Genomic DNA, 41425 nt, shown 5'->3' with positions numbered 1-41425 from the left:
ACGCACCAAAGCCTTGAAAATGGTGCGTTAGGCTTCGCCATAACACACCCTACGTCTTGTTCAAAAATCAAATAGTAATCCTATAGTTAGCCTATTAAAATCAGTCTCATAACCTAAGTGGTACAGCATTGCTTATTAGTGTCAACCCAGGCAAAAATCTCATTTCCAGAATTTAAGAAATGCTGGTTTCATCGTCTCTGCCGCAAGTAGGGGAGACGGCAGCCCACTAATGAGAATTCCCAGTCTGAGACTGGGAACTTTATTAACCACCGGCAACAGCGGGGACAATACTTACTTCATCGCCATCCTTCAGGGCTGTGTTTATACCATCTAAATAGCGGATATCTTCGCTATCGACATAAAAATTTACAAACCGACGTAGCTTGCCTTCCTCATCGCACAACCGAGATTTAATACCAGGAAAGCTTTGTTCTAAGGAATCCAACAATTCAGCAATGGTACTACCGTTGGATTCTAAAGTAGCTTGATTATTAGTCAAATTCTGAAGAGTCGTAGGAACTAAAACTGTTACAGCCATAAAAGTACAAAGTGAATAGTTAGGAATACAGTTAAGAGTTAGGAGTCATGAATAAAAAACTCATAACTTCTAACTGCTAACTAAACGAGAACTTGTTGCCATTCCAAGCGATCGAGAGTACGCGATCGCTCTAGGGCACGTTCAAAACTATCTAGTTTAGCATCAATAGTCAAGGGTTCGCCAACGTAGCCTTGGATTGCTTCTTGGGTTTTCAAACCATTGCCAGTAATGTAAATCACAGTAGTTTCATCTGGATCAATTTTGCCAGCCTCTACCAGTTTTTTCAGCACGGCCACGGTTGTACCACCAGCCGTTTCTGTGAAGATGCCTTCGGTTTCTGCAAGCAGCTTGATGCCATCAATAATTTCGGCATCATTGACTGATTCAATGTTACCACCAGTCTTCTGAGCTAGCTCTACAGCATAAATACCGTCTGCTGGGTTGCCGATCGCTAGCGATTTGGCAATTGTATTCGGTTTTACGGGCTTAATAAAGTCGCGTCCTTCTTTGAAGGCTTGGGCGATAGGTGAACAACCCTCAGCTTGAGCGCCGCTGAAACGGACGCTCTTGTTTTCTACTAAACCAACTTCGATAAATTCTTGGAACCCTTTATAAATTTTGGTAAAGAGTGAACCAGATGCCAAAGGAGCAACAACATGATCGGGTAGTTCCCAGCCTAGTTGTTCAGCAACTTCAAAACCTAGCGTCTTGGAACCTTCAGAGTAATAGGGACGTAGATTAATGTTGACAAAACCCCAGCCATGTGTATTAGCAACTTCTGAACAGAGACGGTTTACTTGATCGTAGTTACCCTTAACGGCCATCAGCGTTGGGCTGTAGATCAGGCTACCGATAATTTTTCCGGCTTCTAAATCTGCGGGGATGAACACACAGCAGTCTAAACCGGCATGAGCTGCGATCGCAGCTGTAGAATTTGCCAAGTTACCAGTGCTAGCGCAAGAAACGGTAGTGAAACCCAACTCTCGCGCTCTCGATAAAGCAACAGACACTACCCGATCCTTAAAGCTAAGGGTCGGCATATTAACCGCATCATTTTTTATATAAAGCTTATTTAGACCCAGGCGACGGGCAAGACGGTGAGAACGAACCAAGGGAGTCATACCCGTTCCCACATCTATAACATTGTCAGTTGCGACAGGCAAAAAGGGACGGTAGCGCCAAATCGAATTAGGCCCGGCTTGAATTGTTTCACGAGTCACAGTCAGACGCAAGGCGCTGTAGTCATACTTGACTTCTAACGGCCCAAAACATAACTCACAAACATTACTGGCTTTGAGTTCATATTCCGCCCCACATTCTTTACACTTTAAAGCTTGAAAGTAGGCAGTGCTGGTTTGGGTATGGGTTTGGGTTTTGATTGCCTGAGTCATAAACTAGCTTTCCCTGTTTGTCTGTCTGCTGTCGCCTGATAGTAACACGAGCAAAAATACCCGTCAAACATACCCGACTAAAAATATCGGGTATTCTTGGTATGGGAAAAACTGATTTCTGTAAAATTTTTATAACCGTAATTATTATATGTAGTATTTATACTGTTGCAAAATTAGATAATAGCTTCAGGCACTCAGTCTTAACACTGAGAATTAACATGATCAAATTGCATTTTATCTATGATGAATTTGCATTTATTTAAATTACTACCCAATTGCAGTGATCTAGATCACTTAATTAACCTGCAATTTTTATATCTACAATGTCTCCACAGGGTAGTATGCATAAATAACAGCAAAAGCTCAAAAGTCTTTCCAAATAAAAGTTTTAGTGTTTTTAGCGTCTGATTAAACCACTCAAATTGCTATATGTATTGCCACAATAAAGTTGATTTTTTAGCTTTGATGCACTCATTCATCGCTGGAGAAGTTACTTATTTATACGGAAGATTTTTTTGGCTGCAAAAGTTACATTGCAACTTACCTAGATAATTTAGCAGAACACAATAGTAAGTTACCCATATTTGCGATTGCTAGCTTTGAGAATCAACGGTCAGCGTAAAACAAGTAGGCAATAAATAAATATTCTGCCTATTGCCTCACTATAGTTTTTCAGGAGTGTCAATAAGTTAACTCCTCAAATAGACATCTCCCAAGCATTAAGGTTTTGGGCAAGTCAAGTCGGTAATTCTTTAAGGAATTGCCGAACTTTATCCTGTCTCAAAACCCAAGATACAAGTTCAGCAAATAAACAAACTATTTCTATGGTAAACCGAAATAAATCTGTCAACAAGCAGCGCCAGCGTTACCAATCTCTAGTAGCAACAGCATTATTAACTGGTAGCTTTTTCCAATTTATTGCACCTGTATTAGCTGAAGGTACTACAGCAGGTACATCTATAAGTAATACAGCGACAGCAACCTACGAAGATCCCAACGCGCCAGGGAGTCCCATCAATTCCACATCTAACGCCGTCACTGTGACTGTCGCAGAGGTGGCTGGTATTACTGTTACAGGTTCTGGGATTACAGGTACTGCTAACGCTGGTAATACACTGGTTTACACTTACACCGTAACCAACGTTGGTAACGACTCTACTAAATTCCAGATTCCTAACTTAGCGACAACAACAGGGCCAGCCACAGTTTCGGGTCTATTAACTGGTAGTACGACATCTGGTAACTTGCAATACAGTACTGATGGCGGTACAACCTGGACAAATATCCCTGCTGGTGGACTAACTACAGGTGCGATCGCAGTTAATGGTACTGTGTTGGTACGTGTACCAGTTACCGTGCAAGCTGGCGCTCAAACAGGCGACATTATCACCGTCCAATTAGGACAAACTCCTGGTGATGCTCAAAACCAACCCCGGAATGCTAATGGTGGCGACGTTTACACTGTACAGATATCAGCAGGCGGGCCAGTTAATGGTGTCAGAGAAGCCAGTGCTACCCAGCAGATTCCAGTCGGAGCTACTGCTAATACAAAGGCGTTAGCAACTATCCTCAAAACTAAGACAGCCTATGATAATGCTGGCAGTTCTGATAATCTAACTGATGACTTGCTAACTTATGGTTTGAGCTTGCGGGTTGAAGGTAGCGATGTAACTAATAGTGGTGTTACCCCCGCAGCTTTGGCTGGTACAAATATCAACGTTGATAGTATAACAACCCCCCACATCTTAGTTTCTGATGCTATTCCAGCAAAGACAGTGCTTAATAGCACTCCAATTGCTCCGACGGGTTGGAAAGTAGTTTACACCACCTCCGATACTACTACTACAAGTGCTGAAGCGGCTATATGGACAACTACGCAACCAGCCTTGAATTTAATCACGCGAGTAGGTTTCATTAACGATCCTAACGTTGTCACTTCAGTTGGTACTGGGACAACTGTTAGCGGTTTTAGCATCCAAGTTAAGGCTAGTGGTATTCTTCCTGCAAATACTACCTCAGCAACCATTAGCAACATTGCTCAAGTGGCTGGTACAACTGCTGGAGACCCAACCAGCAAAGTCTATGACAACTCAGGAGACCAAAACCCAGATAACTTTGACTCTACCAATAAGACCTTTCCTACTACACCAGACCTTGGTACTACTAGTACGACGACTGACACACAGAATAATAACACTGGTACCAATAGTACTACTGGGGCTTTAAACACAACTACCCTCACAGTCCCCAATGCCACCTCTGTGTTGAATGGCCCAAATGGAGTGCCTGATGCCGTTGGGCCAACCGACAACAGTGATGATTTCACTAATAAATCAGCACTAATTCCACCCAATATTGCTCCTGGCTCAACAGTTGATCCAGCTGCGGTATCCTTTACTAACACAGTTCAGAATACTGGTATATCTCCTGCCAATATTTCTCTCGTACCTACACCACCAGCAATAAAAGGTGATTTGCCTACGAATACAGTGGTGACGGTATCCTATCAAGGTTTATCAGCTGCTTACACATACGATGGCACAAACTTTATCTTCGTGCCAGGAAGTGGTGCGGGTACTGTCGGGGGCAACCCAATTAGTGCTACTAATCCAGTGCGAATTGATGCAGTTGCAGCTAATGGTGGTAAAGCTAACTATGGTATAAGCGTTGATCTGCCTGCTGGTACGCCACTCTCAACTGATACTACTGCTCAAGGTGCAGCTGTCACAACTATTGAACGCGGCTTCCCCACACCGGTTACGGCTTTTATTGATGCAAACAATAATGGCTTACCTGATGATGCAGCTACTAACGTCAGCATTGACCGTGTATACACTGGCTTCTTGCAATTGCTGAAAGAGTCACGAGTTTTACAAGGAACTGGGCCAGCACTGCCATCGGGTAGTACTGATGGCACATTTAGTGTTACACCCAAAAAACCCGCCCCAGGCAACATTATTGAGTATCGGATTACTTACAAAAATATTTCTACTCCTCAAGTGGGAACCGGAAATGTAATTCTGAATGCTAGCAAGATTGTGATTACTGAAGATGGTACCCTGAGTACAGCCCCGAATGATGGTAAGAACAACTGGGCGAAAGACAACGATGCCAGTGGTCAAATTGATACTAGCAACATTGTTGGTTCAGCTAAAGATTCTGGGGCTTCAACTATCCAATTCTTCACTGGTGATCCAGCTAATAATCCTGGTGTCGATCAAACTGGAACCACGGTAAACAGTGATGTCACAAAGTATGTAAATACTGCTACTGGACAGATTGCACCTGGTGTTCTAAGAACATTTAGCTTCCAACGCAAGGTTAACTAAATAGTTTGATTTCACCCCTCTTTTTTTACAAAGAGGGGTGCGATCGCACATCTGTGTTTGTAGTTAACGATTTAAAACTAAAGCGCTAACTACAAACTGATTATTCCCTAGCGAAAACAGGGAAACATAAATCAACAATCGACATTGTGAAAGTTTTTTGAGGTTATTGATATGAAGCGTCTTTCTTTTGCAGGTTTAGGAGCGTTTGCACTCATTGCTACAGTCCCATTTGTCAGTCAAGTGCCGGGAATGGCTTCTCTATGGCATTCTACAACCGCCATCGCTCAAAATGTCAAACCTCAAGGGCAGTTACAGTTGCGCTTAGAGGCAGAAAAGCAAGTGGTGGCACAGGATCAACAAGGTAAGCAAAGTAAGAAATGGGAACCTTTGAAAGGTCAAGCTGTGGTGCGACCAGGAGATGTGCTTCGCTATACCTTGATTAGCGAAAATAAGAGCGATCGCCCAGTCAATAATTTGGTTCTAAATCAACCTATTCCTAAAGGAATGGTATATGTGCTGAAATCCGTTTCTGCCCCTAATAATACTAAAGCTACTTACAGCATTGATGGCGGGCGCAGCTTTGTGGAAAATCCTACTGTTAAAGTTACTCTTCCTGACGGCAAAGTAGAAACAAAGCCAGCACCAGCGAATGTTTACACCCATATCCGTTTGCAAGTTCCGTTAGTTGCAGCCAAGACAACAGTTAAGGCGACTTATCAAATCCAAGTGCGCTGATTTACTATGCCTAATTAAACCCTTTCTAAGGAGGCTAAGAGAGGAAAACAGCCGTGCTTTATAAGGAGAGTCGGAGGGATCTTCGATAGATAAACAAGTGCTTTTATTAACAAAAAAAGTGGCATTCCAGAGGAGATGTGTTCAATGAGCCGTCCTCAAAAGCAAAAGCAAATTACTTGGTGCAGTAGCTGGTATCAAAGGTTAGCAGCTACTGTTTTTCTGGGAAGTTTTTTGCAAACTACTATATCTATACCAGCGATCGCGCAACAGACCAACAATCTGGGTGCGTCTTTACCATTAATAAATCAAGCTACTTATACTTATACAGACTCTGCTAATAATCAAAAATATCAAGGAACTTCTAGCCAACTTAATGCTAGTCCTAGCCCGTTAGTCGATCCATTAGGGCGAATCTTAGGTTGCGCTGGCACTATTTTACCTGACTATACAGGTTTTTCAGTTGGCGTATACGAACCTAACTCTAACGATCCAACGGGGACAGAATTAGGCGGCTTGCTTTCTCTGACTCGAACAGAGTTACCCGATATTCCTAATAACAACGTTCCTGGCGGGAAATCGCCAAATATCGAGAATAGTAACCCCTACTTCGTTACAAATAACCCTGCGGGTGTCTACAATTTCCTCCTCGATCCGAATAAGGGTCAAATTGATCCAGGTAGAACTTATATTTTTGTAGTTAATCCACCACCAAATTCTATCTACAAACAGCGGCGGGTCAAGATTGAAATCCTTGGTAGCACTGGCACAGAAGGTAATAGTGTTGTGCGATATGTTGCTACTTCTCTGGATGGTCAGCCAATCAGTCTCACAGGCGAGACTAGGGTAGAGCAAACAGTTGTCTTAGTTCCTAATGCCGAACTAGTAGGGCTGGACTTATTAGCTTTTGAATTTACTACAAATTTATGCCAAGCCAATCAGTTACAGATTATCAAAACAGGCGATCGCGCTGCTGCTGAACCTGGAGATACGGTAATCTACCGCCTCTCGGTAAAAAATCTCGCTGATGCTGGTTTAAATAATATATTTGTCACCGACACTTTACCTTTAGGATTCCAGTTCTTGCCTAAATCTGTCCGGGGAGAGTTGGATGGTCAAGCAATTACTATCACCTCAGAACGCAATGGAAACACGGTAATATTCCGCACAGATATAACAGTTCCTACGGGAAAAACTTTGAATATTGCTTATGCGGCTCAACTAACAGCTGATGCTCTGCGTGGTAACGGTCGCAATAGTGCGATCGTTAATGCCCAACGATCTGATAACCGTTTTAGCACCAAGGATGGCCCAGCAACGCACCAGTTAAAAATTCGTCCAGGAATCGTTTCTGATTGTGGCACGATTATCGGTCGCGTGTTTATTGATAAAAACTTTGACGGTGAACAACAACCTGGTGAGCCTGGAGTTCCCAATGCAGTGATTTTTTTGGAGGACGGAAACCGCATCACCACAGATCCTAATGGCTTGTTCTCCTTAGCTAATGCCTTACCGGGAAGTCATACAGGTGTACTAGACCTTAGCAGTGTACCTGGTTACACCCTAGCTCCCAACCAAAAATTCCGTGAACGGAATAGCCAATCTCGCCTAGTGCGTTTAGAACCTGGTGGCTTGGTACGCATGAATTTCGCTGTCACCCCCGCCTTCCTGGAGCCAGTCAAAAAATGAAACCCAGACTGCACCATGCAACTATTTTCAATCTGAAGATGATGGGGGTGATGCCAGTAGCTCTCAGCCTCGTTTTGTATCCTGCCATAGTTAAGGCAGAACCTACAAATGAAAATCTTTTTTTCCCCGATTCGCCTTCACAAGCAGACAAGGGTGTCGAAGATCCTGAATTTTCAAGGGATCTAGAAAACCTCTCTTTTAAGACAGGAGAAGCTTTGAATTCTCCCTCGTCCTTACAAAAGAAGGGGGCTAAAGATTTGGTTTTTCCAAATAATGTGAAAAACCAGGATGAGGATCAAGCGGATTGGAATAAAGTTGCTGAAAAAAGCATGGATTCAAGTTCTCCCCATCTTTTGGGAAGTTCTGACAAGCAACTTCTACCTCTTGAACTTCCTTCAACTAATACTTTAATTTCAGATGTTCAGCCAAGTGAAACGGAAATACAAGTATTTCAACCAGCAACTTCTGTTGATTTGCCCAGAGGTTTACGCAAACTAGCAGGAATTAAGAATGAAGAACGCAAAGACACAAAAATAGAGCTTCAAACTTCTCCAACGGAAATACAAGCATTTCAACCAGCAACTTCTGTTGATTTGCCCAGAGGTTTACGCAAAATAGCTGGAGTAACTGAGGAAAATCAGAAAATTCCCCCCACTTCCCCCATCTCCACAGGAATAAAATTCCTGATGCCAACGGCTAACAATATTGTGGATGTTCCTGCTACCACAGTAATTGTGCAATTCCCCGTTGGAAGCACAGTAGAAATACGGGCAAATGGTGTATTAGTAGACCCTTCCTTGGTTGGACGAACAGAAAGTGATGCCAGTACTAACTTAGTAACGCAGACATGGTATGGTGTCTCGTTAAAAGAAGGTAATAATACTATCTCTGCACAAGTATTAGGAGGAACAGAACCCCCTATAACGGTGCAAGTCGCAGTCCGAGGAGCGCCACAGCAGTTAACCTTAGAAACCGTTGAGTCGCGTATCCCGGCGGATGGACGTTCTACAGCGACAATCCGGGGTCAACTGATTGATGCAAGTGGCAATCGCTCTAATCGTGATGCTGTTGTCACTTTGATACCGACTGCTGGGGAGTTTGTCGGGAAAGACTTCAAACCCGATCAACCCGGATTTCAAGTGGAGGCGAAAGCGGGTCAATTTACAGCGAGTTTGCGATCGCAACTCAAAGCCCAAACTGTCCGAATTCGCGCTATAGCTAATAATTTAGAAGCCTTTACCCAATTACAATTTGAAACCTCACTGCGTCCGAGTTTGGTAACAGGAGTAATAGATTTACGCTTGGGCGCTAGAGGTACAGATTATTACGGCAGTTTTCGTGATTTTCTCCCTCCTGACAAAAACAACAGAACGCAATTAGATTTCCATTCAGCGATATTTGCCACTGGTGCGATCGGAGAATGGTTGTTTACAGGCGCATACAATAGTTCTCGCAGTCTCAATGAAGATTGCAACTGTGATAATCGTCTGTTTAGAACTTACCAATTTAGTGAGCAAAACTATCCTGTCTACGGCGATAGTTCCAAAGTTGATGTGGTCGCCCCTTCCATTGACAGCGTATTTCTACGTTTTGAGCGTTCAACTCGTATCCCCGGCTCCGATCCTGATTATGCCATGTGGGGCGACTACAACACAGAAGAATTTGCGCGGCGATCGCAGCAATTTACTTCTATCACCCGTCAACTCCACGGTTTTAAAGCTAACTACAATTTAGGGAACCTACAAATTACAGGTTTGTATGGCAACCAGTTAGAAGGGTTTCAACGGGATACCATTGCTCCCGATGGCACTAGTGGTTATTACTTCCTCTCTCGCAGAATATTACAACCAGGTAGTGAAAATGTCTTTATTGAGTTAGAAGAACTCAATCGTCCTGGGACTGTACTAGAACGGAAACAGCTTAACCGCGGACCAGACTACGAAATTGACTACGATCGCGGTACTTTATTATTCCGCGAACCCATTCTCCGCACCGATATTGATCAAATCGGACAAGTCTTGGTACGCCGGATTGTTGTTAGCTATCAATATGACAGTGAAGACTCTGATAGCAATATCTATGCTGGTCGTTTGCAATATAACCTTTCCCGCAAACTTAACCAGGAAAGTTGGATAGGAGCAACTTACGTCCAAGAAAATCAGGGAGTGCGTGACTTTCAACTCTACGGCGCAGATGCGCTGATTTCTTTAGGTAATCAGGGTAGGTTAATTGCAGAATATGCCCATTCCACTAATGATTCTGATGTTGTGGGAAAGGTTAGCGGTGAAGCATATCGGTTGGAAGCTGAGGGAAAAATTACTAACGGGATTCAAGGTCGTGCTTATTATCGCTTTGCCGATACAGGTTTTGCTAATAATGCCACTATCAGCTTTGTTCCAGGGCAAACCCGTTATGGAGCGCAGGTTACAGCTAAACTCACCTCAAGCACTAACATTAGGGCGCAGTATGACCACGAAGACAATTTTGGGATTGCTCCCCAACCTCTAGATACCTTTGAAGAACTGTTTGCACCCCGTTATGAGTCCATACCTGGTAGCAAGGTTAATAATTCTCTGACAACGATTGCCGCCGGCATTCAACAACGTTTGGGTAAAGCTACTATTGATGTGGATTGGATTCATCGTCATCGGGAAGACCGCATCCCTGACAGCGCTTTGAGTAGTAATTCCAATCAATTGCGATCGCGTTTTTCAGTTCCCATTGCGAAAAACCTGACTTTCCAAGCCCAAAATGAACTGAGCTTATCTTCCCAAAAAGATAGTGTTTACCCAGACCGCACCATCTTCGGATTGAATTGGGCAGCAATACCTGGTGTCAATATTAGTCTGGCCCAACAGTTTTATAGTAGTGGTCAATATTCGGGTAATTCCATCACCAGCTTGAGTGTCAATGGTGAACATAAACTCGGATCAGATACTACCTTGACCGGTCGTTACTCAATTTTGGGTGGTGCTAACGAAATGACTACCCAAGGAGCGATTGGTCTAAATAACCGCTGGACTATTGCTTCGGGATTGCGGCTGAATGTTGCTTATGAACACGTATTTGGCAACTTCTTCGGACGGACAGCAGCGGGTCAACAATTTTCCCAACCCTTCGCTTTTGGTCAATCAGCATCTGCGATCGGATTTAATAGTGGCGATAGCTACAGCGTGGGGCTGGAATACTCTGATAATCCGCAGTTTCAAGCCAGCGCCCGTTATGAACATCGCTCCTCTTCTGGTGGAAGCAATACAGTAATTACCGCAGGTGCTACGGGTAAAATTTCTCCTGCTATCACAGCCTTGGTACGTTATCAACAAGCCGGTTCTTCCAATCAAAAGCTTTCAGGGCTGGGGGATACAACTAACTTAAAGCTGGGTTTAGCCTACCGCGACCCCAATAGCGACAAATTTAATGCCTTATTGCGTTATGAATATCGCAAAAATCCATCAACTATCCCTGAAACAATTTTCTTAGGTAGTGGTACAGGTTCCGAAGACCATACCTTTGCTTTAGAAGCTATTTATGCTCCTAACTGGCAATGGGAATTCTACGGTAAGTATGCCTTGCGTAACAGCACTTCTTACATAGCTACTGATTTAGCTGGTACGAATACAGTAAATCTGGGTCAATTACGCGCTACCTATCGTTTGGGATATAGCTGGGATTTGGTAGGTGAAGCTCGTGTAATTAGTCAGCCTAGCTACAGCGAAACAGGCTTTGTTCTAGAAACAGGTTATTATCTCACGCCTAACCTGCGTGTTGCTGCTGGATATGTGTTTGGTAAAGTTGATGACCGAGATTTCTCAGGAACACGTTCCGCAGGTGGCGCATATTTGGGTATCAGCGTCAAACTCAACGAATTATTTGATGGCTTTGGACAGCAAAAGATTCCGCCACGCCAGCCACAAGAATCTGCAACGCAAACTTTGGTGAGCAAACTCAAGCGTGCAACGAAGGGGATGCAAAGGCGTGAAATATAAAACGGTTATTTTTAGAGATGCGAAATTTCGCATCTCTAAAAAACGTCAATTTTTAGCCCAGGATTTCTTAATTTGGATTATCAACATTGTTGCTTTTCAAATCAAATCTTTGTTTAAGTTTTTAAAAGCGATCGCCACAATAAATCCGAATCCAGATGGTAGATTATCTAAGACTTTGGGAAAGCTAAATACTGGAGATTTATTTGAGGTAAATCAGCCCATATTGATTATGAGAGTTAGGGTAATCAGCATCTTTTAAAGGTTATTTTATGGTGATTTACTAATGAAAAACTTAAGGCAACATTTTCAGGCGTTGGGCTGGGGGCTGATGAGTGCGACATTAGTACTTCAACCAACACTAGCACAAGCTCAATTTATCCAGCGATCGTTCTTAAATTTCGGCTTTGAGTCACCTGTTTTTGGTTCTGCTGGTCAACAATGTTACGTTCAAGTGGATCAAAGTCTTATCTCTGGTTGGAGTACAACTCATGGTTCAGTAAAAGCGGGAACAGGAAACTGTACTGGTTATACATCTCCAGGCTCAGTACCACTTATTGAAATTTGGACTTCAGGATTTCTTGGTGCTAGTACAGCAACCAATGCAGGGAAACAATTTGCGGAGTTAAATGCCGAGCAAGCTTCTGAGTTATATCAGAATCTATGCCTTATTAAAGATGAGACAATTACGTTCTCTTTTTTGCATCGTGGGCGGTCAAGTTCAACTAGTGCTGATGTAGCCAATTTTTTAATTGGACTAATTACTGATCCAACACCAACTGTTTTTGGTAAATTTTCAACAACTAGCAGTGGAACAGTTACGATACAACCATTAGCACAGAATGGTGCAACTATTCCTAGTGTAACTGACAATAACGCCGGAAATGGCTGGGTGCGATACTCTGGCAGTGTGCCTTACACTGGTACTACTAGCAATCAACCTGTAGGATTTGCGGCCGTTTCCACAGCAGGTGGGGACAATACTGTAGGTAACTTCCTTGATGAGGTGCAATTTGCCGGTAAACCGGTGGTCGAGTTTACAGCAAGTTCGGGTGGTGCAGCAGAATCAGAAACTAATCCTACAACTAACCCACCTAAACTCAGAATCGTTGGTTTAGTGCCAACTGGAGGGATAAGCGTTCCTATCTCCGTGAGTGGTACAGCGACTTTGAATGCAGACTTCACTACAATATCAGGCACATCCACTTTTAATATCACTATTCCTGCGGGCAACTACGATGGTAGTGATGCTACTAGTGTCTTTACTATTCCTTTTACTGTCATTAATAACAATATTCCTCAAGGTGTGAGGACAATCTTATTCACCATAGAAGCTTCATCTAATTTTTTCGCCAGTTCAACAACGACTTGTGGTGGTTCCCCAACGATCGCTTCTAGCTATACGATCTTTGATGATGATTTCCTCAGCGGCAAGGTTTGGAATGATGCCGACAATAGCGCTAACAATACTTTTACTAATATCAATACTGGCTCGGAAACTGGAACTAATGCAGGTGGGCTATTAAATGCTATTCTAGTGGATTCTAATAATCAGGTTTTAAAAACAACACCTGTCGCAGCAGATGGTACTTACACTTTTCTCAATGTTCCCTTGAATCAAAGCAACATTAAAATTATTTTAAGTACAACTGCTGGCACAGTAGGTAATACTGCTCCTGCGCCATCGCTGCCCTCTAACTGGGTCAATACTAGCCCACTAACGACGGCTACTTTTAATACTGGTACAAACATCGCTAGTAAGGACTTTGGAATTGAGCAATTGCCCGACACTAACAATGTCACCGGATCTACAACAACAAATCCAGGGGGAACCAATACTGTACAAGTACCAACACTATCAGGCACTGACCCGGAAGATGGGAACCTTGGTTCTGGCAACAGTTTCAAGATTATTAGTCTACCAACTAATGGAACACTGTACTACAACGGTGTAGCTGTGACAGCAAATCAAATAATTACTAATTATGATCCAACCAAATTAACAGTAGATCCGAATATAGATGGCGCTATAACGATCATTTTTACTGTAGCAGCAGTAGACAAAGCAGGCAAAGAAGATCCTACACCTGCTACGGTAACTATGCCATTAACTGCGCCATTAACTGGCAAACCTCAGTTAATTTTAGTAAAACGCATTACCCGGATTAACAGCCAGAACTTAACCAATATTGTAGATGGTCGCAGCGACGTTTCTTCTAATGCTCCTAACTACGTAGCATCTCCACGTGACACTGATGATGATAGCACTAACAAATGGCCCACTAATTACTTGCGCGGTATGATTAATGCTGGGACGGTCAAGCCAGGAGATGAGTTAGAATACACTATCTATTTCCTTTCTAATGGCCAGGGTGATGTAACTAGTGTGCAAATCTGTGACTTAGTACCTACCAATACTACTTTTATTGCCACTGCTTTTAATGGTATGACTCCTAATGATGGTGGCTTACCAGGAGCAGATCAAGGTATTGCTCTTGGGCTTGGTTCTAGCACTCCTACAGCTTATCTAACCAATGCACTGGATGGCGATCGCGGGCGTTTTTATACAGCTAACGAATTAGGCATACCATCATCCTGTGGTAGTAACACTAATGGGGCTGTGGTAGTGAAGATCACGCGGAGTCCAGATTTGTCAAATCTACCTCCAGCAAATGGATCTGGGACTCCAGCTAATTCTTATGGCTTTGTTCGCTTTCGCGCCAAGGTGAAATAGGGGCAGTTCTTGCAGGGAGCAGGGGTAAATGATACGAAAAACAATTGTTTTAACGTAGCAATGCCAAGTCTCTACAAGGGTTTTGGATAAGGCAAATTAGTTGAATTTGCACTTTTCACCATACTTTATTTAAATTCAATTCAAACCCAGGTAAAACATCTTCACCAAATACAGTTGTAGGAGATTTTAATATTTCTACTTCTTTCTCTAAGCGAAAAATTTCTACTGTTTTATTCTTCGGGTCAAGTAACCAACCTAAACAAACACCATTGTTAATATACTCTTGCATCTTTTCTCTGAGTTTTTTCAGAGAATCACTACTAGAACGCAATTCGACTACAAAATCAGGTGCGAGAGGAGAAAATTCTTCTTCTTGTTGAGTCTGAGTTAAAGCCTCCCATTTTTCATTACTTACCCAAGAAGCATCGGGTGAGTAAACCGCACCATTAGGTAAAGTAAAACCACTGGAGGAATCAAATACAATACCTAGATTTGTGCGATCGTTCCAGTTCCATAGTTGAGCATTCAAACCAGAGTTTTTCTTACCTGTCGATGGATAGGTTGGAGGCATAATTATAACTTCTCCAGTTTCAGTACGTTCTAACTGCAAATTTTGATTAGCTTGACAAAGTTCATAAAATCCCTCAATACCCAGATTGGGGATATTCAAAGTGATGGCGTTCATAAGCTTTAATAGTGAGGTTTTGTGCTTATACCAATTCTAGACATAGGAGTGAAAAACAATTGTTTTGACGTAGCACTGCTACGTCAAAACAAGGGTTATGGATAACGCATATTTAATTTCACTCCTATGTCTATTTTCTCAGACAGATAAAGCTTGTCTCACTTCAACTGGTTCACCCGTCAAGCTAAAAGGGCGAACTTCGGTAATTTTTACCTTTACTAACTGCCCTTTCAATTCTTTGATGTCGCCACTGAAGAATGTCAGACGATTACCGTCAGTGCGTCCCATCACCTGGGTTTGATCTTTGGGATTTTGGTCTTCTACTAAAACTTCTTCGATGCGTCCAAAGTAACGTTGCGATCGCTCGGCTACTTTCAAGTTTCCTAAATGATTGAGCCGCTGGAGGCGATCGCTTTTAACTTCTTCGCTCAGTTGATTGTCCCATAAGGCGGCAGGTGTTCCTGGACGTGGTGAATATGCTGCTGTATTCAACATATCAAAGCCAATATCTTCTACCAGTTTTAGGGTATTTTCAAACTGTGCTTCTGTTTCTCCAGGAAAACCGACAATCGCATCAGCACTAATGGAAGCATCTGGCATATAGCGCCGAATGGTATCGATGATGCGGCGATATTTTTCATGGGTATAACCCCGCGCCATCGCCTTTAAAAGTTCATTATCCCCAGATTGAAAGGGAATATGAAAGTGTTTACAGACTTTGGGTAACTCAGCACAAGCCTTAATTAATCTCTCTGTAAAATAACGGGGATGGCTAGTAGCAAATCTTAACCTTTCAATTCCTGGTACATCATGGACGTAATAAAGTAAATCTGTGAAGTTGTGCAGGTGCCGACCTTCTGCTGTCGCTCCCGGTAAATCTCTACCGTAAGCGTCAATATTTTGACCGAGTAGAGTAATTTCCTTGTAACCTTGCCGTCCTAATTCTTCCATTTCAGCCCGGATAGCTGACGGAGTGCGAGATTGTTCAACACCCCGCACATTGGGAACTACACAATAGGTACAGCGTTCGTTACAGCCGTAAATTACATTTACCCAAGCTGTTACCTTACTATCCCGTCGCGGTTGGGTGATGTCTTCAATAATATGAACAGACTCTGTGGCGACAACTTGGTTGCCGTCAAACACCGACTCCAACAAATCTTTAAGGCGGTTGGCATGTTGTGGCCCCATTACCAAGTCTAATTCTGGAACTCGTCGCAACAACGCCTCACCTTCTTGCTGGGCAACACAACCAGCAACGATAAGGGTTAAATCAGGTTGCTCATGTTTCCGCTTCGCTTGTCTGCCAAGGTAGGAATATACTTTTTGCTCGGCATTATCCCGAATTGTACAGGTATTGTAGAGAATCACATCGGCATTATTTGGATCTTCTGACCATTCAAAGCCCATGTCTTCCAAAACGCCAGCCATGCGCTCTGAGTCAGCTTTATTCATCTGACAACCAAAAGTAGTGATGTGGTAGTGGCGTTTAGAAGTGGTCATGGGCAATTCTGCTTAATCAGCGTAATGATGTAAGGTTCATTTTTATTCTAACCCGCGTAAGGCTGTGTCTTCTCTCTACTCCCTGCCTCATAGCTATTTCACTTTAATGCTGTTCTTAGGTGTTAGTTTTTCATATTTTTGGGTATCTATCACAGAGCGATGGCTACGCCCGCCGTTCGCGGAGCGTCTCGTAGAGAAGGCATCGCAAAAATTTTCGGTTTACTAACTATAGCCCTACTGAATCAGGACTTACGCAACTGTCACAGGCGATCGCTAAATTTTGGTACATGCGTATTAGCATAACTGACGCAACTGGCACAATGCGATCGCTAAATTTTAGTACATGTGTATTAATATGGACTTACACAACTGTTACAGAGCGATCGCATTGTGCAGTACCTTTGTATTTCCTGAAGGAATTTCAGTGATCAGCTAAAGCATGAATTAGTAATACTAATCAATTGTGTAAAGTTGACTGGAAAATTTTCTGAGAGAATTAATAGAGGCAGCATCAAGAAAATTCATTTAGCCATGATATTTACTAAACTTAACTATTGCCAATACTTGTTGAGTAGTCAATGTCGCAAGGATCGGATTCAAAGAAACCATATTGCCTGCGCTATTTTAGTCTGGCTTAGGCTGAAAAATTTAGCTAGAAAATTTGCTCTTTTCGCGCCTACTTACTCTACGTCAAAATTGTATTTAAGAATAAAGTTTTATCTTAAATACAATTTTGATTAGAAAAGATGTTTACTCTACAAGCAACACCTTGCTATAAGCATCCCTTTTTGATCAAACTCATGAGCCAAAATGCTGTCCAAGTCAAGTTGGCTGCTATTTAAATTTTCGACATCATTCTCAAGAATTTTACTCTCAAAATTTTGAATCAAAAATTGCTGCTCGATACCTGTAATTGTTGTGGTGGTCGTTAAACCCGAAGCCTTAGAATTAAAAAGAGATGGAATAACTTCGCCTTGATTGGAATGAGTTGAGTAAACTTCCGCACCATTATCTTGGAGCAAGATGCCATCTGTATAAGTTAGAGATGATGGATTTAGCGTTGGTTTCTCTACAGTATTTCTAGATTCAATAGGCTCGGTCGGACTAGCATATACTGGTGGCAATAGTTTAATAATCAAGGTATTAACCAAGAAAGTAGAGGCAATGTAAGTAAACAATTTGGTTGATAACATGAATAGCATCCTCAATGAAATTATTTGGACTAAACTAGGAAACTTTGGAAGGACTGTTTTAGGTACCTTAGCTATTAGGCGAGACATTGAATGTCAACTCTCGCTTGTATACGTGTACGTGACTCTAGAGGTTTCAACATATGTTGCAGTTCTTCGTCTGAAATGTAATCTTCTTCAGGTGGGCTGAAGTACAGCAGAGCAGTTTCGTAACAAGCGATCGCTACACGGTGGCGCTCCTGGGCAGCAAGCCCTGCAACCATCTCAAGTGTTTCTTCCATATGCTCTACATCAGCGCCGACACTACTGTGTACGCGCAGACATCGAGTGGCTACAATATCCGGTGGCAGCAAAGCTTCAACTGACTGGATATGCTTTTCTTTAATGCCTGTCGCTAAACGTTCCAGCGTATAGGAATAGCCAACGCAACCGATTGGATCTTGAGCATATACACTCTGAGTTAAGTAATTCACTAAAACCACTGCACTAATGGGAATAAGTGCTTCCACTACAGCCTCAGCTTTGTATCCCATCGATTGGATATCGAGCAAAGCAAGTCGATCATGACCCGTTTCTTCTTTAGCTTTATATGCAGCCCACTGTGCTAAACTCGTCCGATCAAATGCAGCAAAGCGCTGAGAAGCTTCTTTTATCAGCAGCGGGTAGGTGTGAGTTAGATGATAAGAAGCTGCCAGTTGCCATACCCAGTGGATAGGGGTCAAGGTAGGTAATCTGCGATCAGATTTCACTGTGTGCCAGGCAGATGCGATCGCCTGATCTAAAAGTTTCTGAGTTTTGGTTATGCTGTCTGCATCCATCATCTTTGGGGAAAAGCGATCGCCACTTCCGGCAGAAGTGGGTCGCTCCTTATGAGTGCAGTTGGAAGTCTTCACTGTTTCTTTAGACACAAAACATGCTGATTCAGTATCAATTAAAAAGTCATTACGCATACTTCCTTTCCTCAGTTACGGTTGCTACAGAATATAGTTGTTGCAAAATAAGCTAAATAACTGATGAAACCCAGCTACCCCAAGCATTTTAAACAAATGAGCTTGAATGGATAAAATGTAGACAGTACAGGGGTTTGAGCTACTTTAGACATTTAACAAGCGACAATCCAAAAAATCACCAGTCAAATAAGTCGATTAAACTGTGTTAAAGCTTGTGCTAGAGGAATGCGATCGCACTCCCCAAAATACCAAACTCATATTGCACTCCCATGTCTTCCAGCATCTTGACCACTTTGAGATAGAGGCAATTCCTGACTTTCTTTGAGAGAGGCAATGTCCAATTGTGAGTTTTGCTAGACATTCACAAGAAAAGAGGGGGTCAAAAACGACTTAGATAGCCAGAAAATCCTATACCTTTAGGACTACAGGAAAAGGTTATGCAGAGGTAATGTGGACAAATCAAATATTTCGTAGCATAGCTGATTACTCATCTTATGCACCCTCGTCTATGTAATTGATTGATTGATGCTTGATGTAATCAAGTTTCCTAAGTTTACAAAACTTTTGCAACTCAAGATAAGAAACTTAAGATAAAGATAAGTTCTTTTAGCTATAAACGTTTTGGGATACTGACTTGTAAATGCAATTTACATTCGTGCTAGTGGGCAATCACTTCCGACAACTGTTAGCAAACAAGGAATTATCCTTTATTTAACTTAATTATCTAGAGAGCCAGCTATCTTACCTATGCAAATTACCTCAATACTGGGTTGATTGAGAATGCTACAAAATGCAAATTTTAGCAGAGTTAGCAAAACTGTTATCTACATTCACTAATGCCTAAAAACCGTCTCTGTCGGAACTTGGCATCAGATCCAACTAAAAAACACAAACTTTTTCCCTTAAGTTTTCTATCTTAACTGGCTAAAAACTATCTTGAAATAGAGAATTATACACAAAGCCCTTGAGAGAAATACTTGCTCTTTGAAGCTTGTAGTACAAATTTAGCCACCTTCTATGTGCCAGCGTTATGCAAGGAGGCTTTCCCTCTAATTTTGGTGGGTGCTATATACATATTCAGGATAACAATGCTCTGAATTTCTGATTTATTTTCAGTAAGAAGCATATCCCTAACAGAAGCTAAACTTGCTTTATAACAGTATATTGTATCTAACTCAATCAGAAAAAGTTAAAACTTTCTAAAAAAGAACGCCCCTGTTGATTTTTCTATGACCAGCTTTTTCAAAATGCTATAAATTACCCTTTGCTAATACCAATTGTCGTTGAGGTTGCACAGAAAACTGGCTTTTCCAAACTCTTATAAAGCAAGGATTATAAGCATTCATGATTATGTGCATACATGTAAATAATTGGTATAAGATTTTTGTAGAGGCTGAAAATGACGAAGCGAACTAAATACTACAGTGAGTTAATAGCAGATTACTCTAAGCCAGAGCTAGTTGCTAATGAACTAGCAGTAGAGCTACTTAGAGATGCAGAAATATATATCTCTCAACGTCATGATGTCTTACCGGAAGTCACTTCAGAATACAGCTTAGAGCAAGTAGAACAAGAAAATAAACATTGGTGGCCAACCCACTGTGAAGCACTACGACAAGGACGGGGAGACATTTCAGCAGGTGAGTACGCTAATAGTATTGTCTATTTATGTGCTGATGGATATTTTTATGGCAAAATTGCAGCGACAAATAAACAAGTAAATCGGTGGGCGATTCTTGCTCAACCAAGTATAACCATAGTTTGGCCAATTGTGATGTTCAACGGTGAAGTCGTTTACTGTGAATGGAATTGTTTTGATGATGAAACAAATCAAGTCATTGCTAAGGGAAACGAAACTTTACTTCGACGCGGACACCGAGGTGCATGCTACCTAAAATGTGAGCAACTTAGTTTTTATCGCGATGTTTATACCTCTGATCAATTACTGTATTGGCTCAGGCGTTGACCAAATCATTTATTAGTGAATAGTTATAAATGAATTAGTTTATTTGTTCCCACCCACTTAGTTAACTTTGAGGAGGAAAATTATGCAGCTGAGTCCGGGATACCAAGAGTCATTTTCTGGTTTAATAGAGTCGTTTGCTACTCTTTCATCATCGAAAAAATGCCGAGTAGCTATCATTGGAGGAGGAGCAAGTGGCATAACAACTGCTAAGTGTCTTAGAGAAGATGGTCATGAGCCAGTTATCTTTGAAAGCACTGATCAGATTGGTGGAGTTTGGGTTTACAGAAAAGAAGTTAGTAGTACATTCAGTACTGTTCATTTGCAGAATTCCAAGTATGTATCTGGCTTCTCTGATTATCCAATGCCTAATCACTTTAGTGAATTTCCTCACCATAGTGAGGTATTAGAATACCTGAATAACTATGTTCATCATTTTAAATTAAGAGATTGTATTCGACTGAATACGAGAGTAAACAAAGTTAAGAGAGTGGGAGATTTTTGGGAAGTTACGACTTGTTCTCCAAATGGAAAATCAAAAGAGATATTTGATGCGATCGCAATTTGTTGTGGAATTTACCATGAACCAAAAATCCCTAATTTTCCTGGGCAAGAAAAGTTTAAAGGTCAAATAATCCACTCAAAATTCTACAAAGAACCTTCAATTTTTTTAGGTAAGAAAGTGGTTGTTTTGGGGAATGGACCTAGTGGAGTAGATATTGCAGTTGTCGCATCCTATACTGCTGAGAGTGTTGTCTGGGGCTTCCGTAAAAAGCGATGGATGTTACCCAGATACGCTTCAGGACAACCAATCGATTTCAATATTAGTCGTCTTAACAAACTGATGCCCTCAAAGTTGCTATCTCTAATTCTGGGTTTAAAGCTTTACTCAGTTTACTTAGAGCATAAAAAATGCAATATGCTTCCGGCTTTTAATGTTGAGAAGTCTGTCCCAATCATGAATGATAACATTTTGAATCGTGTTCGTATTGGGGCAATAAAAACAAAGCCAGGTATATCGGGGTTTGAAGAAAATCGAGTTCTCTTCGAGGATGGAACAAGTGTTGAAGCAGATATAGTAGTTTATGCTACAGGTTTTCAGTTAAATCTTCCGTTCCTACAAGATTTTATAGACGATAAAAACCCAGAAGGTTTGAACTTTTATAAAAATGTATTTCATCCTGAACTACCTCAATTAGCCTTTATCGGATTTGTCTATGGAAATTTTATCTTTCCCTGTTCTGAACTACAAGCACGCTGGTTCTCTAAAGTCCTTTCTAAAGAAGTTTCTCTTCCTTCTGAAGAGCAAATGACAGCAGCAATTCAAGCGGAAAGTGATAAACGGGAGAAGGAATTGGTTCCAAGTGGATATCGACATTTGCGAGTTCCTGCCTTCGATTATATGGATGATATAGCCAACCAAATTAATGCTCGTCCCCAAATTTGGCGAAATTTTAAAATTGCTTGGGAACTACTTGCTGGCCCATTAGTTTCTACACAATATAGGTTGAATGGACCAAATCAATGGGAAGGATCTGTTAAATGGATTAGCAGTCTTTCTAAGCTTGCTCGTCGTTAATTGAGAGAAATAATTCAACAAGCTTCATGCAACTTTTTCAAGGGTTTATTGTACTAAAAGGTAGGTTTTACCAATGATATCTGTAGATTATCAAACCAGTCTGAACAATGGGATTATCTTGGAAAATTATCGAGCTAAAGAACTCGCTAATAGCAAGTTAAGATGGATTGCATATAGTACTTGTGATGAAGATCCCAAGTCTGAAATCCGAGCCTTAAATATTACACCAGATGATACAGTTTTGTGTGTGACTGGTAGTGGATGTCGCGTACTAAGTTTACTTGCTTGTAATCCCCAGCATTTAATCGCCGTGGATTATTCACCAGGTCAAAACTATTTACTGGAACTAAAGCTTGCTGCTATTCGTAATCTTTCTTATGACCAATTACTACAGTTTTTTGGTGTAGATAAACACCCTAATCGCTGGGAAATCTTTTGTTCACTGCAACATCAGATGTCTAGAGATACTGTTGCTTACTTTCAGGCAAATCGATGGGCAATTGATAAGGGAGTCCTGTTTACAGGACAACACGAGGCACTCTATATCAAATTAGTTGTACCACTAACACAATTGCTATTTGGGCGTCAGCTTGATCGCATTTTCCGATCTATCACCTTGGAAGAACAACGTTCCGTATACCAACAACAACTTGCAAGCTCATTCTGGCGGTGGCTGATTCGAGTGGGATTTTCCCCAGCAGTGTTTCGCTACTTGTTAAATGAACCTCGCCTATTTGCAGAGATAAATGTTGATACAAGTTCTTATGTACTTGATCGTCTAGATCATACTTTTTCTAATCATTTAGCAAAAGACAACGACTGGCTCTATTTCATGTTTTATGGCAAGTACCCCGGAAGACACTGTTTACCGCACTTTCTCCGGGAGGAAAACTACTGGGCAATCCGTCAAGCTACAACCAAGCTCAAGATTGTGACTGCAAGCTTGCCCGATTACCTCAAACAAGTGCCAGATCAGTCTATTGATAAATATTCATTGTCAGATGTTTCCAGTTACATCAGCAAAGAATATTTTGAAAATATGCTACGAGATGTTGCAAGAACAGGTAAAGATAAAGCTCAATTATGTTACCGAAATTTTCTGGCTAAGTGGTTAGCTCCTTCAGATTTGACAGATATATTGCATCGGAATGACCAGCTTTGTACTCTATTAGATTGGGATGATTTATCCTTTGCCTATACATTTGAAGTATCAACTTTAGAACGCTCAAAATCGAAAGCTAATAATTTTGCTACTGTTTAGGAAAAAATAAATAGCTTTCTGATTCAACTAATTGATGGACTATCAGCTACAAACTTTTTACATAGGAGCTAATTCGATGATTATTCTTCGTTTTATCAGTAGCTTTTTTGTAACTATTTACTACTTCTTGGGATACTGGTTTACTGCTTTAGGTAAAACAGATAAACAGCGTCGTCTATTGCGTAGTCAATGGATCTATAAATATATCCTAGTGATGGGACCCTTGTATATCAAAATGGGACAGATTCTAGCAACTCGTTCTGATTTAATTGATGACGAATTGTCTACCCAACTGCGGCAATTACAAGATGATGCACCTCCCAGCAGTGAAGAGTATATTAGGCAAACGTTGAAGCAAGAACTCAAAAGGCCAGTTGAATCTGTATTTGAAACCTTTTTCTGGAAACCAGTTGCTAGTGCCTCAATTGCTCAGGTTCATGAAGCAGTTCTCACTTCAGGGCAACGAGTAGCTGTCAAAATTGTCAAGAAAAATGTTCGTGAGCAACTAGCAGAGAATTTAAAAATTGTTCGTTTATGTTTGAAATTAGCTCACGCGCTGTTGCCATCTATCCGATATCTTAATCTTCCCATTAGGTTTGAAGAGCTATATACCTTATTACTTGTGCAAACTGACCTAAAACAAGAAGCAGAAAATCAGGAAACTGTATATGCCAATTTTAAAGGGCATACTTATGTTTACGTCCCGATGTTGATACCGGAACTATGCACAGATAATATGCTGGTCATGGAATTTATGGAGGGAATCCGTGGGAAAGATTCACATTTGGTTGACTTACCAGCTTCGCACCTTGCCCGACGCTTGCAAGAAACGATTTACACCATGCTCTACATGGATGGTTTTTGTCATGGCGACCCACATCCTGGCAACATCTTTTTCACTAAAACTGGTGAGATTATCTTGCTAGACTATGGTATTACCGTTCAATTGAGTGAGGATGAAAAGTGGGGTTTATCCTCATTCTACTATGCTTGTACTCGGAAAGAGTGGAGCATTGCTGTCAACCGCTTTACACAGTACTTTGTCACCAACAAAAGTAGAGTGCTGCAAGAGTGGGAGGCATACCAGCAAGAGATGACAGAAGTTTTGAAGCTACACTTTGATGAGCGTAATAATCGGTGGTCAACAATTAGCTATTTCCAAGATGTAAATAAGGTTCTGAGACGATACGAGGCTCAGTATACAACCAACTTTACTAAAGTTGAACTAGTATTCCTTTCCTGTGAAGGCTTTATCTCCCAGATTGACCCTGAAATTGATATTTGGGCAAATGCTCGCAAGTTTACCGATCGCTTTTCACCCTATATGAACTCTGCCGTTAAAGCAAACTTTGATCGGTATTTTGCACAAACAAGTAACGGCTCATTACAACTGCGCGATCGCGCCAAACAATCCTTAGTTGCACCAACTCACCTTGATCGCTATTTCTTTCCTAGTACTTATCCTTTATTTGTCAAGAACGCAGTTGGTAGCAAGATTGAAGATGTTGATGGTAATGTTTATATCGATCTTTCTTGTGGCTATGGTCCTCATATTCTCGGATATGCTCACCCTATTGTCACAAAGACCATCACGGAAGCTGTTCATAAGGGAGGCGTAAATGCTTTGGGGCATTTGCCTGAAGTACTTTTGGCAGAAACCCTAGTACAAGCTTTTCCCAGTGCTAATAAGGCTATATTCTCTAACTCTGGCACTGAAGCTGTTTTGCAAGCAATACGTTTGTGCAGAGCCTACCGCAAACGGGAGCGGGTCGCTAAATTTGAAGGACATTACCACGGTTTCTCTGACCAAGGTATGGTAAGTTCCTGGTTTCGTTTTACAGGTTCTAAAGAACAGCCTGAACCGATTGATGGTTCACTCGGTAGTCACCAAGGCATCGTTAAGGGAACCCTGGTTTTACAATATGGTCAAGCTCTGAGCTTAGAACGTATTTATGAAGCTAGAGATCAACTAGCGTGCGTCATTTGCGAACCCATGCCAGTGATGATGGGGGCTTATGATCAAGAATTTCTTTTGAAACTTAGGAACTTATGCACAGATTATGATATTCCGCTAGTATTCGATGAAGTTGTTTCAGGTTTTAGGGTGACGTATGGTGGCGTACAAAATCTAGCTAATGTGAGTCCTGATCTAACTTGCTTGGGCAAAATCATTGGTGGAGGATTGCCAGGAGGCAGCGTTGTTGGTAAGGAAAAATTGATTAACATTGCCAAAAGTTCGGAAGACCCGTTTCTTGACTACGAGACTAAGACGTTTGTAGGAGGAACGATGAGCGGTAATTCGCTAACCTGTAGTGCTGGTTTAGCTGTTCTAAATTATCTGCATCAACATCCAGAAATTTATACCCAACTAGAAGAAAAAACAAATTGGCTTGCTCAGGAATTTCGGGAAATTGCTCAACATCACAATGTTCCTTTCAAAATTAAAGCTAATTACTCTATCTTCGCATTCTCATTTAGCTACAAAAGTACAAAATTGTATCGTGAAAAGCTAGCAGGAAGTAATTTCAAGGCAAATTTGGCTTTAGCTTACTATATGCGTAAACATGGCGTGTATATACCAGAGTTACACACATTGATGCTCAACGCTGCTCACACACTAGAGGATTTAAGAACTGTGACTAATGCTTTTGATCAGAGCTTACGAGAAATGGTCACAGACAACTTCTTTATTTTGTAAAGACTTGGCTGTAATAGTCTATCAACACAACTTTGAGTGATTTGTAACAAGAAAATAAAGTTTTATTTTCCCTTTGCTTCCCAAGTTTGTCCATACCAATTATTTCTGGATTAGCACACCAGGACAAAGACCTCATCTCAGTTCAAAATGATAGCCTCAATTTCCTAAAGTTATGAAATACTCCAACTTGGTCAACTTATTGCGTCAAAGGGCACAACAACAACCTGACAGAGTTGCTTTTACCTTCTTATCAGACGAAGCCGCACCAATTCAATTAACCTATCACCAGTTAGACTGCCGGGCCCGTGCGATCGCTGCCTATTTGCAATTAACTAAAGCAGTTGGTGAGCGAGCTTTGCTTTTATACCCAGCAAGTTTAGAGTTTATCACCGCCTTTTACGGATGCTTGTATGCTGGTGTAATTGCTGTTCCTGCGTATGCACCACGCAACAACAAACTATCTATGGAGCGTATTCAAGCAATAATAGCAGATGCACAATCTCAACTTGTTCTTACTAACAGCCAGGCTTTATCTAGAACCCAGCAGCAACTTATAAATATTCCTAACTCGAAAGAGCTACAGTGGTTAGCTACAGACACCCTCTCAGAAGATTTTGCAGAAGTCTGGAAGCAGCCAGTAGTTTGTGAGGATACACTAGCTTATCTGCAATATACTTCTGGTTCGACTGCTACTCCTAAAGGAGTAATGATTAGTCATGGCAACGTAACTTACAACTCAGCAGATATGGCTTTGAGTTGGCAAACTACATCAGACAGCGTGCTAGTTTCATGGCTGCCTCATTACCACGATTTTGGGTTAGTGTACGGAATTATTCAACCTGTGTACCGAGGCTTTCCCTGTTTTCTGATGCTTCCTACCTCATTTATTCAAAAGCCAATTCGCTGGTTGCAAGCAATTTCCCATTATCGAGGAACTCATAGTGGAGCTCCCAATTTTGCCTATGAGCTTTGCGTTCAGAAAATTTCCCCAGAGCAGCGTGATACCCTTGATTTAAGTAGTTGGTCTATTGCTGTTAATGGTGCAGAACCAATTCACTTTGATACACTAAGGCGGTTTGCCAAGACATTCGTTCATTGTGGTTTTCGCTGGGATAGTTTGTGTCCAGGCTATGGACTTGCTGAAGCAACCTTAAAAGTGTCTGCTTCTCGCAAAGGAGAAATACCATCGTTTTACTCAGTTCAAACTGCTGCGCTAGAAAAGTATCATATCGTTGAAGAATTAACTGACTCGACTACTAAAGCTCGCAAGCTTGTCAAATGTGGTAGCGTGCAGTTAGATACGAAGGTTGTTATTGTTGATCCAACATCTCTTACTCAGTGCCCCCCGGATCGGGTTGGGGAAATTTGGGTATCAGGCTCCAGTGTTGCTCAAGGATATTGGAACCGTCCTGAAGAGACAGAAAAGACGTTCCGTGCTTACTTAGCAGATACAAAAGAAGGCCCATTTTTACGTACAGGAGACTTAGGATTTATCAAAGATGGTGAGTTGTTTGTCACTGGGCGGATCAAGGATGTGATTATCATTCGGGGACGCAATTGCTATCCACAAGATATTGAAAGAACAGCAGAGAAAAGTCATCCAGCATTGCACTCAGGTGCTGGAGCAGCGTTTACCATTGATACTGGAGTAACATCTCAGTTAATTGTTGTTCAAGAAGTAGAACGCACTCATCTGCGGAAACTGAATGTAGAAGAAGTTACTAGAGCAATCCGTCGAGATATTTCAGCAGCACACGATCTGTCTGTTGATGCAGTGTTTTTACTCAAAATGGCAAGTATTCCTAAGACATCTAGCGGTAAAATCCAACGCAGTGCTTGCCGAGCTAATCTTTTAGCTGGAACACTAGATATAGTTGGAGGATGGAGTATTGATCCTAAATTGCAAATATGGATACCGCAAGAACAGGAAAAATCGCTTTCGCGCGAATACTTGCTATCTCAGTCTGATGAACAAAGAGTATCTTCTAACGAAACCCAAAAAAATGTTCACTCTATATCAGTTAGAGAAGAACATAATCACAAAAGCCAATCCAACGGTTCTTCTAAGGTTATTCTCAGTAATTTGATAGTTGCCACAACGTCTGAACAAATTCAAAATTGGGTTAAAGATTGGATTGTTAAGCGCTTGAAAATTTCCCCACAGAGTATTGATGTTCACCGACCTTTCACTGAATATGGCTTGGATTCTATGATGTCTGTGGAGTTAGTTCAAGATTTGCAAGATTGGCTAGGTAGTTCGTTGGAACTAGAAGCAACTTCAGTTTGGAACTTCCCCAACATTAAGTCCTTAGTAAGTCATATCAGCCAAAAATTAGGAACTATAAAGTCATTACTTAAGGAAAATTTGAGTTCATCAGATAGTTTTACTCAGCCAAAAGTCTTATCAAGTTTGAACAGTTCTGTTAATTCTCAAATTTACGCTGACATTGAGAAAGAAATTGCCGCATTAGAAGAAATGTTGCTGAGAAGGAAATAAAATGAGTCAAATCGCTGAAAACAACAATGGTGAACTGTCCCTATCACGGCTACTTCTCGCCCTCAAGCAGGCTAGAACAAGTCTTGAAATCATTGAGAATCAAAACAAAGAACCAATTGCTGTCGTTGGAGTAGGATGTCGTTTTCCTGGAGGTGTAAAGAACCCGGAAGATTTTTGGCATTTACTGTGTCACGGTGTGAACACCATCACAGAAGTTCCTGCTGATCGTTGGCATATAGATGCTTTTTACGACAAAGATCCCAACATACCCGGCAAAATGTATACCCGTTATGGTGGATTTCTCAACGAGGTAGACAAATTTGACCCGCAATTCTTTGGCATTTCGCCACGTGAAGCAATCAGTATCGATCCACAGCAACGAGTACTGCTGGAAGTTAGTTGGGAAGCATTAGAAAATGCTGGTCAAGCACCTGACGGAATTAGGGGAAGCAAGACAGGTGTATTTTTTGGTATCAGTTCTGATGATTACTCACGGTTGAGCGTCAATTCTGGCGACCTGACTCAAATTGATGCTTATAGTAGCTTAGGAAATGCCCGTAGTATTAGTGTGGGGCGTTTGTCATATTTATTGGGACTGCACGGGCCGAGTATACAAGTAGATACGGCTTGCTCTTCTTCACTGCTAGCAATTCACTTGGCTTGCCAGAGCTTACGTAACCAAGAGTGTAACATGGCGTTAGCAGGTGGTGTAAATCTCATGCTCACACCAGAGATGACAATTAGCTTGTGCAAGCTCAATGCCTTATCTACTGGCGATCGCTGTAAGACATTTGATGCTACTGCTGATGGTTATGTGCGGGGGGAAGGATGTGGAATAATTGTACTCAAACGTTTATCTGATGCGATCGCTAATAACGATACAATTCTCAGTCTTATTCGCAGTTCAGCGACCAACCATGATGGTAATAGCAATGGGCTGACAGCTCCCAATGGTTCAGCTCAAGAAGCTCTAATTCGGCAGGCATTAGAAAATGCCAATGTCCAACCATCACAAGTTCAGTACGTCGAGGCTCATGGGACAGGAACGCCTTTAGGCGATCCAATTGAAGTGCTAGCTTTAGCAAAGATTTTCAGCCAGGGACGAGCACCTTCTGAGCCTCTTTTGATCGGTTCAGTGAAGACTAACATTGGCCATCTAGAAGCTGCTGCTGGAGTTGCAGGTCTGATCAAAGTAGTGTTGGCTCTCCAAAATCGACAATTGCCACCCCATCTCCATTTACAGACTCCCAACCCGTATATTCCTTGGGAGAAATTGTCAATTTCTGTACCTACTCAATTAACCCACTGGCCAACTCCATCAGCTAGTATTGCGGATGAGCAACCAGGAAAGCGGCTGGCAGGTGTCAGTGCATTTGGGTTGAGTGGTACTAATGTGCATATTCTTTTGGAGGAAGCTCCAGAGGCAGTACAAGCCCAGGAAAATCTAAAGGTTGAGCGTCCATTACATCTGCTGACTTTATCAGCTAAAAGCGATCTTGCACTACAACAACTAGTGGGCGAATATGAACAGTTGATCGCTAACTACAGTTCAATCTCCATCGCTGATCTTAGCTTCACTGCTAATACAGGACGAGTCCACTTCCAGCATCGCCTGGCGATCGTTGCTCAGACTACTGATCAGTTATCCGAGCAAATGCAAGCTTTCCAGTCTGGTCGGAAGCTTGCTGGATTGCTCAATGGTCGAACTTCACAGGAAAGTCCAAAAGTTGCATTCCTATTTACAGGACAAGGGTCACAGTATGTTGGCATGGGACGACAACTTTACGAAACCCAAGCGACTTTTCGCCAAGAGATAAACCGTTGTCAGGAAATTTTACTTCCTTACATGGACAAGCCCTTACTTGAAATCCTTTACCCAAAGACAGAAGAATCTTCTCTTTTAAATGAAACTGTTTATACTCAACCCGCTCTATTTGCATTAGAGTATGCTTTGGCTAAACTGTGGCAGTCTTGGGGGGTAGAACCAGCAGCTGTAATGGGACATAGTGTAGGGGAGTACGTTGCTGCTTGTCTTGCAGGGGTATTTAGTTTAGAAGATGGTCTAAAACTAATTGCTAAACGGGGAGAGTTATTGCAATCTCTACCTACAGATGGCGAGATGGTCGTAGTCTTTTCTAATGCATCGCAAGTAACTACTGCCATTCAACCTTATGCTCAGGAAGTTAGTATAGCTGCCCTAAATGGCCCAGAGAATGTTGTCATTTCTGGTAGGCGTAAAGCCCTAAATCAAATCATCTCCTCTTTAACGGCACAAGGAATCAAGACAGTCCGTTTGTCTGTATCCCATGCATTCCATTCACCCTTGGTTGAGCCACTACAAGCTAAGTTTGAAACCGTCGCGGCAGAAGTTACCTATTCGACCCCTAAACTTTGCCTCATTTCCAATGTTTCTGGTGAAATAGCAACGACAGAGATTGCAACCCCTGAGTATTGGTGGGAACATATGCGACAGCCAGTCAAGTTTGCTGCTGGTATGGAGACACTTCATAACTTGGGCTATCAAATATTGCTTGAAATCGGTCCAAAGTCATCTTTATTAAATATGGGCCGTCGTTGTTTCCCAACAGAAGAAAAACTATGGTTGCCTAGCTTGGCTCCTGAACAGCCGGACTGGCAACAGATGCTTGTGAGCTTAAGTTCATTGTATGTGCAAGGGGTAGCAGTGAACTGGTTCGGCTTTGACAAAGGCTATCCACGCCGCAGAATGCAAATACCTACTTATCCCTGGCAGCGATCGCGTTACTGGTTAGATAAGCGAAAGGCAAATTCATCAGTGCTACCAGCAGATGCCCTACAGCTTTGGCTAACAGCTAAGTCAGCTGGATTTGAGCAATCGCAGCAAGCTCCTTTAGATTTGGCTATTCATACTTATCCAGCAAAACATCGGCTCCTCGAAAGCTTAACTAATGCATATATTATCGAAACCCTATCTAAGTTTGGCGTTTACACCCAAGCTGATGAGCGTTACTCTGTAGATAGCTTACTAACTCAACTCAACATTTCACCAAATTACCGTCAACTGTTACTGCATTGGCTCAAGCGACTAACACAGCTTGGTCTACTCCAACAGGAGCAGGAAGAAACCTTTGTAAGTAAGTGCTCGTTGCCCAATTGCGAAATAGATGTCCTGCTGCAAGAAATGAGCGAAGTCTTTGCAGATGTACCATTACTGCTGAATTACTTCCAAAATTGTGGTAGCCAGCTAACAAAAATTCTCACAGGGCAAAAGACGGCCCTTGAGACACTATTTCCTGGTGGATCTTTAGATACTGCTGAATACCTTTACCAAAAATGGGCGGTAGCTCGTTACTTTAATGGCATTGCTAGCCGCATTCTCGAATCGATTGTGCGTGTACTGCCCTCAGACAAGCCATTGCGAATCTTAGAAATTGGGGCTGGAACTGGAGGAACAACCGTATCCTTGCTGCCACTCCTTCCACCTGAACGAACCCGCTATTACTTCACTGACCTATCAGACTTCTTCTTTGTTCGTGCTAGGGAGAAATTTAAGGCTTATCCCTTCGTTCACTATGGAGTACTCAATATTGAAGAGTCCCCTGAAGCAGCAGCTTATTCCCTTCATAGCTTTGATGTTGTAGTAGCAACCAATGTGCTGCATGCCACACACAATTTAGACGAAACCTTAGAGCACGTTTATTCTCTTCTCGCTCCTGGGGGAATACTACTACTTAACGAAGTTACAAATCATGTCCCTTGGTTTGACATTTCCACGAGATTGATAGAAGGTTGGCAGAGGTTTGATGATTCTTGGCGGCAGGATAATCCACTTCTATCTAGAGAGCGTTGGCAAGAAGCTTTACAAAAGCATGGATTTGAACACACGGCAGCTTTCCCACAAGCAGGAGCAACTACAGAGGAATTAGGACAACATATCATCATTGCTCAAACTCCAGGAAATTTAGTTGACTCAGCCATTGGTATATCTACCACCATCGAGGAATCTAATTTAACAACAGTTTCCAGCCCTGAAAGTCCTACCTTATCTGTTGCTCTGCAACCCACTTTAAGCCGCGCTTCTCTAATTGCAGCAGATTCCCAACTTTGGCAACAGCAAGTTAGCGCTTATCTATGCCAACAAATTGGTAAGGCGCTAAGTATACCATCAGCAGAGTTAGCACAGGAGCAATTACTGAATGAAATAGGATTTGACTCTTTAGTGGCGGTGGAGCTGAGATACCGTGTTGAGGCTGATCTTGCTGTGTCCTTGCCAACATCCGGCTTTCTCCAAAATTTTTCTATCACTACACTCAGCAAGTATGTGTTGGAACAACTGACTAGTGATCTAAGCATTCCATCTGGTAGTGCAACTACCAACTCACTATCTCCATCATGGAAGCACAGTTTGATTCATATCCAGACTAATGGATCTAAGCCCCCTTTAGTGTGTATTCATCCAGGTGGTTTAGATGTTTCTTGTTATCACAATCTAGCTCGTCATCTTGATCATGAGCAGCCGCTTTACGCCTTGCAACCTTTAGAGCTTGATCATTATTACCATAATAATGGTCACCAAACTCCTGTACCTGCTTATTCAATTGAGGAAATGGCTGCTCGATGCCTTGAGGTGATAAAGAAACTTCAGCCTGAAGGCCCTTATTATTTGGGGGGTTGGTCTTTAGGTGGTTGTGTTGCTTTCGAGATTGCTCAACAGATACGTCAGCAAGGACATCAGGTTGCTTTACTCGCTCTACTTGATGTATCAAATTCTCCCCCTAACAATGAGAATTCTATACTATTACCTTGGTTTGCCAGTTATCTCGGTGCTCGACGCAATACAGAATTCTCATTCAACTATGAGACTTCGCACAATCTCAACCTTGACCAGCAATTAAGCAACCTTCTTCACCAAGCAATTAAAGCTGATGTTCTCGCTTCAGAGACTCAGTTAGCAGACATTCATCATCTTTTCTCTGCTTATAAAACAGGGGTTCAAACTTCGCTACAACAGGTTCAGCAATACGATCTTCAGACTTACTCTGATTGTGTGACTTTGTTTCAAGCAAGTAAAACCTTAAACCAATTTAACGTTATGAACGATCAACCTCAGCAGCTTTGGAATCGATTGAGTCAGGTATCAATTCACAATCTCAAAACCTATGTGGTTCCTGGTGATCACTACACGATGTGGCTTGAACCTTACGTTCAAACCCTAGCCCAATCATTGCAAAATAGCCTGAAGCAAGCTGAACAGTTTGCAAAACAAACAATCTCAGTTTTGGTGTAGTGTCATGATTAATACAAAAGTTAAAAACCAATTAGTAGGGACTTGGCGGTTATTATCTTACGAAATTCAAGATACAGAGGGTCAAGTGAGTTATCCTTATGGTCAAGATGCAATTGGCTATCTTGTTTACACTCACGATGGATTTATGTCCGCTACACTGACGAATAAACAACGCCCCCGGTTTATTTCGGAAGATCCTATAGGAGGTAGTTTAGAGGAGAAAGCACAGGCCACTCAGACTTACCTCGCCTACTGCGGCAGATATGAAATTCAAGATAATCAGGTAGTTCACCACATTGAAGCCAGCTTATTCCCCAATTGGATTGGTGTAGATCAGCAACGTTTTTTTGAGTTTGAAAAAGATAGGCTTTTATTGAAGACACCTCCTTTGCTGGTTGGAGGTAAGAGACGAGTAGCTTACTTGATTTGGGAGCGTTATTTAATAGTTTGAGTTCATCCAAGTTAAGTACTTGAGCGGAATTAATTACACAAAAGCAAAGGGGAAGAGGAAGTAATTGTTTGTTGCAATCTAAGAGCTACTATTTCCTTGTCTGTAGCAATACCTTCCCCTTCTAACTTCCTCTGGGTTAAAATTAGGAGCTTTATGCACTTTCTCGAACAAGAACGTTTAACTTTAGCACAGTTTTTACCAACGCTTGATGCTCAACTTGAGCATATTCCCCTACTCAAAATGGAGTCTCAGGGAAATCCTGCAATCCCCCTATTCCGCGAACTTGGAGGACCAGGTTTAATCATTCCTAGCTATTGCAATGGACTTGGAGCAACACTTCTTCAGACAGTTCGCATCCAACGGGCGATCGCCAGTCGTTCCCCATCCTTGGCAGTGGCCACAACAATGCACCATTGCACTGTAGCAGGTTTGTTAGAATCGATAATCGATTCGTCAGTTGTAGATTTACTTAAGCAGATTACTCAAAAAAATCTCTATTTGTCCTCAGGCTTTGCTGAAGGAAGAACAGGAGTAAGCTTTTTAAGTTCAAATATCAATGTGAAACGAACTTCGGATGGTTTAGTCTTAAACGGCAGCAAAAAACCTTGCAGCTTGGCTAAGTCAATGGATTTTTTAACAGCAAGTGTTTTGATTCCATCTACTACAGGAAAAGCTCAAGAGTTTGCACTAGTAATCATTCCATCTGGTACACCAGGATTAGAATGCCGTCCCTTTTGGAATACTTGGGTACTTGGAGGCGCAGAAAGTGACGAACTTGCTTTATGCGATGTAATAATTCCAGAGGAATTGATTTTCAATTTGGGAGAGGTAGATGCTCTGGGAGACTTGCTCACCAAAGGATTGCTTTGGTTCCAGTTATTAATTTCTGCTTCTTATCTGGGAATTGTTAGTGCCCTTGTAGAACGTACACTCTTGAAAGAAAGGGGTTCGCCTACTGAACGAATGCTACTAGTAAGTGAAGTTGAGGGAGCGATGGCTGCTTTAGAAAGTGCTGCTTACTCTGTAATGCAAGGTAATATTAGCGACGCTACCTTTACACGCATATTATTTACCCGTTATGCTGTACAACATACTATTGAGCGCGTAACTATGGGTGCCGCAGAATTACTGGGCGGTATGGCTTTTATCAGTTCCAGTGAAGTGGCTTATCTGCTGGCCGCTTCTCGTGCCCTTGCTTTCCACCCACCCTCACAGTCTAGCATTGCACCAGCTTTAGATAAATACTTAACAGGTAAGCCCCTAGTATTGCCATAAGCTAGTGTGCAAAGTCTTTTACAAGACTATGTTAAAAAATCGAACTTACCTCCAGGTTGGTTATGACGAAGAATTCTATTCTCAACTCTTGTTGTAGCACTTCTGCTAATCTTCGAGAATCATTAAGCTGGACAATTGCTAACATTCACGCCAAAGATTGGGCAACAGGTACAGGAGGTAATTTTAGTGCTGTGTTGAATCGAGATCCTTTGACTCTTTTGATGGCTCCAAGTGGTGTCGATAAAGGATTAATACAACCTGCTGACTTGATTGAGGTAGATGCCAAAGGCAAAGTAATTCAAGGTAACGGACGAGCCTCGGCAGAAACATATCTACACTTGGCAATCATAGAAAAAATGGGTGCAGGGGCTGTTTTACACACCCATTCTATTTTTAGCACTCTGTTATCCGAGCATTTCTGTCCCCAAGGCAAACTGACAATCTCAGGTTACGAAATGCTTAAAGGATTGGAAGGTATCATAACTCACGAAGAGATCATCAATATTCCTATCCTACCTAATTCTCAGAATATGCACCAATTGCAGCACGACATTCGCTCTCTGTTGCATGATAAACCATGCTTCTATGGGCTATGTCTGAGTGGACATGGCCTATACACTTGGGGAGATACTTTATTTCAGGCAAGACGACACTTGGAGATTCTAGAGTTTTTATTTGAGCTAACGTATCGTAAACTCACGTTAGCTATTGGTTAACAACGTTAACAACGCTTTTACATATATCGAATTGTAAGATGGCTATGGTTACTCTCAATATCGCTGAAAAAAAACGAAAGTTGACTGATTTATCTGAAATTAGGGTTTATCTTCAAAATATTGGGATTGCTTATGAGCAATGGCAGCCTTCTTATCCTCTAACAGGAAATTCAACCGCAGATGAGATTCTGAAAGCCTACGCATCTGATTTGGAGATACTCAAACAAGCTGGTGGATATATAAAAGCTGATGTGATTGATATCAATCCTGATACCCCAAATCTAGAAGCAATGCTCGCAAAATTCCATCAGGAACATTGGCATGATGAAGATGAAATTCGTTTTATCATTGAGGGACATGGATTATTTCACATTAATCCTCAAACTTCTCCAGTTGTTGCCATTGAAGTTTCAGCAGGTGATTTATTAGTAGTCCCTAAAGGAACGTTGCATTGGTTTGATCTTTGTAGCGATCGCCGGATTCGCGCTATTCGCTTATTTCAAGATATCTCTGGCTGGACTCCCCACTATACACACAGCAATGAAGAAAATAAATACATTCCTCTCTGTTTTAGTTCTCAATTTTTGAAAAATTAGGTAGTTATAGCAATCCTAAACCCTTCGTGAGAGATAAAAAGGCAGAAAAGCTTATAAATACGTACTTTTAATCTCCATATTCTCTCATGATTGAATTCGGATTGCTATAACAACTCGGAGGATAGGATCGAGGCGTTGGCAGCAAGTTAAAGCTGAATGCCATCTGTCAATTAACTCTCATTGATAAGTAATTTAAAGTTCATGATAATGCCCAAAAAAAATGTTGCCAATTTAACAATTCAGTTTTCACTGGAAGAGAAAATAATTTTGGAGGAATACTGTGAAAAAACGCAGCGAACAAAGAGTGATGTAATTCGAGAGATGGTACGTTCACTTAAAAAATATTTAGATAGTAGTTCTAGTGGCAATGGTTGAAAAATAAAATACCCAGACGCAACTTTATCAGAATTGAGGTGTTGTGCAGGGCGAACGCATCTAATTATAGTACATAAATACTACAAAAGTAATAAAGTTAGCGATCGCGGGTAAGATCTGAGCAATGCATTCAAGCTTTGATGGTAAAGTCATTGTAAAAGTAGAACAAAGCCCCAGTTTGCGTGAAACTTAAGCCTAAAATCACAATTACTGACCACTTTGCACAGATGACCGATCCACCCATAGATCGCACTCTTCGACACAAGTTAATTGATATTGTGACTATCGCTATTTGTGCAGTAATTTGTGGAGCGGATAGTTGGGTAGCATATTTAGCTCATTAATAAAATTAATGTTCTGAACAAGTCATGGCATTTTTAACTTTATTTTCAGACAAGCATAAGTTACAAAGATGTATTGAGCTTGTAAGAATAAAATCGTCTTATTAAAATTTTCCACCAAACCACTCTTGTATTTATTTATGTGTTGACGATTCTTGCTGCTTGTTGATTCCATCATAATGATTCCGAGAAAGCTTCTAGACATATTCACAATAGAAGCTTATTTTTATTTCTATAAAGTATAAAAAAGCTATTAAATGTCTAACTGAAGTGGTAATATTTCCTCAAATCTGTTTCTGTACATTGTAGCTTTATATAAAAAAAGGGAAAGTAATACGATTGCTCAAACCATTTTCTGTAGCAGCTAAAGAGGTGAAAAAATGTTGTAAATTAGAGTTTTTTGCTTGTCTCACTATGGTGGTAGCAAAATGATTTAAAAAATAGTGAGCTTTTTCATAAAAATGGGGAGAATATGGTGTGTAAGCTTCTGGTATTTAAAACTAGTTCTAAAATTTACCAGAATTTTAGGAGTGTTACTTGCTTGTAACCAAGGTAGTGCCTTGGCTGATGTCTTAGCTATTAATAGCCAGAGACAGTCTGTTAAAGAATTTGAAAACTTAACTTTATCAAGAACTCGTCTGTTAACGAGCGAGGATCAATTTCGTCAGATCCCTGTACTCACAACAGGCTTATCAAAGTTGAATCAACTAAGATTAGACCCAATTTTGTCTCAGGTTCTCGACTCAGAACCAAAACAGCCAATCCCAATCCCACAGCCACAACCAGAACCTGCCCTCGAACTTCCTCCTAAAACATTTCCCTCCTCTGAAGAAGGCTTAGACCTTCCTGAAAGTATCATCGTTAGGAAATTCGAGTTTGATGGGAACACGGCATTTAGCGACGAAAAGTTAACTAAAATTACTGCCCAATTCACCAAGCGATCGCTAACCTTTGTAGAATTACTACAAGTTGAGGCTACTATCACCAAACTCTATACCGATGCGGGGTATATCAATTGTGGTGCTGTGATTCCGGCTGGTCAAACCTTATCTCAACATGAATCTGTCGTCAAAATCCAGATTATTGAAGGAGGACTAGAAGAAATTGCGGTAACGGGTACACGACGGTTGAACTCGAACTACATCCGCAGCAGATTAGCCATTGCCACCGCTAGACCCCTAAATCAAAAGCGCTTGCTGTCAGCTTTGCAACTATTGCAACTTGACCCCCTAATTCAGAATATATCAGCCGAATTGTCTGCTGGGTCGCGTCCCGAATTAAGTTTACTAACAGTCAAGGTAATAGAAGCTGACTCCTTTAATACAGAATTTTTTATAGATAATAGTCGTGCCCCTAGTGTTGGTAGCTTACGACGCGGTGTCCGCATTAACGAAGGAAATTTATTCGGTTTTGGGGATGGCTTGAATCTGGAATATATCAATACTGATGGTAGCAACGCCTTTGACTTACGCTACAACATACCTGTTAATCCTCGTAATGGCACAATTACCCTCAGAGGTGGTTTGACGAGTACTGAAATTGTCGAACCACCCTTTGACCGCCTAGATATCATTGGTAATTCCAATTACTTCGAGTTAGGCTTCCGCCAGCCTTTAATCTTATCTCCCAACAGAGAATTTGCTGTGGGTCTATCTGCGTTACGACAAGAAAGCAAATCTGAAGTGCTAGGTTTTCCCCTGGTGTCCGTCGGTGCTAATGAACGGGGAGAAACCCGCATCTTTGCGTTACAATTCTTCCAAGAATATCAGCAGCGTAATTCTCAACAAGCCTTGGCTCTGCGCTCTCAATTTAACCTTGGTTTAGATATCTTCAATGCTACCGTCAACAATGAGCCTCCTGATAGTCGGTTTTTTTCTTGGCGGGGACAAGGACAATACGTGCGACTTTTAGCACCGCAAACTTTACTAGTGATCCGTTCTGACCTGCAATTCTCAACCCGTGCCCTTCTGCCTTTAGAGCAATTTGGGCTGGGCGGTCTGCGTAGTGTTCGAGGTTATCGACAAGATATTCTCTTGACAGATAACGGCTTTTTAGGATCAGCAGAAGTGCAATTACCAATACTGCGGGTAGAAAACGTCAAAGGAGTTTTACAAGTAGTACCGTTTATTGATTTTGGTGTGGGTTGGAATAGTTCCGGGAATACAACAAACCCAAATCCTAATACTTTGCTGGGGTTTGGATTGGGTTTACAGTGGCAAATGGGCGATCGCTTTAATGCTCGCCTTGATTATGGTATTCCATTAACAGATATTCAAGACAGAGGCAGTAGTTTACAGGAAGACGGTATTTATTTCTCAATAGTTGCGAATCCTTTCTAAAAATTTTTGTCAAAAAATCTCTGATTAACAAAGGTCTAAAAATCAAAAGTTATGCAACACTCCAAGCGATCGCTCCTATCCAATACTTTACCTCTATCTATAGGGGTGAATTTTGCATTGGCTTTGTTCTCTTGTATTGTTCCCTGTCCAGCCAAAGCACAAATTACACCTGATGCGACTCTAGGCGATAAAAGTTCAGTTGTAGTAAACACTCTAAACAGCAGTGAAATTAATGGAGGAGCAATTCAAGGAAGTAACCTATTCCACAGCTTCAAGGAATTTAATGTTGGTGAAGCAGCAAGAGCGTATTTTAGCAATCCTAGCGGAATTAGCAATATTTTGACCCGGGTGACAGGAAATAATGCCTCGAATATTCTGGGAACTCTGGGGGTTTCGGGTCAAGCGAACCTGTTCTTGATTAATCCTAAAGGAATTGTCTTTGGCCCCAATGCCACTTTGGATCTAAGAGGTTCATTTGTAGCTTCTAGTGCAGATAGCCTAGTATTTGATAATGGGTTGGAGTTTAGCGCCACAAACCCACTTTCCCCGCCACTGCTAACAGTGAATATTCCTGTAGGATTGCGCTTGAGAGAAAATTCAGCAAACATTGTCAATCAATCATCTGCTGTTCTTGACTTACCGTCGGGGAACACTTTAGGACTAGTCGGTGGAAATGTCATCCTTGATGGTGGGAGCTTGAGGGTAGCAGGGGGTCGCATTGAGTTAGGAGGATTGACTGGTGCGGGAATAGTCGGTTTCAATGTCCAAGAGTCTCAAGGAATAGCAAGAGTAGCTTCTCTAAGTTTTCCCAATGGTATTGAACGAGCTGATGTATCCCTCTCTAATGAAGCAGTGGTGAATGTTGCGGCTGGGGGTGGCGGTAGTATTGCGATTAACGGTCGCAACGTAAATATTGTAGGAGGAAGTAAATTATTAGCTGGAATAGACCAAAATTCGGGTTCACCTGGAACTCAGGCGGGAAATATTGAAATTAATGCTACTGATCAGGTAGTTTTTAGCGGAGTATCTTCTAATAACGCCATCAGTGGAGTATTCAATCAAGTAGAAACTGGCGCACAAGGCAACTCTGGTGACATCAACATTAAGGCTGCCTCTCTTGAGGTGAGAGAAGGTGCTCAACTTAGTGCCAGTACTTCTGGAAATGGCAATGCAGGTAAGATTTTAATTAATGCTGAAAAACAGGTGCTATTTGATGGAGGAAGTGACACCGGAAATTTCAGCTATGCCTTTAGTCAAGTGGAAAAGGGAGCTGAAGGCAACTCTGGTGGAATTGAAATCAAGGCAGGTAATTTAACAGTTAGCAATGGCGCTCAACTTAGTGCT

The 41425-nt window shown here is 41.6% G+C and carries 27 protein-coding genes and 1 pseudogene; 22 read left to right on the top strand and 6 right to left on the bottom strand.

The features are described from left to right. Positions 1–262 precede the first annotated feature (262 nt). Together VB740_RS02600 and thrC are read right to left on the bottom strand one after the other, a co-directional pair. Positions 263–538 carry a ubiquitin-like small modifier protein 1 gene (locus VB740_RS02600; protein WP_190731586.1) on the bottom strand — a complete coding sequence of 92 codons (276 nt, stop codon included), beginning with the start codon at positions 536–538 and terminating at the stop codon, positions 263–265. An 80-nt stretch (positions 539–618) separates the two neighbouring features. Further along, positions 619–1929, bottom strand: a complete 1311-nt coding sequence (gene thrC, locus VB740_RS02595; RefSeq protein ID WP_323198525.1) for a threonine synthase — start codon at positions 1927–1929, stop codon at positions 619–621. 824 nt (positions 1930–2753) lie between these two features. Here thrC and VB740_RS02590 point away from each other — a divergent pair. The 6 genes from VB740_RS02590 to VB740_RS02565 all read left to right on the top strand — a co-directional run bounded on the left by VB740_RS02590 (position 2754) and on the right by VB740_RS02565 (position 14396). After that, positions 2754–5258 carry a hypothetical protein gene (locus tag VB740_RS02590; RefSeq protein WP_323198524.1) on the top strand — a complete coding sequence of 835 codons (2505 nt, stop codon included), beginning with the start codon at positions 2754–2756 and terminating at the stop codon, positions 5256–5258. Positions 5259–5429: 171 nt separating this feature from the next. Beyond that, positions 5430–5993: a hypothetical protein gene (locus VB740_RS02585; RefSeq protein ID WP_323198523.1), complete on the top strand. Its 564-nt coding sequence runs from the start codon at positions 5430–5432 to the stop codon at positions 5991–5993. 144 nt (positions 5994–6137) lie between these two features. Further along, positions 6138–7679, top strand: coding sequence for a hypothetical protein (locus VB740_RS02580; protein WP_323198522.1), 1542 nt, complete (start codon positions 6138–6140; stop codon positions 7677–7679). Continuing rightward, complete coding sequence (locus tag VB740_RS02575) at positions 7676–11665, top strand: TonB-dependent receptor (RefSeq protein WP_323198521.1); 3990 nt, start codon at positions 7676–7678, stop codon at positions 11663–11665. The genes VB740_RS02580 and VB740_RS02575 overlap by 4 nt, the downstream gene beginning before the upstream one ends. Beyond that, positions 11655–11924, top strand: a complete 270-nt coding sequence (locus VB740_RS02570; protein ID WP_323198520.1) for a hypothetical protein — start codon at positions 11655–11657, stop codon at positions 11922–11924. Before VB740_RS02575 ends, VB740_RS02570 begins: the two co-directional genes overlap by 11 nt. Before the next feature lie 24 nt (positions 11925–11948). Next, complete coding sequence (locus tag VB740_RS02565) at positions 11949–14396, top strand: hypothetical protein (RefSeq protein WP_323198519.1); 2448 nt, start codon at positions 11949–11951, stop codon at positions 14394–14396. A gap of 115 nt (positions 14397–14511) precedes the next feature. Here VB740_RS02565 and VB740_RS02560 read toward each other — a convergent pair whose 3' ends face one another. Continuing rightward, the gene (locus VB740_RS02560; protein ID WP_323198518.1) at positions 14512–15081 is read right to left on the bottom strand and encodes a Uma2 family endonuclease; all 570 of its coding nucleotides are present in this window, start codon (positions 15079–15081) and stop codon (positions 14512–14514) included. Positions 15082–15219: 138 nt separating this feature from the next. Beyond that, positions 15220–16584: a tRNA (N6-isopentenyl adenosine(37)-C2)-methylthiotransferase MiaB gene (miaB, locus tag VB740_RS02555; protein WP_323198517.1), complete on the bottom strand. Its 1365-nt coding sequence runs from the start codon at positions 16582–16584 to the stop codon at positions 15220–15222. 287 nt (positions 16585–16871) lie between these two features. Between miaB and VB740_RS02550 the strand changes: the two genes are divergently transcribed. Next, positions 16872–17012 carry a hypothetical protein gene (locus VB740_RS02550; RefSeq protein ID WP_323198516.1) on the top strand — a complete coding sequence of 47 codons (141 nt, stop codon included), beginning with the start codon at positions 16872–16874 and terminating at the stop codon, positions 17010–17012. 327 nt (positions 17013–17339) lie between these two features. On the opposite strand, the gene VB740_RS02545 is transcribed toward VB740_RS02550, so the two are convergent. After that, positions 17340–17777: a hypothetical protein gene (locus VB740_RS02545; RefSeq protein ID WP_323198515.1), complete on the bottom strand. Its 438-nt coding sequence runs from the start codon at positions 17775–17777 to the stop codon at positions 17340–17342. 74 nt (positions 17778–17851) lie between these two features. Further along, the gene (locus VB740_RS02540) at positions 17852–18724 is read right to left on the bottom strand and encodes a hypothetical protein (protein WP_323198514.1); all 873 of its coding nucleotides are present in this window, start codon (positions 18722–18724) and stop codon (positions 17852–17854) included. A gap of 202 nt (positions 18725–18926) precedes the next feature. On the opposite strand from VB740_RS02540, the gene VB740_RS02535 reads away from it, so the two are divergent. The 15 genes and pseudogenes from VB740_RS02535 to VB740_RS02465 all read left to right on the top strand — a co-directional run. Further along, positions 18927–19049, top strand: coding sequence for a hypothetical protein (locus VB740_RS02535; protein WP_323198513.1), 123 nt, complete (start codon positions 18927–18929; stop codon positions 19047–19049). Positions 19050–20123: 1074 nt separating this feature from the next. Further along, positions 20124–20690, top strand: a complete 567-nt coding sequence (locus VB740_RS02530; protein ID WP_323198512.1) for a hypothetical protein — start codon at positions 20124–20126, stop codon at positions 20688–20690. Between the two features lie 82 nt (positions 20691–20772). Next, positions 20773–22266, top strand: coding sequence for an NAD(P)-binding domain-containing protein (locus VB740_RS02525; protein WP_323198511.1), 1494 nt, complete (start codon positions 20773–20775; stop codon positions 22264–22266). A gap of 73 nt (positions 22267–22339) precedes the next feature. Then, positions 22340–23527 carry a DUF3419 family protein gene (locus VB740_RS02520; RefSeq protein ID WP_323198510.1) on the top strand — a complete coding sequence of 396 codons (1188 nt, stop codon included), beginning with the start codon at positions 22340–22342 and terminating at the stop codon, positions 23525–23527. 76 nt (positions 23528–23603) lie between these two features. After that, on the top strand, positions 23604–26225 hold the full coding sequence (locus tag VB740_RS02515) for an aminotransferase class III-fold pyridoxal phosphate-dependent enzyme (protein ID WP_323198509.1): 2622 nt from the start codon (positions 23604–23606) through the stop codon (positions 26223–26225). Between the two features lie 172 nt (positions 26226–26397). Then, entirely contained in the window at positions 26398–28722 is a 2325-nt protein-coding gene (locus VB740_RS02510) for an AMP-binding protein (RefSeq protein ID WP_323198508.1), read from the top strand. Between the two features lies 1 nt (position 28723). Beyond that, positions 28724–33988 carry a polyketide synthase gene (locus tag VB740_RS02505; protein ID WP_323198507.1) on the top strand — a complete coding sequence of 1755 codons (5265 nt, stop codon included), beginning with the start codon at positions 28724–28726 and terminating at the stop codon, positions 33986–33988. 4 nt (positions 33989–33992) lie between these two features. Beyond that, positions 33993–34439, top strand: coding sequence for a lipocalin-like domain-containing protein (locus VB740_RS02500; protein ID WP_323198506.1), 447 nt, complete (start codon positions 33993–33995; stop codon positions 34437–34439). Positions 34440–34592: 153 nt separating this feature from the next. Next, entirely contained in the window at positions 34593–35714 is a 1122-nt protein-coding gene (locus VB740_RS02495; protein ID WP_323198505.1) for an acyl-CoA dehydrogenase family protein, read from the top strand. Between the two features lie 62 nt (positions 35715–35776). After that, the gene (gene mtnB / locus VB740_RS02490) at positions 35777–36430 is read left to right on the top strand and encodes a methylthioribulose 1-phosphate dehydratase (protein ID WP_323198504.1); all 654 of its coding nucleotides are present in this window, start codon (positions 35777–35779) and stop codon (positions 36428–36430) included. 44 nt (positions 36431–36474) lie between these two features. Next, complete coding sequence (locus VB740_RS02485) at positions 36475–37026, top strand: 1,2-dihydroxy-3-keto-5-methylthiopentene dioxygenase (protein ID WP_323198503.1); 552 nt, start codon at positions 36475–36477, stop codon at positions 37024–37026. Positions 37027–37233: 207 nt separating this feature from the next. Beyond that, entirely contained in the window at positions 37234–37401 is a 168-nt protein-coding gene (locus VB740_RS02480) for a ribbon-helix-helix protein, CopG family (RefSeq protein WP_323198502.1), read from the top strand. A gap of 182 nt (positions 37402–37583) precedes the next feature. Next, positions 37584–37727, top strand: a pseudogene (locus VB740_RS02475) (transposase family protein); the annotation flags it as partial. 476 nt (positions 37728–38203) lie between these two features. After that, on the top strand, positions 38204–40081 hold the full coding sequence (locus tag VB740_RS02470) for a ShlB/FhaC/HecB family hemolysin secretion/activation protein (RefSeq protein WP_416289059.1): 1878 nt from the start codon (positions 38204–38206) through the stop codon (positions 40079–40081). A 51-nt stretch (positions 40082–40132) separates the two neighbouring features. Next, the coding region (locus VB740_RS02465) for a filamentous hemagglutinin N-terminal domain-containing protein (RefSeq protein ID WP_323198501.1) at positions 40133–41425 on the top strand (1293 nt) is incomplete at its 3' end.

The sequence above is a fragment of the Nostoc sp. UHCC 0251 genome, assembly GCF_034932245.1.
Taxonomy (GTDB): Bacteria; Cyanobacteriota; Cyanobacteriia; order Cyanobacteriales; family Nostocaceae; genus Nostoc.
This window is presented reverse-complemented; position numbering and strand designations above follow the sequence as displayed.

Bases quoted from the DNA above. Each gene is read 5' to 3' on its own strand.
- VB740_RS02470 (WP_416289059.1), top strand. From the start codon at position 38,204: ATGGGGAGAATATGGTGTGTAAGCTTCTGGTATTTAAAACTAGTTCTA.
- VB740_RS02585 (WP_323198523.1), top strand. From the start codon at position 5,430: ATGAAGCGTCTTTCTTTTGCAGGTTTAGGAGCGTTTGCACTCATTGCT.
- thrC (WP_323198525.1), bottom strand. From the start codon at position 1,929: ATGACTCAGGCAATCAAAACCCAAACCCATACCCAAACCAGCACTGCC.
- VB740_RS02540 (WP_323198514.1), bottom strand. From the start codon at position 18,724: ATGCGTAATGACTTTTTAATTGATACTGAATCAGCATGTTTTGTGTCT.
- mtnB (WP_323198504.1), top strand. From the start codon at position 35,777: ATGACGAAGAATTCTATTCTCAACTCTTGTTGTAGCACTTCTGCTAAT.
- VB740_RS02590 (WP_323198524.1), top strand. From the start codon at position 2,754: ATGGTAAACCGAAATAAATCTGTCAACAAGCAGCGCCAGCGTTACCAA.
- VB740_RS02510 (WP_323198508.1), top strand. From the start codon at position 26,398: ATGAAATACTCCAACTTGGTCAACTTATTGCGTCAAAGGGCACAACAA.
- VB740_RS02485 (WP_323198503.1), top strand. From the start codon at position 36,475: ATGGTTACTCTCAATATCGCTGAAAAAAAACGAAAGTTGACTGATTTA.
- VB740_RS02505 (WP_323198507.1), top strand. From the start codon at position 28,724: ATGAGTCAAATCGCTGAAAACAACAATGGTGAACTGTCCCTATCACGG.
- VB740_RS02515 (WP_323198509.1), top strand. From the start codon at position 23,604: ATGATTATTCTTCGTTTTATCAGTAGCTTTTTTGTAACTATTTACTAC.
- VB740_RS02495 (WP_323198505.1), top strand. From the start codon at position 34,593: ATGCACTTTCTCGAACAAGAACGTTTAACTTTAGCACAGTTTTTACCA.
- VB740_RS02530 (WP_323198512.1), top strand. From the start codon at position 20,124: ATGACGAAGCGAACTAAATACTACAGTGAGTTAATAGCAGATTACTCT.
- VB740_RS02550 (WP_323198516.1), top strand. From the start codon at position 16,872: ATGCGTATTAGCATAACTGACGCAACTGGCACAATGCGATCGCTAAAT.
- VB740_RS02520 (WP_323198510.1), top strand. From the start codon at position 22,340: ATGATATCTGTAGATTATCAAACCAGTCTGAACAATGGGATTATCTTG.
- VB740_RS02500 (WP_323198506.1), top strand. From the start codon at position 33,993: ATGATTAATACAAAAGTTAAAAACCAATTAGTAGGGACTTGGCGGTTA.
- VB740_RS02580 (WP_323198522.1), top strand. From the start codon at position 6,138: ATGAGCCGTCCTCAAAAGCAAAAGCAAATTACTTGGTGCAGTAGCTGG.
- VB740_RS02575 (WP_323198521.1), top strand. From the start codon at position 7,676: ATGAAACCCAGACTGCACCATGCAACTATTTTCAATCTGAAGATGATG.
- VB740_RS02600 (WP_190731586.1), bottom strand. From the start codon at position 538: ATGGCTGTAACAGTTTTAGTTCCTACGACTCTTCAGAATTTGACTAAT.
- VB740_RS02545 (WP_323198515.1), bottom strand. From the start codon at position 17,777: ATGTTATCAACCAAATTGTTTACTTACATTGCCTCTACTTTCTTGGTT.
- VB740_RS02560 (WP_323198518.1), bottom strand. From the start codon at position 15,081: ATGAACGCCATCACTTTGAATATCCCCAATCTGGGTATTGAGGGATTT.
- VB740_RS02525 (WP_323198511.1), top strand. From the start codon at position 20,773: ATGCAGCTGAGTCCGGGATACCAAGAGTCATTTTCTGGTTTAATAGAG.
- miaB (WP_323198517.1), bottom strand. From the start codon at position 16,584: ATGACCACTTCTAAACGCCACTACCACATCACTACTTTTGGTTGTCAG.
- VB740_RS02480 (WP_323198502.1), top strand. From the start codon at position 37,234: ATGCCCAAAAAAAATGTTGCCAATTTAACAATTCAGTTTTCACTGGAA.
- VB740_RS02565 (WP_323198519.1), top strand. From the start codon at position 11,949: ATGAAAAACTTAAGGCAACATTTTCAGGCGTTGGGCTGGGGGCTGATG.